We start from the raw sequence: 55,563 nt of genomic DNA on the forward strand, positions 1-55,563 counted from the left end.
TTTCAATCTAACCCGGAAAGGCTCTAGGCGCGCTCAGTCGCCGCGTTCAACAGATGAGTAGCCTTTCGAACCAGGCGAATTGCGAGCCGATCGAGGACTGATTGCGCGAGGCGGTCACAACGAGCGCCAGCGAAGAGAAACGTATCCGTGAACACGGTGGCGAGCTTGTCCCGCAGCGTTTCGCGGAGCAGCCGGCGTGCGCGATAAAGACGGGTGCTCACTGTCTGAGGTCGCAATGCCAAAAGAAAAGCCGTTTCCTCAATGCTCATTTCCTCGACGTCCCGCAAGACAAAGACGATGCGAAAGGGCTCTGGCAAGTCACTGACGGCTCGCTCCAGCAGGCCGCGGATTTCAGCGAGAGCGGCCGCCTCTTCGGGATCAGGCTTGTGTGCGCTGAACGGAGCGACCATGCCTTCGATGGCTTTCGCGTCTACGGTGGGTCGCCTTTTCCGGCGGCGTCCCAGCGCCTCGTTCAGCGCGATCCGGGTGAGCCAGGTCGACAGCCGTGCCTCCGCGCGGAATTCGGCCAGATGGGTGAAGGCGTGGATGTAGGTTTCCTGAAGTACGTCCTCCGCCTCGGTGTCGTCATTCAGGACGGCGCGGGCGACCCGGTGAAGCCGCTGATTGTGACGCTTGATGATTAGCCAGAATGCGGCGGGGTCAAGCTGTCGCGCGTGTTCAACCAACCCCGCGTCGTCAAGGTCCTCGATCCTCACTGACTCGGTGGATCCGCTCGGCTTCATCATGGGCGCTCCAGATGCATCAGCTTACTATGAGATAGGCGTTTCCGGCTTTTCGGTCTGCGGCCAGGTGGAGACTTGGGACTCTACCGGACCAGAGGTCTGCTGACCAAGTAAATCGGACTTGTTGCGAAGCAGTTCTATCTTCCGGTTTTGCCGCAACTGAGACCTTCCAGCGTGGTCGCCGGCGATGCCTGCTTTCTACGGCCGACATGAGGGCGCAAAGCAGCCTTATCCTTCGATAACCAAAAAGGTCCGCTCTTAGGGCTGAAGGCGGACCGACAGTTTTCGCCTCCGGGGCGCAGGCCATTCTCCAGGGAAACCCCTTCAGAGGTTACCGGGGGAGGCGAACGTGCATGGCGAGCTTCACGCAGCCAACACCAACCGACAATCGCACGCTCCCATCTGCTGTTGGTGGGACGGCGCTTTCCGGAAAGGCCTCGACTTCCTGCTCGATGGCCTCGCTCCCAAGCAATGAATATTCCTCATCATCGGCTCATCGCGTCACCATGGCGGCCGCGATATTTAGTATGAAGAGATTACCTCTCGGCGTGTTACAGTCTCTTTGTCGGACTGAGCCTTCTGGCCGGTTGGCATTGTCGCCGAGTGATGACTTGCTTCGTGAGTCTCCGGCCCTTGAGGGCCTCTCTATGCAAAAGACAGCGCCAGCGCATTTTGAAGCGGCGAGCACTCTTGCCGTGGTGGTATCGTCCAATGAACCGCTGCTTTTCCTATCCGACGACCTGAAGGTTATCGCGGCGAGCGCATCCTTCTGCCGGGCCTTCGACATCGACCCCCGGACAGTTTGCGGCCAACGCCTCAGCGAAATTGGAAACGGCGAATGGGCAATGCCCAAGCTTGCGTCACTGCTGACGGCCACCGCCTCAGGAAGTGCCACTATCGAGGCTTACGAAATCGACTTTCAACGGCCAAACCAGAAAACACGGCACCTGGTCGTCAATGCACGGACGCTCGATGACGGCGACATCGATCATATTCGTCTGCTTCTTGCCATCACCGACGTGACCGATATGCGCGCCGAGGCTCGGCTGAAAGATGATCTCGTTCGCGATAATGCGATCCTGCTGCAGGAGGTCCAGCACAGGGTGGCAAACAGCCTCCAGATCATTGCCAGCGTTCTCATGCAGAGTGCCCGCCGGGTCCAGTCGGAGGAAGCGCGCGGCCACCTCCACAATGCCCATCACCGGGTCATGTCGATTGCGGCCCTGCAGCGGCAACTCTCGACGTCTAACGGCGGCAAGGTTGAACTCCATACCTATTTCACTCAGCTTTGCCAAAGCCTCGGTGCGTCGATGATCGCTGACCCAGACAGGCTTTCGATCCAAGTGACGGTCGACGACAGCGCCGTGGACGCGGACGTTTCCGTTCGCTTGGGGCTAGTTGTGACCGAGCTTGTCATCAACGCCCTCAAGCATGCTTTTCCCGATGAACGACCGGGCACAATCATCATCGACTATCGATCATCCAGCGACGACTGGACCCTCTCCGTGACCGACAACGGCATCGGCATGGCTGCGGGCAGCGAAGCACCAAAGGCGGGCCTCGGGACTGGCATTGTGGAGGCGCTGGTAAAGACCCTGAATGGCGAAATTCAGCTGAGCGATACGGGTCCCGGCACCGCCGTCACCATCAGCCACCGGGAAAGCGCCGGTTCCCGCGACATTTCTACGGCCGCGTAGGAACCGAATGGCTTCCTACGCGCTATCCCATCGGAGCCTGCGAGACTCCGAACTCTAATTCAACTGAGTGAGTGATGAAAAATGGCAAGGCGGTCGTCCTGGTCGTCGAAGACAGCACGATCATTCGGATGGGTGCGGTCGATCTGGTGGTATCTGCGGGATACGAAGCGCTGGAGGCCTGCGATGCGGACGAGGCAATCGGCATCCTTGAATCGCGAGACGATGTCGATCTGGTGTTCACCGATGTTCAGATGCCGGGCACGATGGACGGCATCAAGCTCTCCCATTACATAAACGATCGGTGGCCGCCTGTGAGGTTGATTGTTGCATCCGGCGCAGCAATCCTCGAAGAGAGCAGTCTCCCCACCGGAAGCAGGTTCTTCTCGAAACCCTACGACAGCCACGCGATTATCGATGCAATGGCTCATCTGCTGTCGATCCGGAATAAGACTGGGCTGGCAGGTTAGGTGTTTTTCGACACCCCCTCGGGTCGAGCCGCGGGGCGAGACGATCCGCCATCCGCTGCGCCGACGGGGAGTTTGGCGGAAAGCGCCTCCCCACCCTCCGTCATCCGAGGCCTCGAGCCTGGGATCCATGCCCACAGCTGATGGGAGACGGCGTGGGTCGTCGGGCGAGGACGACGGAGGGTGGGTAAAAATATGCAGATGAAGCGAACCATGTTGCCTCCAGCCGGCTTGATGCGAAGCTGATCTGGGCGTAATCCAGAACATAGCCACCCTCTCCTACGACACCGATCTGAAACGAACCCATGGCGCACTCCCTCAATACAGCCCCCTCGCCCGCCGGCGGCCCCAACCAGCCGAAACTCGATACGGACGACATCTGGCAGGCCCGCGTCGATCTTGCCGCCTGCTTCCGGATGGCGGCAAGGCTCGGCATGGAGGAAGGGATCTGCAACCACTTCTCGGCCGTCGTTCCCGGCTATGACGACCTGTTCATCGTCAACCCGTACGGCTACGCGTTTGCCGAACTGACGGCCTCGATGCTGTTGATCTGCGATTTTCACGGCAACGTCGTGTCGGGCAGCGGGCAGCCCGAGGCCACCGCTTTTTACATCCACGCCAGGATTCACAAGAACATTCCGCGCGCCAAGGCGGCGTTCCACACCCACATGCCCTATGCCACCGCCCTTTCGATGACGGAGGGCGATCCGCTGATCTTTGCCGGGCAGACAGCATTGAAATTCTATGGACGCACGGCCGTCGACCGCAGCTACAACGGCCTGGCGCTCGACGCGCGCGAGGGCGATCGGATCGCGGCGGCAATCGGCGATGCCGACATCGTCTTCATGAAGCACCACGGCGTGATGGTCTGCGCACCCAATATCGCCGAGGCCTGGGACGACCTCTATTACCTCGAGCGCGCCTGCGAAGTGCAGACGCTCGCCCTGTCGACCGGACGCGAAGTCCTTGCCGTCGCGCCTGAGATCGCCGAAGCGGCTTACCGGCAAATGCGCGAAGGCGACCCGGAGTCGGCCCGGCTCCATCTGGAGTCCGTGAAACGCGCGCTTGATCGCAGCGAGCCCGAATACAAGCGCTGAGCCGCAGCTGGCGGTCTAGGCGTGTGCCGGCCGCCAATGCGGATAGGTGACATAGGCGGTGAGCGCGCCCTCCTCATGCGAACGGATGGTCACCGCTTCGCCCTTGGGCATGTAAACGATCTCGCCTGGCCCGGCGGTGACCGTTCCCCCGTCCGTCGAGACCGAAAGCCGGCCTTCCAGAACGATCATCACGTCGTCTACCGCCATCGTCTCGGCAAGGCTCTGGCCGGGTGCGTAGCGTCCATAGCCGATGGTGATCGGCCCTCCGTGCCGCTCGTCGACCAGATTGCCGACGGAGATGTCTGCCTCCTGACCGGGGGAACGCTCCAACGACACATCGGCGATCGTGAACTTACGCATCTTCATCATCTTCCTCCATTGCCGTGTGCAGAGGTAGCGCGGAAATTTCACACGCCAAGACGGATGGCAGACGCACGAGGAGGAGGTTCCCGGCCTCTTGGTCTCCTCGCCACAGAGAACGGCGGGTGGAGCATGGCAACCCCTTCCCCCCACCCTCCGTCATCCCAGGCCTTGAGCCTGGGATCCATGCCCGTTGCCAATGGTTGGATCTAGGGCAAGCCAACTTCAACAGCAGAAATCATGTTTGGCAAAAGCTCATCTGATAATCTGGGAAGTCATCTGCCCGTTCCGGCTGAACAAACTCTACGACGAATGTCCGATCAGGAAATTGCCACCCAAGCTTGGCCATGTAGATTTCGCGCAGCCGTTCGCCCAGGATCGCCAGCTTGTCGCCCGCCATATCCGTGCATGCCGAGTGCTGAATGTCGGCGATGTGAAAATGGTTCATTACCCATTCGATAGACTGGCGCGTTGCCTCAGGATTTTGTTCGAACGATCGCAAACCCTCAATATTGAAACCATCAACGAGAACGTATTTTTCAAACGCTACGAAGCGCGGCCAGAATATCTCTGAATAGCCTACGGCGAGTGAGAAATTCCCGCTGTTGGCGGTCCAGTCCCGGAGGCTGATCCCTCGACCATCATTCCAGGCTGCGAGTTCTGTTTTCATACTATTAGGAATGTTCGTCACCGTCCCCTCCTTGTCATCTAAGCTTGCCGAGACGAGAGAAGCCTAACGCATCACTTCTTTCCAAGGAACGGCCGGAAACTCCTAGCGTCCGGTTGCGCCTGAAGCCACCCCCGCCCGTCACCTTACGAATCCGTAAGTTGTGGCCAAGCCGTCCTCTCGGCTAGATCTCGCCCCCAGGCATGCCGGGAAGATCGGGCTGATGCGAATCCTGCTTATCGAGGACGATACCAAGACGTCCGATTATATCGCCAAGGGCTTTTCCGAGGCCGGGCATGTCTGTGACGTGGTTGGCGACGGCCGCGACGGGCTGTTTCAGGCGCAGCGCGAGGCCTATGACGTCATCGTCGTCGATCGCATGCTGCCGGGTCTCGATGGGCTGGCGATCGTGCGTTCACTGAGGGCCGCCAAGGTCGGCACATCGGCGCTGTTCCTGACATCGATCGGCGGCGTCGACGATCGGGTCGAGGGGCTGGAGGCGGGCGGCGACGATTATCTGGTCAAGCCCTTTGCCTTCTCCGAACTTCTGGCGCGCGTCAATGCGCTTGGCCGGCGGCCTCCGGTGCAGGAGCAGAGGACGGTGCTGAAGGTGGCCGATCTCGAGCTCGATCTGATCCGGCGGGAGGCCCGCCGCGCCGGCCAGGTGATCGAGCTGCAGCCGCGCGAATTCACCCTGCTCGAGGTGCTGATGCGCGGCGAAGGCCGGGTCATCACCAAGACGATGCTGCTGGAGCGGGTCTGGGATTTCCACTTCGATCCGAAGACCAGCGTCGTCGAGACCCATATCAGCCGGCTGAGAGCCAAGGTCGACAAGCCGTTCCAGGTCCAGCTTCTGCATACGGTCCGCAACACCGGATACAGCCTGCATGCGCCTCGCTAGCTTACGCCGGAGCACGCCGTTCCGGCTTGCCGTCACCTTCGGCGTGCTCTTCGTCGTCGCCTTCATCCTGAGCGGCGCGATCATCTATCACATGCTGCGCCTCGGCCTTGCGCGTGATCTCGAACAGTCGCTGGGCGAGATGAATTCGCTTATTGTCTCGACCTACAAACCCGGTGACACCGAGGATCTGGCCAATACGCTGAACAATTATGCGAGCTTCCAGTCGACCTCCGACGGTCTCTATTCGCTGACGGATGCAGGCGGGCGCAAGCTTGCCGGCAATTTCGCAGCACCCCGCATCCCGAACGGCGTCTATACCGTCACCTCCAGGGATGTCGGGCTGAAGGGGCATGAACGCTACCGGATGCAGGTCTCGACTATCGGCCCCTACAGCCTGGTGGTGGCGGAAAACTTCAACGACGTCGACGAGATGCTGCGGATCGTGCTGGTGAGCTTCGAATGGGCGGCCGCGATCGTCGTCGCGACCGCGATCGGCGGCGGCGTCTTTCTCGCCGTTCGCGCCCAGGCGCGGCTCGACCGGGTCGCCCTCACCATGAACGACGTCTCCCACGGCGCGCTCGACGCCCGCATTGCCATCACCGGCAACGGCGACGATCTCGATACGGTGGCGATCCAGATCAACGCGGCGCTGGAGCGGCTGCAGAGACTGGTCGAGAGCATGCGGCAGGTGAGCGCCGATATCGCCCACGATCTGAAGACGCCTCTCAACAGGCTGCGCCTGACGCTGGATGCCGCGGTGGCCGGCAACGACCGGCAGGCGGATGTTTCGGCGCTGCTTGACGAAGCGAGACACGAGAGCGACCGGATCAACGCCACCTTCGAGGCGCTGCTGCGCATTTCCCAGATCGAGGCCGGCGCCCGCAAGGAGCGTTTCCAGGCAACCGATATCGACGCCGTGCTTGCGGTCATTTCCGAGGTCTATGTCGATGTCGCGGAAGACGCGCTGATGACGTTGAGGATCGCGGAGCGCTGTCCCGCTCTCATCCGGGGCGACCGCGATCTCCTGACGCAGATGATCGCCAACCTGGTGGAAAACGCGATCAACCACTGCCCGGCCGGAACCGATATCACGGTTTCGCTCCGCCACCGCGGCGGCCGCGCCATCGTCTCGGTCGCCGATACCGGCCCCGGCATTCCCGCCGGCGAAAGGGACAAGGTCTTCCGGCGTCTCTACCGGCTCGACAAGAGCCGCACGACGCCGGGAAGCGGGCTCGGGCTCAGCCTCGTCAAGGCGATCGCCGAGCTGCATTCGGCTGAGATCACCATGGCGGATAATCATCCCGGCCTCATCGTTTCGATCGGCTTCCCTCTGATGCCGGCGGAGAAATTCTAACCTCTCATCCGCCATGCCGCGAGCCGGCTGAAGCGGGCCGCAAAGCGGCGCAGCTCGGCCGCGGCGCGATACGGCAGCACGCTCCACGGCCGACGGCGACCCAGCCGGTAGGTCGAAAGCCCTGCCTGGATCTGGGAACAGGGATCGGCCCTTTGGCTGACCGGCAGCGGATCGACGAAGCAGGCGCTCAGCCCATCATCGAACTCCAGATCGAAGGCGAGATCATAGGGCAGACGCATGGGGACAAGCACACCGGCAATCCACCCCGCCGCCTTGCGATTGATGAGGTAGGCGCCGGACCCCTTCTCGCGGGTGAGCGCGATGGCGAGCGAGCGTGACGCGGTCAGCGGCTCCACCTTGTGCTTTTTCCCGGAATTGACGGTCGACAGCCGCAGGATGTCCCAGCGCGCCTGGTGCTCAAGGGCGGCATCGAGCAGCTCGGCCAGATCGTCATCAAAATCGAGATCGTCTTCCAGAACGAGCGCGAACTCGGCATGGCTGCCGAGGAAGCGCCTGGCGCATGCGACATGGCTGAGATAGCAGCCGATCTCGAAAGGGTTCGGCCGGCGGCCGTGCCGGCTGAGATAGGCTGCTTCGTCGAAGCCCGGATGCGGCAGGCTTAACCCCGCCCCATCGACCGCCGCCACGCGCTCGAAGGCAAGGCCGAAGCTTGCCAGCAGGCGCTCCATTCGAAACCGGCGCAATGGCGCACGGTCGAGATTGATCAGGTAGGTGTTCACCCGCAGGCTGACCGGATGAAGGGCGGGCATTAGGGCGGCAGGTGTAGCGCGCATGTTCATGAGAAAGCTGACCTCGACTTGGCAATGATGGCGCCAAGCCTGCGCTCCAAACCTCACGGGGACCTCGCTGGAACTATACATTTTGGTAAAGTGCGAGGGTCGAACGGCCGGGGCTGCATTAAAGCCGCGAATGTTTCCAGCCGCGCTCGACGCGGCGCAGAGAAAGGACTTGTCTCTTACCGTTTCGCAGTTCTGCCATATATTTCAAAATATGAGAGTCCGGCGGACGATTGTGTGGCGTTTGGAGCTTTGGCGGTGGATGCCGTCAATCCTTGCTTTGCTGCTGACGTTGTTCTCGGCTTTGGGCCTGGCGACGCCCGCATCCGAAGCTGAGCGTGTCGCTATAGTCCTGAAGATGAACGGGGCGATTGGCCCGGCGACGGCCCACTATGTAAGACGCGGCCTTCAACGGGCCAATGAACGTGGCGCCAGCCTAGTCGTCCTGCAGATCGATACGCCCGGCGGTCTCGACACGTCGATGCGCGACATCATTCGGGCGATTCTTGCCTCGTCGATACCGGTCGCGAGTTTCGTTGCACCCAGCGGAGCACGAGCCGCCAGCGCCGGCACCTATATTCTTTACGCAAGCCATATCGCGTCAATGGCACCGGGCACCAATCTGGGTGCGGCGACGCCGATCGCACTTGGCGGCCGACCATCCGATGGTGACCGAAACGACAGCCCTGATACGACCGGCAAGCAGCGGCAAGTGCCGCGCGATGCCGGCGAGGCGAAGGCGATCAACGATGCGGTGGCCTATATCCGCGGGCTTGCGGAACTGCGCAATCGCAACGCCGACTGGGCGGAGCGCGCCGTGCGCGAGGCCGCGAGCCTTTCCTCCGCCGCAGCTCTGCGTGAGAAGGTCATAGATTTCACGGCGGCCGATATAAACGATCTCCTGGCACAGGCGCAGGGCCGGGTCGTGCGGGTCGGTCAAACGGATGTCCGGCTCGAAACATCGGGTCTCATCGTCCAGGAACTTGAACCGGACTGGCGAACCCGCCTGCTTTCGGTGATCACCGATCCGAACATCGCGCTGATCTTGATGATGGTCGGTATCTACGGCCTGATCTTTGAATTTCTGACGCCCGGGACGCTGGTGCCGGGAACGATCGGCGGCATCTGCCTGCTGCTTGGTCTCTATGCTCTGGCCTTGCTGCCGGTGAGTTTTGCGGGCCTGGGGCTGATCGTTCTCGGCGTGGGTCTGACGGTGGTCGAGGCGCATTCGCCGTCCTTCGGCGCACTCGGCGTCGGCGGCGGCATCGCACTGGTGCTCGGCGCTACCATCTTGTTCGACACGGATATACCCGGGCTTAAGGTTTCCTGGCCGGTGCTTGGCGCAATCGCCGTCGCCTGCCTCGGTCTTAGCCTTATCATTGCCCGTCTCGCCTTCATCTCGCGCGGGCACGATGTCGTCACCGGCGGCGAGCAGATGATCGGAATTTCAGGCAAGGTCGATAGCTGGACGGGCATCTCGGGCTACGTCATCGCTCATGGCGAGCGCTGGAAGGCCGTTTCAACTGAGCCGCTTGCCGCCGGTGACCGCGTGAAAGTGACCGGTCGGGATGGGTTGACGCTCGAAGTGGCCCGCAGTTCGCAGGAGGCCTAGCGGCCTTCAGATGCAGGAGGAAAAGCCATGGGCATGTTTGCAGATCTCGCCTTCTATCTTGTGATCATCTTTATTCTGCTCGTCGTCGTCGCATCTGCGATCAAGATCCTGCGGGAATACGAACGCGGCGTGGTTTTCACGCTTGGCCGTTTCACCGGTGTCAAGGGGCCTGGCTTGATCCTGCTCATCCCCTATGTCCAGCAGATGATGCGGGTCGACCTGCGCACGCGGGTGCTCGACGTGCCCGGCCAGGATGTCATTTCGCATGACAATGTCTCGGTCCGCGTCAGCGCGGTGATCTATTTCAGGGTCGTCGATCCCGAGAGGTCGACGATCCAGGTCGAGGACTTCATGATGGCGACGAGCCAGCTCGCCCAGACGACACTGCGCTCGGTGCTCGGCAAGCATGACCTCGACGAGATGCTGGCGGAACGCGACAAACTCAACATCGACATTCAGGAAATCCTCGACGCCCAGACCGATGCCTGGGGCATCAAGGTCGCCAATGTGGAGATCAAACATGTCGACATCAACGAATCGATGATCCGCGCAATTGCCCGTCAGGCGGAAGCCGAGCGCGAGCGGCGCGCCAAGATCATCAATGCCGAAGGCGAGCAGCAGGCTGCAGCGAAACTGCTTGAAGCAGCCGAAATCCTCGCCAGGCAACCCGAGGCCATGCAACTTCGTTATTTGAGTACATTGAACGTCATCGCCGGCGAAAAGACCTCGACGATCATATTTCCTTTTCCGATGGAGTTCGGCAATTTGATGCCGCCCAAACCGGACCGATGAACGACGCCTTGAATGCGTGGTTTTTGCCGATGGAGCGATGGTCCTGCGGTTGAAAGCATGAGGACGTGGATGACGCGCGCCTTTCTGTTACGGCCGGGGCTGCATTTCTTACGGATTGGTATGATCCCGGCAAAGTGCGCGTGAGAATGCCGCGCTACCAGCTCTCATGCGGCACGCAGTGGACGCCTCCCTTCCCGCGATCGAAACGACAACCCCGCGCCTTCGATGACGACAGCGACCCACTGCGTGCCGCGCCGGATGACCCTTGGCAACGGAGTCCTGGGGATCCGGCTAAGACGGCCCCAACCTCCGTCATTCCAGGCCTTGAGCCTGGAATCCATGCCCACGGCTGACGGAGGCGAGAGTGGATCCTCGGGTCAAGCCCGAGGAGGACGGAGCGGGGGGTGAGCTTTGGAGCAAGGACAGCGACGCATCCGGGCATGATCGACGGTTGAGAACTTCTCTGCCGACGCGATCGTTAAATTGATGGACAGCCGGATCGTCTGGATCGCGCTTCAAGGTCGGCATCACCGATCCCTGCCTGATAACTATCATCATCGATCGTGTTCCGCCCAGTTGTGTCGGCATCGTTTTTCAAGAAAAGTTGCGACATGCGACAATCCCCGCTCAGAGATCGCCGCCTGCCCCTCATCCGGCTGCCGCCACCTTCTCCCCGCTCGCGGGGAGAAGGGACATGCGGCGACCTCTCCGTTCCCCGCCACGTCTCGCGTGGCACGTCCCCTCTCCCCGTCTTTTACGGGGAGAGGGTTAGGGTGAGGGGCAGTCCTCGGCGTGATCCAATCGTCCGGCTTTGCGCCGGCTGTTCTAGGCGTTGCCAGGCTCGGCGATGTCCTCATCAAAGCGACCGCGCACGAGGAAAACATCGGCTGCCTGTTTGGCGATCGGCTGAATCCGCTTCGGCCATCCGGTCGAAATCAGGCCATCGTCGGTCATGAAACGCGGAGTAGCGTTGTAAGCGTCACGCATTGCCGCGAGAACGCTTTCTGCAGCCTCGGTTTCTCGATCGGTCATCGCAGAGAGAGGCTGCATGGGCCCCTCATCGGGGAACCAGTCGAAGAACCAGTTGAAGTATTCCGCCCATCCAAGATGCCTGACAGCCTCGTCGCCCTCTGACAGGACGTCGAAAAGCTCAATGAAGCGGTTTCGAATGCGCTGATCCAGCAGGCGCAGAGAGATATCATCGGTCATACGCTTTTGAAACATATCGGCGATCGAAGCACAATTAACGGCAGGCGTTGATCGGGGGATCAGCCGATTGAGGCGTACCTATCGGTGCGAGGACAACTATTCGCAATACTGCAACAGGGGATAGCGTCGGGATGGTCACGCCTCGCCGCCAAGGATGGCCTGTTGGCGAAGGTGCTGGAACTCTAACGACGAATCTTTGGCCTTGTCACCGCGGTTTGCAGGGGATCGATTGCGGGCGTCTTCACGATAGCCTAGAATCCGCAAATGCCTCTCGCTCGAAAAATCGTCCTTCACTCACCCCTTTCCGATGAAGCGCTTCTGACGGGTTTTGTGGAGCAATGCCTTGCCGAAGGCGTATCATTGCTCGCGATCGTCGGGGCGGGCGCCAACGATCTGGAAGAAAGGGTCGATTGGATCGTTGTCGGCGACGGCTCAGATCCGAAGCGATTTCTCTGCACCACGTCGCATCCCGACGAGCCGCTCGACGATGTCCTGAACCTGGCGAAGGCGTGGGAAGCCGACCCTGGTGATAATGTGGAGCAGGTGTTCCTCTAGTTCGCCTCAGCTTGGGCATTTCGTCCTGACGGATCAAACAAACACCCAGGCTTGCGTCACTTCGTCCCCAGGACCTGGGCCTGCGCAATGCCGTCAACCCCTCCACAGCCGTTGCTGTGGCTGCATCTGGCGCAGATGTTCGTAACCCATCACCGTGACGTTGCGCCGTGTAAGTCTGGCGGGGTGCTCGCATTGGGGTCTCTTGACCCTATCGGGCGTGGTGTTCCGAGGTGCCGGAGCATGAGACGGTTGCGGAGCTGTTCCTGCCGTTGAAATAGCACAGCCGGACGGCAGAAGCGGACAAGCCGTTGTCCACCCCGGTGAAGGTTTTTCGTCATCGAAGGATAAGGCTGCTTTGCGCCCCAGGAGGGTCACGGAGCGACCGGACAAGATCGGGCGGTAGACATCGTTTTTCGCCTCCTGCGCGGTCGTGCTTCATTGCGACCACACACCACGCCGCGTCCAAGTAACGAGCGAGTTCCGGTCGTTTGCCAAAATTGCGCCGGCCAGACCCATGAAAGAATGAAGAGCCGTCGGCGAAGACCTGGTGTATGCTAGGCGACGGGATCCGTCACACGTGAGGATCGTCATGGTCGGTTCACCAGCAACTGCCACCCTTATCCTCAACGGCAAGGTTGTCGTCGACCTGGAAGGCGAGACGCTCCGTCTTGAGAACGGCGATGCAATCGCCCTCAGGCCGCAGGCCTTTGCGGTCCTTCGCCACCTCGTCCAGAACGCGAACAGGCTGGTCAGCAAGGCCGAGCTGCTTGAAGCCGTCTGGGGAGGCGCCGCCGTTACCGACGACAGTCTCGTTCAATGCATCCACGAGATCCGGCGAGCGCTCGGCGACGAGCGGTATGCGGTCTTGGCCACCGTCTCGCGGCGGGGCTACCGCCTGTCGCTGGAGCGTAGCGACGAGAGTGCGCTCGGCGGCCCTTCCATCGCCGTGCTGCCGTTCGCCACCATGCGCGGCGACGAGCCCAATGACTACTTCGCCGATGGCCTGGTCGAGGACATCATCACCAACCTCTCGAAGATCCCGGGTCTGTTCGTCATCGCACGCAATTCCTCCTTCGGCTTCAGGGGCGAGAAAGCTGATCTGCGCACAATTGCCGCCGAACTACGCGTTCGCTACCTGCTGCAGGGCAGCTTGCGGCAGTCCGGGGGGAGGCTGAGGATCAATGCCCAGCTTGTCGACGGCGCATCGGCCACTCATGTCTGGGCCGACAGGTTCGAGGGCGCGGCAACGGACGTGTTCGATCTCCAGGATCGGTTGACTGAGCAGATCGTGGGCTCGATCGAACCGAGTGTTCGCCGTGCGGAGATCGAGCGTGCGCACCGCAAGCGGCCCGAAAGTCTGGACGCGTACGATCTCTACCTTCGGGCGCTGCCGCACGCCCACGCGAACACGCCCGTCGAGACGGACAAGGCCCTGCAATTGCTGGCGCGCTCGATCGAGCTTCAGCCCGACTATGTCGCTGCGCATGGCTATGCCGCATGGTGTTACGAGCAGCGCTACCTGCGCAACGGGTTGGATCCCGCAGACAAGGCGGCCGCACTCAGCCACGCCGATATTGCGTTAGGCATCAACAGCGACGACCCGCAGGCGATGAGCATCGGCGCGTTCGTCCGCGCCAACCTCACCCGGGACTACGACGCCGCCGTCGAGGTGCTCGACCGGGCTCTCGCATTGAACAACAATTCGGCCCTGGCCTTTGGCTTCAGCGCTTTGGTCAGTGCCCACAGCGAGCGACACCAGCGGGCGGTGGAACATGCGCACAAGGCGCTGCGGCTGAGCCCGCTCGACGATCCGCTGAGCTACCATCCCTACTGCGCACTCGCCCTGACCCACCTCTTTGCCGGCGCCTTCGCCGACGCAGCCAGATACGCCGCTCTGGCGGTCCGGGCAAATCCCGGCTTCAGCATCCCATACGCCTATCTGGCGGCCAGCCACGTCGGCCTTGGCAATGTCGAAGCCGCGCACTCTGCGGCACGACGACTGATCGAGGTGGCGCCGAATTTCTCGGTCGGCGGCTACGTGCGAACGAACCTGTTTCAGCCGTACTTGATGGACGCGCTGGCAGCGGCCTTGCGAACGGCAGGGCTTCCCGAATGAGGCCGGCCAGCGGCGACCAAACCGCGCGTCAGATGCGGCGCTGTCACAAGCCGCCGGTCCCCAGATCATATCCGTTGGACGGATAGACCAGTCGAGCCGCGATGCGAACAACATCTGCGTCATGAAGCGTCCATGACGTATCTCCTGCCTTGGTCGGCGTCGAGGAATTCGCGGACGACCATATCAGCAAATGCTTTTCTAATTCGAAACAGGGTCGGGCAAAGATGCCGATCGGGGAAATATCGTCATTTGATCGGAGTCCGTTCGTTACATGCGGCAGGACCTCGCTCACAATTACCGGCGGATTGGCGACCTGCCGCCCCCGGAACACTAAAGATGAATCGCGCTTTGTATTTCTCAACTATCCTATCGACGCTGTCTTGCTGGAATGGCGCTACCGCCCACGACACCGAGTCGGGATGGATCTATCCACCCGCTTGCTGCCGAGGGGACAAAGAACGAGGCGATTGCCACGAAATTCCGAGTACCAGCGTGAGCACCGGTCCTGACGGTTTCAGAGTGCTGCTCAATCCGGGCGACCATCACCTCGTCACAAAGCAACACTTCTTCCGAATTCCGTATGGTGACACCATTCCGTCCGGAGACAGTCATTTTCACATTTGCTTGCACCCAACCGAAGACCACGCGAACTGCTTCTTTGCCCCTCCTTACGGATTTTGATTTGCGAGGCATCGGAGGCGCCGCCTGCGGGCGGGATGCTGACAGTCAGCTTATTGTTGGAGGCACCACAAAGCAGCCAGTGGGTCGGACGACCTCACCGGTGAGCTCACCCATGCGCTCCGTCTTGACCCCCGAGCAGGGCGGTCCTACAAGACAGACCATGGCAACACACCTCTGATTGGCCGCGCCTTGCGGCCTTGAGCGAAGCGCAGTCCTGCACGACACCGCGGGGCCACTTCCACTTGCCAAGCCAAAATCAGAGATTTTCCAATGCCCACGCTCTACCTCACTTGCGGTCTTCCCGGCTCGGGTAAGACGTCGCTCGCCAAGATAATCGAACATGAAGCATCCGCCCTCCGTCTGACCGGAGACGACTGGATGCACAAGCTTTACCCCGACATCTCTACTCCGGAAGCCGAAACTGGTCCGTGCCGAGGCAGAGTCGAGAGCCTGCAATGGCAGATCGCCCTGCGTGCCATCAGGCTTCAGTGTAACGTTGTCGTGGATTGGGGAGTGTGGTCACGGGCAGAACGCGACACCTGCCGGGAGGAAGCTCGCGCAGCTGGTGCCCGCGTCGTCCTCTGCTTCCTCGACGTTCCCTTTGATGCGCTTTGGGACCGGGTTTCCCGGCGAAACACCGAGCTTCCAGTCGGCACGTTCGACATCTCGCGGGCGGACCTGCTTAGGTGGTCGAAGCTGTTCGAGCCGCCAACCGCCGAGGAGATGGCGCTTTACGATCGGCAAACCCATCCAGCCATCACCGCCCTTAGATGAAACGCCACAGCGCTGGGGGTATTCTCAGTCTGCGTAGCAGGCGGGCCCGGGCCAGCTCGCTGGTGAGGACACCTCGCCTTCTTCCCCGGGGGCCGGAGCACGGGACGGTGGCGGAGCTGTTCCTGCCGTTGAGTGGCTCATCTTCGAAAGTGGACGAAATGTTCCAATCCATTGTCACCCATTGACGTGAACAGGTTTCACCCCAATACGGTCAGGCCAGCCAGACGACAACAGGAGTGTAATCGTGAGCGAACCGACCGTAGCAGATGCAACAAACCGCATTTATGAGTCGCTCCAGGCGAACAACGCCGACATCGACGTGCATATCGCGGCCCTGAAGGCAGCGTTGACGCGGGCGGGTGTGAAAGAGGCCGTATTCGACCCGGCCAGGCTCGTGCAGAATAACCGTTCTGGCAGGAAGCGGATGGAGGCCTACTTTCGGCAGCGCGGTGTCACGGTGAAATTCTCAGCCTCGTGAAGCCTTCCAGACGGCTGTCATCACCCTCAGTGGGGCTGACACTACGCATTGGCGTCGGACGCGAATGAAGAGCTCGCGTCGAAGTAACCTGGCTCGTGTTGCCCTTAGTGGCCGAGAGGGGGTTGCTTGCCCTTTCCCGACGCTCGGCGAGCGGGTGGACCATGAGAGTTGACCGAATGTGGGCTCGGTGCCGGACGGATGGCCGATCCACGTTACCTGGGCTGCGATGGCGCTGTCGCTCATGGCATGGGGCCGGGAGCTAAGCGACAGGCATCCGTCATTTCTTTTCCTGCCAATATCTTTGCCAGAGGTCGAGCCTCGGCTTCAGCGGATCGGCTCCGAACGTCACGCCGTGATTGGTGAAGTCCATGACCCTGTCGGCGAATGGGTCGTGGTGAGGCCATTTTGGCAGTGAGCCGCCATTGGGGTCACCGCTCGTTGCAAACTCGACCCAGTAAGCACTCGCCAATGTCGCCATGGCCCAGTCGGCAGGTGTCACCTTGTCTTTCACCAGTGCGCTTGGAATGTTGAGCATATACGGAATTTCGAAGCCGTGCGGAGTGCCTTTCCATGCCGGATCGTTGCGGAGAGCCTCGGCGACATAGGAGAAACGATACCACCACGTCGGCTGACCAGCGCGGATCATCTCGTCAGCGAGATGGCGGGATGGTTCGACAAGCATTTTGTCGGCCAGAACCTGCTGCTTCAGCTCATCGACAGACTGTTGGCCGGTCGGGTCGTAGAGGCTGCGGGCTTCGGCGGCATGCTTCCCGAACAGCGCGAACAGATCGTCCTTCGTCGCTGCCTGACCGAGACCGAGATCTCGATTATTTGCCCCGACGATGACGGGAACCGGCGCTTGACGGCCTGCCGCAAGAGCCGCTTCCGGCGTTTCGAGCAAAAACCGTCCGTCAATAATCGCGCCTGAGACGCCGATGACGGGCTTGCCTGTCGACATTCCCGCCAGCACGTCTTGCGCCGATGCACCTTCGGTCAGCTTTTCTGCAGGCAGCGCCCGAAGGGCGGTGAGAGCGCCGGCATCGCTGCCATTGATTCCCAGAGAAGCCGCATAGTCCAACGCGGTTTTCTCCGCTTCTTTCAAAGGTGACAAAGGCGTGCTCTCAGCACGCGCGGCAGGCAGACCGGGTGACTGTAGAATGGCGCCGCGGAAAAGCCCCCGTGACAACGGCGATATCATGTGCGCCATCACCGAGCCGCCACCTGCCGACTCTCCGAATATCGTCACTTTCTTCGGATCGCCGCCGAAGGCTTCGATATTTTGCCGGACCCATTTCAAGGCTGCAAGCTGGTCCATGTAACCATAGTTGCCGACGGGCTCGTCAGGGGATTCCTTCATCAGCGCCGGATGGGCAAAGTAGCCCAATCGGCCTGTGCGGTAGTTCATGCTGACGAACAAAACTCTCCGGGCGGCCAGCTGGCCACCGGGATATTGAGGGGTGTTTCCCTGGGCAAGAGCGCCGCCATAAATCCAAACCATCACCGGCAGCGGTGTCCTGGAACGCTTGGCGGGTGTCCAGACATTGAGGGTCAAACAATCCTCTGACTTCGGCAGGTCATCGGTCTGCATGCAGGACGGACCGAAATTGCGGGCATCCTTGATACCGCTCCATGTCTCCGCTGGTCTCGGATTACGCCATCTCAGATCACCAACCGGCGATGCCGCATAGGGTATGCCTTTGAAGCTGACGACCGTGCCCGACCTCTCACCCTTCAGCATGCCGCTGTCGATCGTAACGGTGTCGTCTGCCGCACCTAACCGTGGCGCCAACGTCAGCTGACACGATGCGACGGCCAAAAAGAGCAGCAACTTGCGACGGCCGTCCACAAACACTGCACTCTCCAGCGCCAAGTTGAGACAGTTTGGGAGCAAAATACTCCGATAGTGCGGCAACGAAAAGGGGCATGGCCTATGCATGGCACGTCCCCTCGCCCGGTTTACGGGCGTCCAAAGGACGGGTCGAGGCGAGTGGTTCGACCCCGGCAAGGTTAGGGTGAGGGTGGCCCTCGGCATGAACCGGATAGCGCGGGAGTCCGGGCTTTCGCGGCACTTGCGTGCTGCGATCATCGATGACGTCGGCTCGACGTTCCTCGCCTTTGCCGGCATCTTGTCCGTTGACCCGTCAGTTCGCCCTCGCCTAAGCTAGGCTATGGACGAGCCAGAAATTCCTCTTATCGGCGGCACGGATTCGAACGTCGTGCGCATAGGCGAAACGGTGCGGCGCGACGGACGTGCGTGGTCTCCCGCCGTTTTAGACCTGCTGCGGCACGTCGAGCGCCAGGGATATGATGGGTCTCCGCGTGCGCTGGGCCTCGATGACCAGGGCCGGGAAGTCCTCACCTATATCGAAGGTGAAGTCGGCAATGGCGAAGGCTTCCTTCCCGATAAAGGCGGTCGCTTCGACCTCCGTCTCCCGGATTATGTCTGGCGCGATAACGTCCTCGAGCGCCTGGGACAATTGCTGCGTTCCTACCACGATGCTGCAGCCAGCTTCTTATGGAAGGATCGCGAATGGCGTCTTGACGCCCGCCACCCTGTTGAAACGGTCTGCCACAATGACTTGACGCCGTGGAATACGGTCTTCCAAGCAGGGCTCCCGGTGGCTTTCATCGACTGGGACGCGGCAGCGCCGGGACCGCGCTCCTGGGACCTTGGCTTTGTTGCCTGGCGTTGGGTGCCGTTCTGGCGTGACGAGAAATGCGAGGCGCATGGCTTGCAAACGGGCGTCCGCGAAAAAGCCCGGCGCTTTCAGTTGTTGCTCGATGCCTACGGGATAGCGCCGGAGATCGGCATCATGCAGGCCGGAATCGAACGGGTTCGGCAAATGCAGCAACATATGCGCAACCTTGCTGCAGCGGGTTCCGCATGGGAGATGGAATTGGCCAGCCGCGGTGTGCTTGATGAGGGGATGCTTGAGGTCGCCTGGATGGAAGAGCATGCGATGGACCTGATCCAGCGCCCACGCGGATGAGTGTCGGGCTGAGCAGCTCCGGCGTCAACCGGCCCTTGCCCCGCCGTAAGCTCCCTGCTCGCCCATAAGAGCAGCCGCGGCGGCAGCTCCGGCGCGGGCGCGCTTTCGCTCTCCGAAGCCACTGAGATCTGACCTAAGCGATTTTGCCGACGGTGATGAAGAGCCGTCGGCGAAGCGCCCATTCCGGCCGTTCGGGCAGCGTTGGCGATATCCTAGAGCATGATGCCGAAAAGTGTGGTCGGTTTTCGGGCGACATCATGCTCCAACTATTTAATTTAGAACAGGATTCAGATTTTAGGCCGACCGGGCCTAAAATCATCCTGTTCTAGGAGCTGCCGTTCTTCATCGCTTCCGCGGATGACCAGATCGGGTGGAATTCCGACTGGCGGCAAGCGGGGATCGGTGGTGTCTTACTTTACTGCCGAAAAGGCGGTCGGTGACAACAGCTGGCTAGAGATATTGGAGAGGATTTGCCCGTCGCGCTCTGACTCGTCGCGGACCTTAAGCCATGCAGGATCAGTGGTGAAAGCTTTCCATTTCACCTCGCGATCGGCTAGCGATTCCCAGGCGATCAGATAGGTGAGACGCTGGCTGCTTTCGCCCACGATTGTGGTGAAGAAACCCGCCTGCTTGATGGCGTGCTTGTCCCATATTGCCAGCGTATGTTCGGCAAAGCGGTTGAGCAGCGCGGGCAATCGGCCGGGCAGGCAGTCGTAAATTCTGAGCTCGTAGATCACAGTCTTGCTTCCTTATGTCCCTTGAGAACGACATGTGTTTGGCACTTGCTCCCCTGCGCCCACAATGTCCTCAAAACTTGCAGCAACGTCAATTTCACGGTGGATCCGTCAATATCCCTATTAGAACAGGCCCTGCAGGTATGTGCGAACCGCTAATCTTCTGTCAATCCGATCGCCTGTGTTTAGGCGTGGCAATTTCGACCCCCGGCTTGAGCCACTCCATCACCCAGCCCTCGCCCCCCGCAACGCCGTCAATCCCCTCCGCAGCCACAACAACTGCTGCGGCGGCATCTGACGCAAGTGTTCATAATCCATCACCGTCACATTATAGACCGTGCTCCTGACCTGCGGTCCATCAGGGCAGCGCAGCAGGATGCCCTGCAGCGCCATCATGCGGTTGCTGGCTTTGCGGGCGCGGTCGGCGAAGGTTTCGGTGACCTCGCCTTCGTGGCCTTTGACGGTAAAGAGCGATTGCGCCCTCGGGCTCGGGGCCGGGATGCCTGTGGTCTTGTGGTAGCGGGCGATGGCCTCGGCATAGTCGTCGCCGGCCTGGCGCTGCTCGGCGGTGATCAGGCCGTCGAGGAACATGCGGCCGAGGGTATAGCCGGCAAAGGGGCTCTTGACCGTCTCGTCATCAACCGTGCGGCCGAAGCCGTGGATGCGCCGGCGGGCCGATATCGCCACGCTGATATTCTCCTTCTCGGTTTCGAAGGGCTTGATCTTGCCGCAGGGAAAACGCTCGACATTTTCCTTGCGCGGCCGGCCGGCGCCCTTGTTTGCCCGCCCTGTCTTCACCTTGGTGGCCTTGCCTCCCATGCTGATGGTCCTTCTATCGAATGATGCCGTTTCTGAGTGCCGCGGCGACCAGCGCCGTTTCCTTGAAGACGCCGAGCTTCATCTTGGCGTTGGCAATGTGCGTATTCACGGTGATCGGCGAGATGCCGAGAATGGTGCCGATCTCGGCTGCCGTCTTGCCCGCCGCCATCCAGCGGATCACTTCGGTTTCGCGTGGGGTGACGTTGCTCATGGCTCTGCATACCCATCGATGCACGGCACGCGCGGCATCGTTACATGCGCGCCCGACAGGGTCACCCGCGTCACGCGGTCGGGGTGGCGGATCGGCTGGACGGGCGGGCCCGCCTTCGGCTGCGGATGCCAGGTGTCCTGCCGGGAGGGGAACCTGTCGCGGTTGCGGTGCGCCATGTTGATGACGGTGTTCTTCTTCGAGCCGAATAGGTTGGCGATCTCTCTCGCCGACAGCCCTTCCTTCCAGAGCTTTTCCGCCTTGACGATCTTGTCTTCCGTCCAAAAGGTGATGGTCACTTGGTGGCCTCCTGTGCATCTAGTGCGGCGCGGGCGATGATCGGGTTGTCGGGAAACATCCGGGCCAGCTCCCGCTTGGCGTTGCGGCTGCCGTTGGCTGCTTGCTTCAGCAGTTGCATCTTGTAGGCCGGCACTTTCGGCTGCAGCACCTCGGGTTCCGCCTCCAGGCGCGGCCGACGCTCCGCCTCGATCGCCGCCTGCTGATTGCGGCACTCTTCGGCAAAGCTGGCACTGCTCGGGGCAAAGGCGCGGTTATGGTCCCTCACCTGGCCGGAAATGAAGCGTTTGGCGGCCCGCCAGACCGCCTCTGCCGGAAGGCCCTCGACGGCGACGAGATAGGCGCGGATCTGCATGTCGGGATCAGTGCCTGTTGATGCCGGGAAGCCAGAAAGCATCCCCGAAATGATCTTCACCAGAGGGGAAATCTCGTGCGGCATCCACTGTCGTCCTTCTCGTACTGCTGTTGATCGACCCGGCCTCCCTCGCTTTCTCCTTGAGGTACCAGTCGCATTTGATCGCCTGCCAGCCGCGGAAGATCTGCATCTCGGCGGCGCCGACCGGATCGCCGGTCAGCAGATATTCCCGCGCCTGCATCCTGGCGGCATAAGCCGTCAGCGGCTTCTTCAGCGTGCGCTTGCGATGCTCGATAACTGCTGCCGCGAGCTCCTCCCCCAGCACCGGGCTGAGGATGTCCATGATCTCCTGGCTCGTTGTATCCTTGCCCATGCGATGTCCCTTTCGCGGTTGAGATGGCCTCTTCAAACCCGCAGCCTCCGTCGCCCGCCGGCAAAATTCACCGGGGCGCCGGGCCTCGCGGTGCGGCGGGGAAACCGCCGGATCTCTGAGCCGGCATTGTCCTCGTGGGCGGTGTCGCCCTTCTCGGCACTTCGAAGCCTGTGGATATCGGTTTCCACCGACTGCACCGACGTCCCGAGGAGCGTGGCGATTTCGATGTAGTCCCGGCCGGTGCGGAAGAGTTCGAGCGCGTTCATGTGCGTGCTTTGCTGCGCTGGCGCGGCCTCGGCCTGGATGCTCATCGCATGATCCTTCTTTCCGATTTCGAACGCGGCTCGCCGTTCCCGCCGGAGCGGGTGGCTCGTCCCGTGCTTGATTCAAATTCATCGATGACGACCGGAGCCGGCTCTTGCGCGAGCAAAGGCTCCGGTCGTCTGCCAGGCCGCCGCCTGGGTCGGACACGACATCGTCGCGCCGGTGGGCACGGCATCGCCGCGCCCACTGGGCGCGACGATGTCGCGCCCGGGGATGCTGGCGTCGCCGAGGGAGGGCGACGACGCCAGCCACCGATAGCCGTCAGGGAGGGGCTGGGCTATCGGGGTTGGTGATCGGCAGAGCGCCGGGCGGGATCATCGTCTCGCTGATCTCTTCCGGTCGCGTCGGCCGGTCGCAATTTTCGCAGTGGCGCTCGATCACCTCGGCGATCGACAGCGCCTTCGCGCAGATCGGGCAGCCGGTGTAATGGGCGGCAATCAGGGCGGAGATGGTCATAGCGATTCCACCTCCCGGTTGGCGTTCAGCACCTGCTGCAGGGCCTTGGCGAGGAAGGGAATATCCTCATTGCGAACTGATATCACAGACATGCGCCCTCCCCTTGGCCCTTGCGGCCGGTGAATGACGACGCCGGTCGGCATGACCTCCATGGCGAGCTTCTCTTCGCTTGAGATGGTGAACCTCATGCCATGGTCTCCCCAGTCGGCAACGCTGGACCGTTGTTGATGATGTCGGTGCTTGTCATGGCGACTAGGGTACAATTAATACCCTATATGTCAAGCACATTAGGGCATGACATGTACCTTATTTTAGGGTATTTTTTATATCATGTTGAAAGATCAGGAACAATTTGAGCGCGAAGAACGCGCAAAGCGCCTCGTCATGGCCCGAAAGAATGCCGGCTTTGCCGGACCGAAGGCGATCGTCGATCGGTTCGGCTGGAATGCCAATGTCTACAAGGCGCATGAATCCGGCCGCAACGGCTTCGGCATTGCTGACGCGAAGAAGTATGCCCGCGCTTTCAAGGTCAATCTCAACTGGCTGCAGTTCGGCACCGGCAACGCGCTCGATCCGGATGAGCTGCCCGCCTCCGTCGCCGATGTGCCAAAAATCTCCTGGGTCAGCGCCGGCCAGCTGAGCGAGCAGGCGCCGATCACCGATTTTTCGGAATTCCCGACGGTCGCCGCACTCGACCTGCCGGATGGCGAATGGATCGCGCTCGAGGTCGAAGGCAATTCGATGAACAAGATCTCGCCGCCGGGCTCGATCATTTTCGTCAATCTGCGCGACAAGCGCCTGGCGCCGAACGCGCTCTATGTCGTCGCCGACGAGACGGGTGCTGCAACCTACAAGCGCTATCGCCCGAACGACGACCCGCCCTTCCAGCCGGCATCCTACGAGGACGTGCCACCACCGGAATTCCAGGGCGCCGTCACCATCGTCGGCCGCGTCCGCCGATCGATCATCGAGATGTAGGGATGAGAGATCAAGGCTCGGAAAAAACACCGCGAATCAATGATATTTCAATAGGGAAAACAGGATGATACGCCCTTCCTCTCGCGCTGGCCGAATCTGGTTCTATATCGTCACACTAGCGGTGTTGCTTCTGGCATACAGTGCCGCGCGCGAAATGTACGGCCTGTAGGATTTCGCTCCGAAGCTCGCCGATCCTCTAGCCGGGATTACGAGGGGTATCGAGGCGATCCGTCCTCTGAAACCACAAATTGCGGAACGTCCGGATTCCGTTCGCGCACCACTCTCGTCACCGCCACGAGGATGGAACGGATGGCTGCGGAGAACATGTCCTTCGGCAGCTTCTCCTCCATGGACTTTAAAAAATCGGCGATCGCATCCAGACCCGCCTCGATCACCTCGTCGGTGTTTTCGATTTCATGCGCATGGCCGGCCTCCTTTTTTTGCTTTCATCATCTACTCCAACTTCAGTTCTCTATCCTCTCTCTTCAGCTTAGGAGGGGAAGGTTCCTGAAGGCTGGTGAGGGAGGGTTCCGGCCAAAGCTTCCCCCTACCCCATGAGCAAAGCCCATGAAGCCGGGAGAGCATTGGCCAAGTCCTGAAGGCCGGAGCCGGGATGGGACACGTGCCAGAGGGGCCATTCGCTTCGCCCTCGTCCTGATTTTCTGACAGCGCACTTAAGGACTTTCGCTTCCCGCGCCGCTGGGCTTCATCAGCTCGGGAGTTGCACCCGGTCGCCCAATCACTAGCCCCAGACATAGACCTACGATTCGTACCTCGTCAATCGTTGGGGTATTTTTTATACCTTTCATGGTTGACGTAATCGGGTATGATATATACCTTTACTTTCAAGCCGATCAAATAGGCGAGAGGACAGGGCGATGCAGCACATTCGCAAGATCGAGACCGAGGAAAGCAGGCGGGATGCCCGCTGGAATGGCGCGCAGACGATCGGCGACTGCCGCGCCTATATGGCGATCGAGGCCCAGCGCATGGGCGCGCTTGGCTTCGCCTTCCTGCGCCGTCCCGAACATTCGATCCGCGGCCCGTCCTGGCTGCGCGGTGCGGCGGCTTCCGTCGAGGAGCACTACCGCTATGCCCGCGAGATCATGGGCATCGCCAACAACGATCAATTCTACGCTTGAGGGGAACGGAGATGCCTGCCGCCAACCTTACACTCGGCTCAACCGAGAGCCCTTCCCTTCCTGCCGCCCGACAGGCCGGGACAGCCGAAAAGACCCGCGCCAAAGCCCGCTTCACGGCCGGAGCACCCGATCTCCTGCAGGCGCTGGTGGAGGCCGAACGCTTTTTCGATGGCAGCGACGATCACGGCTGCCCGCTTCACCGGAAGATCCTCGCCGCCATCGACACGGTGAAAGGCGGCGCGTCATGAACGATTGCCTGATCAAAGCCTTTTCCGGCTGCGCCTGCCCGCCCGGCGAATGCGCACAAAAGCCCGCCACCCCGGCGCCGGTCACCTTCGTCTCGTGGCGGATCCAGGCCATCGCCTGCCTCGCCTTCGGCTTCCTCGCGGCGATCGTTACGGCCGCCTGGATGGAGACGCAGTTCAAAACCCGGGATCTGCGAAACCAGGAGCATGTGTCATGGAAATGAGCCAGGGCTTTTGCCAATACCGCCGCTCAGGAGCTGAACTTGATGTCGCTGGCCTTCGCCGCCGTTATGAATGCGCGGCGCACCTGCTCCGGCCCGGCCGCATCATTGAACACATCAAGCACAAGCCGCTCGGCCACCTTGGCCGCCGGCGTCTGCTCGGGCCAGTCATTCAGCAAAGTGTTGCCGGCCTGAACGACATTATAGACCGTTCTCACCTTGCCATTGATGGTGATCTTCACCGGCTTGAACCTTCGTCGCCTGCTCATGGCGCCGCCCCCTCACACTGGACACGCGACTCAACGAATCACTTCAGGACTCGTTCCGGTTGATTCGAAAGTGCGGGCCATCGCACTCGATTCATGCGATGCCAATGCACCGCTCCCGTTCAGCCGCACCTCCGTTATAACTCTTCTGCAGAAAAATTATAACCGGAGAGAGGATGGGCTTTCGGCCGATTCTAAGCGACGCCGATACACCCTTGGAAATTCGCCCTCTTGAGTTCGTCGACGTCAATGTCTATTTTGACCATATATGGTCATTTAGAATTAGAGGCAGCAATGTCAACAATCAGCGTAGCAGAGGCAAAGGCCGGTTTCGCCGGTCTGGTCGATGAAGCGGCAAACGGGGAATTCGTGACGATCACGCGGCACGGAAAGCCCGCCGCCGTGCTTGTGTCCGTCGAAGCGGCCGAGGCCGCGAAAAGGGCTTTGAAGAAGCCACGGCCGAATTTCGGGGATTTCCTGTTGACCTTTCCCGGCGGGGTCGAGCAGGAGCGGAACCCTTCGAAAATGCGCGATATCGATCTGTGACCGCCTATCTTCTCGACACGAACATCATTTCGAAGCTCGCGCCGGGCAAGGCGCCGGCGTCCGATCCGGTGCGGGCATGGTTTCATGAGCAGGGCGAAGCCGATAGCCTGTTTCTGTCGGCTCTGTCGGTCGCGGAGATCGAGAAGGGAATGCGGAGCCTTCACCGTCGCGGCGGCATCGAGCGGGCAAAGTGCCTTTCGGCATGGCTGGACGTCATCACCGAGAGTTTCGGGGATCGGATCTTGCCGATGGATACCGTTGTCGCGCGCATCGTCGGCGCCCTGGAAGATGAAGCCGAGAGCCAGGGCCGTCATCCCGGGCTTGGCGACCTCATCATAGCGGCGACCGCGCGAGCCTACGACCTCACCGTCATTACGGAAAACCTGCGGCATTTCCAGCCGCTTGATGTGGCTGTTGATCTTCCCGCCGCGTTCCGGTCGGAGTGATCGTTGCCGTCATTTTTCGTCAGCTGAGAATTTCGGGAAACCGAGGGTCACAGCTGGTCGGAGTGGAGTGATTCGAAACACTCGACCCCCACGTCCCAAACAACAAGAATAATCTCAAAAGCCCTGCATTGCCGGGCTTTTTCGCGTTCGAACGTGACGCCAAAACACGCTCTGTTCCGCCCAATCATTGCCGTACCGCAACCGAACCGCATTTGGAGGATGCGCAACCAAGATCGGAACGGCAGTTGGATGATGAAGACACTGAGAGGGCGGCAGCCTGAACTGGCGGCCAATGCCAATGGCGCCGTCACGCAGCGCTCAGTTAGCCGGAGCGCTCGTCAACCCAGTGATGCGTGCCACGTCGACCGTCGTTTAATACCAGCGTCCCCGGCCGTACCAACCGCCGCCGCCGAGCAAAAGAAGTATCACAACGATGATGAGAAGGGTTGTGAGATCCATGTGCGTTCTCCTGGGAGGACCATCACCATCTCGTTTGCGCCCGACGGGCGTTGCTCATGGTGGGACTCCCTCGCGTATAACGGCGCTGGCCGGGGTTGGTTCCATTCGATGGCCCCTACCCGGCCGGCGGCGACCCGGGCGGATAGACCGGCGCGGCAGCAAATTTTTCACGTCCGCAAAATTCGCAATTTGGGGTGTGGCGCCATGGCAGCGAGTCAATGCCCGCCCGCCAGCGCGATGACGGCGACGACGTAGGATAAGGCAATCATGAGATAGGCGAGTTGGAGCAAGGTCACGGTCCAGCCTTTCGTTGGTGGACCTCCCATATATTCAGACTTTTGCGGCTGGTCATGTCCGCAAAAAGCCCGGACTTATGTAGCAAATGCCACAAGACTCCAAGTCAACTAGGGCGTGAACTCATAAAAACGCAGCCATAATCGGATGGAGGCGACGGGGGTCCGCTCGCCAATGGTTGCATCTCCTGATAAGATCAGCATCACATGCCCCGATCTGGAGGCCTCGCATGCCCTGCAGCAGCGCGCTCGCTCCGTTCGTCATCGCCGCTCTCGTGGCCCTCGGTCCGCTGCCGGCTGGAGCGCAGAACAATGCTGCGCCACCGCCGGCGGCAATCTCCCAGAAGGCCAAGCTTTGCCAGATGTGTCACGGTAGGAAAGGTCTGCCGACTGTTAAGAACACGCCGATCATCGCCGGCCAGCACGAGTCCTCTTTGCTGATAGCTTTGCAGGAATATCGCAATGGAGCGCGCACCGACGACCTCATGGGCCGGATCGCGAAGAATCTTTCCGACGACGACATGAAGGCGCTTGCGGCCTACTTCTCCGCACTGCCCTGGCCCGCCTACCGCGAGCCGGCTGACGCAGCGAGCATTACCCGCTTCCATGCGCTCGACGTCGAGAAGAAGTGCACCTCGTGCCACCGGGAGGGTTTCGTCGGATACGCCAACACTCCGCGCGTCGCAAATCAGAAGCTGGACTACCTGATCAAAACCCTCTCCGACTTTCACGATAACAAGCGCCCGAACATGCCCCACATGACGGCCCTGGTGCGCAATTTGTCGGCCGACGACATCGCTGCCATGGCTCACTATCTTGCCGGCCTCTGACGATCAGTTTGGGGTCGGCGATCCACCGAATAGGGCCGCCGAAATAGCGATCACTGCGTTACGGCGATCGGCCCCTCTTTGCCCACGAACTAAGCAGTATGTCCGCCGATATGGTGGAGCGACAGCCCAGGAGCCAATTCATCGACCTTGTCGTGGAATTGAAGGTCATGATCAATCGTTGCCGGGCAAAAATCGACATAGCAGCGACACAAACGAAAAACCCCGCCGGAGCGGGGTTTCTAGCTGGTCGGAGTGGAGTGATTCGAACACTCGACCCCCACGTCCCGAACGTGGTGCGCTACCAGACTGCGCTACACTCCGTGACCAGCGGCGCTTCTATAGAACAGCCTATCTGGTTGCACAAGCACCAAATTCCAAAAAGCCGGCGGAAATTTTGACGGGGTTGTGACAGGCTCGGACGGTGGCGCCTGCAGCAAAAAGCCACACCTGCCGCAAATCGAACGGAAGTCTCTTGAGAGCAATTTTCTTTTGCCGGGTTCCGCGCTAAAGGGCAGACAGGACAGGCGAAACCACTCACGAGGGCGGCTTCGCAACCATGCGCTTGAGATCAGGGACGACACGATGAATTTCCGCACCATGACCGCGGCCGGGCTTGCAATTGCGCTTGCCGGATGCACGACCATTCCTTCCGCCGGCAATCCGATCGAGGCCCGCTGGGTCGGCAAATCGGCCGGCATCTTCTTTGCCGCCTACGGCCCGCCGATCAGCGACAGCGAGCAAGGTTCGACCACCGTCTATACCTGGCGCGGCGGCTACAAGACCGTGCGCATTCCGGCGAAATATGCCGAAGGCGCCGATGGCAAGCGCGGCAAGCAGATTTCGTCGGCCCGCACCGCCTATCTGCGCTGCCAGGCCGAAATCACCACCAGCTCCGACTACACCATCCGCGACATCCGCACCGTCGCCGACATCCCCGGCGTCGACGGTCCGTCCTATTGCGCAGAGTTTTTGGCGCCCGAACAGAAGTAACGGACGGTTTGGTTGAGATGCGTACAGGCGGCCGGGTGCCGCCTGTTAAAATGCTGACGACGTCTCGGCGCGAGGCCGCTGCTTTCTGGTTTGCACCGAGGGTGGCCCCTCATCCGGCTGCCGCCACCTTCTCCCCGCTCGCGGGGCGAAGGGACCATACCGCGACCTCTCGATTCCACGCTTGCCTCTCGCTGCCGGAATAGCCAGGGCGTTACGTGGATACCCCCCTCTGCCCTGCCGGGCATCTCCCCCACAGGTGGGGAGATCACAAGTGGCTTAAACTTCCTGCCCATCTACCGTTTCGCCGCGCTGTGACACCAGTTGTTTGGGGAAGCCAGTGCGCCCAGCCAATCTCCCCCCTTGTGGGGGAGATGCCCGGCAGGGCAGAGGGGGGTGCCACACGCACCCCGAACCCTACGTCCTCACGCCGCCACTTCCCCCTGCACCGCAGCTTCCGCCAGCTTCCGCGCCGCGACGAAATCCACCTTGCCGGAGCCGAGTACCGGCACCTTGCCGATATTGACCTCGGCCGGGACCATCATGTCCATGGCGCCCTTGGATTTGGCGAAGGCGAGGAATTCGGCGCGGGTGGCGGTGGGGGCGTCGGTCAGGAGCACCAGGCGCTCGCCCTTCTTGGCGTCGGGCAGCGAGGAGACGACGGAGAGGGCGCCCGGCCAGAGTTCGGCGGCGAGCGTCTCGACGGCGGCGAGCGAGATCATTTCGCCGCCGATCTTGGCGAAGCGTTTGGCGCGGCCGCGGATCTTGACGAAGCCATCCTCGTCGATGGTGACGATGTCGCCGGTATCGTGCCAGCCGTCGACGAGCGGCTCGAGCACGCCGGGCTTTTCGGCGCGCAGATAACCGGCCATGACATTGGCGCCGCGCACATGCAGGCGGCCACCCTCATCGATGCCGGGCACCGGTTCGAGCTTCCATTCCATGCCCGGCAGGATTTTGCCGACCGTGCCCGACTTGTTGTACATCGGCGTGTTGATGGAAATGACGGGCGCGGTCTCGGTGACGCCATAACCTTCGAGGATGCGCAGGCCGAATTTTTCCATATAGGTCTGGCGGGTCGAGGCCTTCACCGGCTCGGCGCCGGAGAAGATATAGCGGATCGAGCGGAAGTCATAAGGATGCGCCGTCCTCGAATAGCCGTTGAGGAAGGTGTCGGTGCCGAAGATGATCGTGGCGTTGGAGGCATAGATCAGCTCCGGCACGATGCGATAATGCAGCGGCGACGGATAGAAATAGACCGGCACGCCCGAGATCAGCGGTAGCACGGTGCCGGCCGTCAGCCCGAAGGAATGGAACACCGGCAGGATGTTGAACACCTTGTCGCCGCTGTGGAAATCGATACGGGCGGCGGCCTGGGCGGCGTTCGACAGGATGTTGCGATGGGTGAGCACCACGCCCTTCGGCGTGCCCTCGGAACCCGAGGTGAAAAGGATCACCGCCGGATCATCCGGCTGGCGCTTGACGAGCGGCCGCGCCTTGCGGAGATACCCAAGGATCTTGTCCTTGAGTGAGATTTCGGTCCTGAGATCATCGAGCCAGACGATCTTCACCTGCTTTTCCATCTCCTCGATCACGGCACCGAGCTTCGCCTGGGTGACGAAGGCGCGCGAGGTCAGCACATGCTTGACTTCGGCGGCCTTGCAGGCGGAGAGGATATTGGCGGCACCAGCGGTGAAGTTCAGCATGGCCGGCACCTTGCCCGCCGTCATCACGCCGAGAAGCGTGGCGGCGGCACCATTGGCATTCGGCAGCATGACGCCGAGGTTGGTTTCCGGAAACAGCGTGCGGAATTTTGCACCGAGCACGGCAGCCCCGGTGAGCAGCTTGCCATAGGTCAGCCGGCCGGTGACCGGATCTTCGACCGCAAGTTTTTTCATGCCGAATTCATGGCCGGCCTGGATGACGCGATCGAGCACGGTGGACGAGGTATCGGCGGTCTGGAACAGCAGGTTCGACATCACCTGATAGAGGGCGGCACCTGCCGCCGTGCGGCGCTTGCGGCCCTTCAGCCCTGAGGGCACTTCGAGCTTCACCGGCTCGAGAATGGTGACCTTGACCTTGGGGAACAGCCGGCGGCGGATCTTGCCGTTATCGAGATAGGAGAGATAGCTCTTCTCCAGCCCGTCGATCTTCACCGGCACGACCATCGAGCCTGTTTTGTCGGCGACCATGGCGGCACCATCATAGACCTTCATCAGCGTGCCGGTCACCGTCAGGCGGCCCTCGGGGAAGATGCCGATCGGGTTGCCGTCCTGCACCACCTTGATCAGCGAACGCGTCGCCATCGGCTTGGTGGGGTCGAGCGGCAGGAATTTGCACATCTTCAGGAAGGGCCGCACCCACCAGGCCTGGGCGATCTTGTAATCGACGGCAAAGGTCGGCTCTTCCTCGGTGATGGCAAGCGCCAGGGCGCCATCGAGCAGGCTGACATGGTTCAGCGCAATGATCGGCGCGCGGCCGGCCTTCTTGATATTCTCAAGACCCTCGACCTCCAGCCGCATAAAGGCGCGGAACAGGATCGAGATAAAATCGCGGAAGGGATTGGTCGGCAGCGTCTTCAGCATCAGCCAGGCGACAGCAAAATTGATGATGCCGAGGCCGATCAGGATCTCAGGAATGGAAGCGCCGAGCGCCTGGACGACGGCAACGAGGCCAAGGCCGACGGTGATGAACAGCGCCGACAGCACATTGGCGGCGCCGATAACGCGGGCCCGGCGGTCCTCATGCGCCCAGGTCTGCAGCGCGGCGAAAGTGGGCACGGCGATGAAGGCGCCCGCGATCGCCATGCCGGCGAGATCGATGGCGACGCGGATGGTATTCTCACCGGCGAAGAAGGTGGCGATCGTCGTTGCATGGCTTGTGGAAGCCAAGCCCCAGAGGTTCCAGGCGAGATCGAGGCTGAAGAGGCCAAGCAGCGCCGTGCCGACGGGGGCCGGCAGCAGCACGATGCGGCCAGACGACATCCAGGCGGCAATGGCCGAGCCGATGGCGACGGCGATGGCAAAGACGGTGAGATAGGCCGGCACGACAAGCTCGGAGCCGCCGAGCAGCTCGGTCACCATGGTCGGCAGGATGGAGAGAACGAAGGCGCCGACCAGCCAGAACCAGCAGTTCATCAGCGCTGAACGCCACAGGCGTTTGTCGGCGCGGATTTCCATGACTAGGGTGTAGCTGGAGCGGATGACATTACGGTCGATCTCAAGATCCGGCGCCTTGGAGCCTGTGGGCGGGATCATCCGGCTGGCCAGCCAGCAGAGCACCGAAAGCCCCATCATCATCGTGCCGAAGATCAGCACATTGTCGCCGCCGGAGAAGGCGAATGCGGCGATGATCGTGCCGGCGAGGATGGCGATGAAGGTGCCGCCCTCGATCCAGGCATTGGCCTTCGGCAGGTCGCGACGCTCGAGATGATCGGGCAGGATGCCGTATTTGATCGGCCCGAACAGCGCCGAAACGACGCCGAAGCCGAACAGCGCCGCCATCAGCACAAAAATCGAGGAGAAGGCCAGACCGACGACCGCCAGGGCGGCGACCGCGATCTCGCAGCGTTTCAGCAGCTCGGCGATCCTGGCCTTGTCATGCTTGTCGGCGAGTTCGCCGCCGAGCGCCGAGAGCAGCAGGAAGGGCACGATGAGGATGACGCCGGCGAGCGTCACCAGGGCGGCACCTTCACTGGCCGACATCTTGAAGAGAATGAGGAACACCAGGGTGTTCTTGAGGAAATTGTCGTTGAAGGCCGTCAGGAACTGGGTCCAGAACAGCGGCGCGAATTTCCTGGAGGTCATCAGATTGTGTTGCACGGGCTCGTCCTTCTTTCGACTGGCAGAGAAGGCCACAGAGTTGTTACGCAAAAGTTGAATGCGGTAACAACTCTGCGCTGTGGTTAACCAAGATCAATCTTCATCGTTACGATTGAACTTGACCAGGAGTTTCTCGGTACGGGCATCCTCGACCTTGCGGATCAGCTTCTCGGATTCGGCGTTGTCGCGCAGCGTCTTGGTGATATTCACCGTGGTCTGCACCAGCATCAGAATGCCCATGGCGAGATAGCCTTTGCCCCAGAGATCGAGCGGCATCATGTAGAGGCCGAGCGCCAGCATGAAGGCGGCCGAGCCGAAGGAGATGTAGGAGAAGCTGACCCAGCTGGCGGAATGTTTCTGGAAACTATCGTTCATATCAGTGGTCCCTATGGTTCAATGGATGAATGGTTGGATGGATGCAATTTCAGGCAGCAGGCGTGATGCGGCTCTTCAGCCGCGCCAGCACATCATCGGCGGATGTGCGCAGCGGCGCGCCGCAGCCGGCATTGGCAAGCTTTTCGATGATGCCGGCCGGGCGGATGGCGCCTTCCATGTCCTTCAGGGCGGCCGCCGTCAGCTCATTCTGGCTCTGGCGCAGGCGAAGACGGGCCAGCGTCTCCTCGGCATCGTCGAGCGGGGCAAAGCCCGGGCCGGCAACGACGACATCGAGCTTCTGCGCCTCCTGCGTGGCACGCGCCAGGCGCTCGCCGCGCTGCAGCTCCTGCAGCCGCGCCTCGGAGGCCCGGACGATGCCCTTCAGCTTGTCGATCGCTTGGGTGAACTGGGCTTGCGCCTTTTCCGATGCATCGCGCTCGGCTTCGAGATAGGCGATCGCCTCGGCCGCCTCGCGGGCCAGGCCCTCATTGCCCTTGGTGAGTGCTGCGGAAGCGCGGATCTCGAGATCGGCGATGCGGGCAACGATCGTTGCATGCTGCCCCTTCTCCTGCTCGTTCTGGGCGATGGCGACGGCGACGCTGCGCCGCGCCGACTGGATCGACTGGGCGGCATCGCGGATCTGCTGGGAAAGCAGCGGCACGGCGTGGCAGTCGGCGAAAGCCTGTTCGGCATCATGCGCCCTGCCCCGCAACAAAATGGAAATCAGTTTGAACATTTCCTTCCTCCGGTTTATGAACGTTGTTCACGAGAGGTGTTATGCCAGAATCATGAACGTCGTTCAAGATAAATTTTGAACGACGTTCAAAAAATCGAAGTGGAATGGTTAATGGCCGGTAGGCGAGAAGAAAAACGCGAAGATCTGAAGGCCCGGCTGATCGAGGCGGCGCGCGAGCGGATCGCCAAAGACGGGCTCACAAATCTCAGGGCCCGCGACATCACCCAGGATGCCGGCTGCGCGCTCGGCGGCCTCTACACGGTCTTTTCAGACCTCGCCGAGCTCGTCATCCACGTCAACTCCGCCACGCTGAAGGCGCTGGAGGCGAGGCTCACCCTGCCCGAGACCAAAGACCGGCCGCCGACCGACCGGCTGCGCAACCTGGCGCAGGGATATCTGAGCTTCGCCGTCGAACACCGGAACCTCTGGAAGGCACTGTTCGAGCACTTCCCGCCGGAATCGAGCCCGACGCCGCAATGGCATCTTAACGAGCACCTCTTCCTGATGGACGTGATCGCCGAACCACTGGCCGAACTGCAACCCGACATGCCCCCCGAAGACCGCGCCATCCGCGCCCGCACCCTCTTCGGCGCGGTGCATGGCGTCGTCAGCATCAGCCTGGAAGGCCGCTTCGTCGGCTTGCCGCTGGAGCGGCTGGCGCGGGAGGTGGATGAGCTGCTGCAGACGATCGCGGCGGGGGCGGAGCGGCGGCGTGAAGCGGGCGTGTGAGGTGGCGTTTGGTGAAGTGGCGGGGTGGAGTGGCGCAAGCTGACGTTGCCGTTTTTGCCGAGCCCCACCCCATCCTCCGTCATCCTCGGGCTTGACCCGAGGATCTACACCCGTCGCCAATGATGCCGACGGGTGCTGGCGTCAAGCCGCTGAAATCACCGCGAAAAATGCCACTCGTCCGCCTGCCGGCACCTCTGCCTGGGTCGAGCCACGTGTCTCGCCCCGTCCTTCGGACCCCCGCAGGCGGGGCGAAGGGGATATGCCGCGACCTCTCCGTACCTCGCCCACCTCTCGCAGGGCACGTCCCCTCTCCCCGTCAGAACGGGGAGAGGGTTAGGGTGAGGGGCAGGCATCCGCACAAACGAGACATCCGTGGATCACAGTCCTGAGATAGCGGAGCGCGGGAACCCACACCCCAACTCCCGCATTGAGCAAACCAACGAAAGCTGCTTGACTGACGCCCTCCACGCCGCCGCGAAAGGACACCCCATGAGCCGTATCTTCATCACCGGTTCCACCGATGGCCTCGGCCTTGCCGCAGCCCGCACCCTGATGAAGGAAGGCCACGACGTCGTGCTGCACGCCCGCTCCAGCGAGCGCGCCTCCGCCATCGCAGAGACATCGGCCGCCGCCCTCGGCCTCGTCATCGGCGATCTCGCCAGCGCCACCGAAACGCGGTCAATCGCCGAGCAGGTCAACGCCATCGGCCGCATGGACGCCGTCATCCACAATGCCGGCATCTACCTCGAGCGGAGCCGGGGCGAAACGCCGGATGGTCACACCAAGACGCTGGCGGTGAATCTGCTTGCCCCCTATCTGCTCACCGCCTGGATCACGCGCCCCGATCGCCTGGTCTATCTCACGAGCAGCATGCACCGCAGCGGCAGCAGCGCCCTTGACGATATCGACTGGAAGAAGCGGCCGTGGAACGCAAGCCAGGCCTATTCGGAAAGCAAGCTCTACATCGCCACCCTCGCCGCCGCCGTCGCCCGCCATTGGCCGGATGTTCTCAGCAACGCGGTGGACCCCGGCTGGGTGCCGACAAAGATGGGCGGCGCCGGCGCACCCGATGATCTGGAGATGGGGCATCTTACGCAGACATGGCTTGCGGCGAGCGATGATGGCGCGGCCAAGGTGAGCGGTGGTTATTGGTATCATCGGCAGCGGCGGGAGGCTGCAGCGGAGGTTGGTGATGCGGGGTTTCAGGATGCGCTGGTGGGGAGGCTGGCGGAGTTGACGGGGGTTCGACTGTTTGCAGAACGCCCGTGAGACGGAGGACAGGTCCCGCCAGCCGCACACTTCCGCGACGTTGTCAGCTTCAGCCTGCAAAGCCTCTACGTGAGATAGCCGCTGGCACGGGGAAGCGAATGAGCTGGCGCTGACGATCGTGGCGGGCGGGACGGACGGGTGGGTGATCGGTGGCTGCGCGTGACTTCTGGTACACCGCGCTGTGCCCACTAACGTGGGCGTCAATTGCTCTACACCGAGGTGCGCTTCCGGTCGAAAGGTATCAAGGATCCATATTGCCCGCACATTTGGCCATTTAATTTCATAAACGCATCGATCAGATCACTTTTCAAGCCGAACGCTATACCGATAAGGAGCAAGCTCTTCGACCACGACACGATCCCCGGCTTGAGCGTCGTAATGCTGGAAGAAAGACCCTATCCATCCCCGAGCTCGAAACAACTTCTTTGTCCCATCCAGGTCGGTGACGACCTGGGCGCCATTGCGCCAGGAAATGGTTATTTCACGCGTCGCTGCCTGCTGTTTGTTCGAGCCACCGATGGCATCCTTCGGGAACCGATCGAAGAAATTACGCAGGTAGATATGCTTGTGAGTGAGATTTCCCGACGTTAAGACGCTTTCCCCAATCGTGCGCCGCTCACTCTGAAAACTGAGAGCCTCTTGATCAGCGTGGTCTGTCGGCATTGGTGCTGAGTTTTGTAACGCTAGCTGCTCCTCGATTGCAACGCTTACTGCTTCGCTAAGCTCAACCCAAGTCACGGCGCCGTTTGGATGTCTGTAGCGCACCGGCGTGGGGAGCCTTATCACGTCGACCAGATGCCAAGGTTTGTTCCACTTCGCGACGGCACCCGATCGGATCATCTCTTCGGGAATACGATGATGTTCGAACGTTTTCACCATTTGCTCCGGGCTTAGAGAGTCGCCGACGTCAGCTAAGCGGGCAACGCCGTATACACATCCCAAGCCTTTCCAGATCAAGCCAAACCATCCCCGATGGGAGGTTGCAGTGGACCGCATCTCCCAATCTTTCTGTCCAGCCAAGATCAGACTGATCCAAGGGGCATCAATAACTAGGCCTTTGTGGACGCGCGTATCGCTCATGAAGTTCTCATATCGGCTTAGTGGAAGGCGTAAGACCCGTCGGGCTCACGTGTTGGGACAACCAGCTCGTCGCGGGCGAACATCGCTGCCACTGCCTTGCCGACGGGATCGGCCTCAGCCTGTAGCCGCTCGCTTGCCATTCCCCGCTGGAGGGCTGCGACATCGTCGTCTACATCGCCCATGGGCCATAGCGCTGAACTCGCTAGGCGTCGCTTGCGCATCATAAGGCTCTGGAGAAGACAGTCGAAGGATTGCTCGCGATAACCTTCGTGAACCGCCATAGGCACATGTACCGTCACAGGTCGAGTTTGGCCGATGCGGTGAACGCGGTCATTGCACTGCTCTTCTACGGCCGGGTTCCACCAACGAGACAGATGGATGACATGTGTTGCAGCGGTAAGTGTCAGTCCCGTACCGGCCGCTTTAGGCCCAAGGACGAGGAGATCGAAACCCTGATCTTCGGACAGATGTCTTTGAAACCGGTTTACGATCGCCTGCCGCTGGGAGATCGGAGTCTCACCGTTGATGAGATCGACACGACCGAGGCCCAACTCACTCCGAACAAGCTCAATGAAGCGGTATTGCATCTTCCGATGTTCGATAAAGACGAGCGCACGTTCGTCGTTCGCCTTGATGCGCCTCAATATCTCCATCGTCGCGTGGAGGCGACCAGAAGAGTGCTCGAAGTCGTCATTGTTCATCTTTGCGTCCAGAGACGGATGGACCGAGACACTCCTGATATGATGTAGCATCTTGAGCTGCGCGCCCAATCCTTCACGGGCCAGCTTCAGCCGGGCGTCGTCATAAGCAAGCGCCTGGAGATCGGGCATCAGACGGGGATGGATGAACCTCGATTTTACCGGAAGATCGGTGGCGACAGTCTCCTTCAGACGACGGACTGCCAATGGCGGCACACTGCCGCGGCGCTCGAAAACACGGGCATATAGCTCAGCCATATTGCCTTCTTCGGGCTTCAGGTACCGTTGGCGGAATTCCTTGAGGCTATCAAGTGAACCGGCTGCCAACTGATCCATGACAGCCCAGAGATCGACGGTGCTATTTTCAATGGGAGTGCCCGTCAGCCCGATCCTGAAGTCGGCGTTGACCGAGCGGGCGGCAACCGCACGCAAACTAATCGGGTTCTTCAAGGCCTGGATTTCGTCGAAGACCACTGCGGAGAAGGGGATGCGTGCAAACGAGTGCTGGTAGTTGGTCAGCGTAGTATAGGTTGTCAGCAACCAGAACCGATGGGCTCTCCCCTCGGCGACCGCTTCATGCAGTGCACCGAAATCAAGCTTGGCCTCACCGCTTTCGGTATCCGTACCCCTGGCGCCGGTGAGCTTGCGCCCTCCGAGACTGGAACCGTAGAGGCGAATGAGATGGCCGAGCCCCTGTTCGTCCATGTGCCGACTGACTTCCTGTTCCCAATTTTCCAAGAGGGAAGTCGGCGCTACAACGAGAACAGGCCCACGGTTTTTGGCTTCGGGACGAGCGATCGCCGTTTTCAGCCATGCTAGGAACGAGATTGTTTGGAGCGTCTTCCCGAGCCCTTGTTCGTCGGCATTAAGCACGCCGGGCAATCCCGATCGCCAAGCTTGAATCTGCCAGGCCAAGCTTTCGACCTGATGAGATTTGAGCGACGTGCGAACTACATCCGACAGGTCATCGGAGACATTGGATGTTCTCGGCTTCAGCGCCGCGTGCCATTTGACTTCTTCGTAATTGACCTCTGTTTCTAAAACGAAGGGTCCCGCCTTCTCGACATCAGCCTCGTCAACCTTCTCGGCAGCCCGGCTGTCAATTTGCTCGAGCTTATCGTCCAGCAGCTTGAGCATCTCAGCACGCGCCGGCAGGACCAAGTCCTCAAACTCCACCGTCGGCTTCTGCGTCTCGATAGCTTCGGCGACGCGCTCACGCAGGGCTTGGAGCTGCGCTGCATCCTGCCGTCCTAGCGCCTCGGCCAAGCGACCGGCGAATTCTTCGGGCAGCCACGTTGTACTACTCTGCTCAAACTCCCCGAGATCCGGCTTTTCATACTTCACGATGCCCGTTACGCGCTCAGAGAATTCCTGCGTCTCTACTAGAACGGGGCCGATTGCGGCTTCGATGGCTTCCTGCTCCGCCTCGGGCGACAATCCGTCCAGCTTTCCTGAGCGGCGAAGCTCAGCCTCGATTGCCTCGGTCAATTTGGGCAGTGGGTTCTGGATAAAAGCGCGGCGCTCATCGGGGGCTGCCTTATGCATGTCCGCCATGACCGAGAGTGCTGACGCGGCCGAGCGCTCCACAACGACATAGCGCCCAGGAGACAGACGATAGGCAGGTAGGGCACCGCGTCCTCTGACCAGGGACTGGAACCTTTGTAGGTCAGCCCCCCCGACTTCGCTCATCGATTCGGAAGCTTCGGCGAAACCAGAGGTGACGCCATGGGTGTCCAGCGTATCGCCTGAAAATGGAACCACGTCGAAGTCCGATTCGCCCCTCGGGGAGATGGAAAAACGGTCAACGAGACGCACTTCAAGACCGCTTAGAAAATCGGTCATGGAGATACGCGACGCTTCATCGCCATCGCCCCCCGAGGCGCCGGGATCGAGCGCCTTGCGGAAGCGCCCGAGCGCTTCCCAGTCGGTGGCGTCGCCCTGACCGGAGTGATAGGAATCGGCTATCTCAATGGCGTCGAGCATCCAAAGAGGCAGCCGCCTTGTTCCCTGCGCAGTATCAAGGATTGCGCCCGTACGATGCGGCAACTGACGTTGGCCGTTACGGGACCATTCGTAGCGGAGGCGGAAGCTAGATGAGCCGACGATGCCTTCGACATCCGTCTTAAGTATCATGTCGACGAATGGAGGCAATCCAAGCAACTCACCTGCCTCGCCGGAAATCGATGCGGCGATGCGATGAGACATCACGATTCGATCGGAATCGATTGACAAAGGTTCACCAAGCCCATCTGCAACGGCGCGCAGATCAGCGATAGCGTAGGCAAGCGGCCGTTCTTCTGCACTCAGGTACTGGAGATCGGCTTTTGAGTTCCGGCGAACGAGGCGGTGAAGAAGACTTGCGCTCTGATCCTTTACAGTGAGGACGATGGCGCCTGGCGACGTGGATAAAGAAAGCTTCATGGGAAAGACCTAAATTTGCTCCAGTACCCAGCTTTGCCAATCGCCCACATGTGACTTCGATTTCGAACGGGGGATAAGCCTGATTTTTTCACAATCATATTGCCACTGATACAGGGCGGGTGCCCGTTGGTCCGCCTCGTCAAAAATGTGTACCTTGTAGCTGTGCGAGCCCTCGATGACGATTTTTCTGCCTATTTTGAGTACGAGCAGCGAGGTGTTTGACCTGCCCCCGCCAGCGGTCTGCAATCCGAATCTAAGGGTTCCGTTCCCACCGCCGCGCCGTTTCGCTTCCCGCTCTGCGGAAACACTGAAAGCCACCCATGCGGCGTCCACCCGACCCTTGTTATGCAGGCCAAGCCAGAATTTCCTGCGAGGCTCCCACATGTGGCTGTCTTCAACCGCCGATACGACATCCAGGAAGAAGCGGATATTTTCTCCGGTCAGCCAACGAAGAATAACAGCCATTCTCTGTTCTGGCACAGCTGACCAGATGCCGCCGCGCTGGACCCGAGGATCACCATAAATGCCGATGATATTTTCGGTGAGATAGCGTAGGTTGTCTTGCGAGGGGGTACGATTGACCCAGTGCCCGAGCAATGCCGAAACAGCCGCTCCAGCACCCGTGGTCTTGGCTTCTCTACCCTCTGGCTTCAACCATTCGACAAGCCGCTCCATTTCAGCCCGCTTGTCCAGATGGGGCTCGATCTGCTTCAGATAAGCTAGGTGAACCGCGTTCATCAAACCGGGTGCATGGGGACTGCGTATGCCCATCGTCTGAACGCCGGTCCAGAGATTATCCATTGAGACCATTTTGCGCGCGATGGCATCAGCGATCGTTTTTGGGGACAACATCTCCGGCGCGGCGTCTAGGAGCATGCGCCAACGAGCGCCTAGGCGGTCCTTCACCTTTGACAGGGCGTCGGAGAGGCTCAATGTGTGATTTGCCTCTGGATCGAAACTGTCCATGTAGATTGCAAATATAGCGCTGAGGAAGCTAGTTCGCGTCGAAGCCTGCGTCTCGCGATAATAGAAATCCCGCAGTCCGGCGAGGTCCGGTCGCTCGCGGCGCTCCTCATCGAACAGCGCCCTGCCGGCGCTGGTGATCAGCGATAGTTTCGTGTCTTCCCAGTGATCGCGCTCAAGGCGCTCTCGGACCATCGCGACGAGATTCTCGCGATCCTTATCGGGCGGATTTGCCACGACATCGGGCCATCGGGACAAAATCCGCTCGGTTCTGGAGCGCAACGGATTCAAGGATGGCAGCGCGGGACCGGTGAATTGACGATTCTGTCCGAGAACTGTGGAAAGGCTCAATTCGCTTCCTTTCGCAGAGTGTTTGCGGTCAACGCATCTTTTATGCGTTCAATTTCTTCGGACTTGCTTGGCGTATACATGATGATGCGAAGGTCGACACGACGATTAGTGTCTCTGCCTTCCTTCGTCGCGTTGTCTTTGACAGGTCTCATTTGGCCATAGCCAGCAACGGAAAGAACGGGCTGCTTGCGAAAGTTGAGAAATTCAACAAGTTCGGGCGATCTTCCAACAATCACGGAGAACGTGCTGTTGGCGCGATTGGTCGACAGGGCAAGATTGGCCGTAAAGTCTCCGGTGGAATCCGTGTGGCCTTCGATTTGTAATGCCTCAATAATGGCGTTGCCGGGATTGCATTCCGGCCGCCAGTTTGATCGAGCGCCTACGGTATAACAAGGAAGAATCTGTGCCAGCCGGGTTGCAATGCTTTCAACGATGGCGCGGCGGTCTGGCCGGATTGAAAACGAGCCTGTCGCGAAAAGCCCATCACCCTGAAACCGAAGAGCATCGGTTTCTTCACTGATGACAACCTCGAGGTCTGGAAAATCCACTTTCAGTTGATCTCGTAGGGTCTCCAGGATGCGTCGTCGTTCCACTGCTGACAGCGCCAGATAGGTTTCGAGTGGATCGATTTTGCGAAGCTTTTCGAGCTCCTGCTTCAATTGCTCCACTTCGTGTCGCAGATCGTCAATTTCCGTCTGTTTGACGTCGATTTCCTCCCGTAGTTCCGTAATCGTGGCTTCGCGCTGGCTAACGAGCATCTGAAGTCGCATGATCTGGCGGCGTGCATCGTCCCTCTCTCGACGCACGTCGTCCCGCTCCTGCGATACCCGCTCATAATCCGGTCTCGGCACCATATTTTTATCGCTGTATTGACTCGCAAAATAGGCGAGCAGAAGGATGACGATAAAAAGAAAGCTCACAGTCATGTCAGTCATGGACACGAAGGCGCTTTCCTCCTCCTCTTCCCTGTAGCGGGTTCGAAAACCGCCGCGCATCAAGCTCTCCGCGATTGCGGCGCGAACTGCTCAGCCTGCTCGACGATATCCCGCATCGTATCAAGCGCCGGATTGAGTCGATCCTGCAAATCACGGACGTGCCCGAACATGCCCTGGACTGCCTTCTCGACATTCTCCGTATAGAGGTTGAAAGCTTGACCGAGCTTAACATCCATGTCGTCCAAACGGTCGCCCTGCCCTCGCAGCTTCTCCAGCATGGTGGTCACGCTGCCGAGCGCGCTCTCGATCGCCTTCGCCTCGCTTCCAAGTATTTCCCCCGCGGCGGCAAGTGCCGATGCCGCAGACTCGGCCGTTGCCTCCGCGGAACGAGATATCGTGCTCGCAACATGCTGCGTGCTATCGGTCAACTGTCGAATTGAATTGTCCATCCGATCGACGATCGATTTCACCGGGCTGGCGGCAGTGACCAGCTCTGCGGCGGCTCCCTTGAAACTAGCCGCGGCTCTTTCTGAAGCCTCAGCTCCGGTCTTCACGCCATCGGACATGCGACGCATATCCGATGTACCTTGATCCAATTGTTTAACCAGACTTTCGAGCCTCGTTCCAATTTCCGCCAGGGGAGCGAGCAAACCAGCACCCGCCTTTTGAGAAACATCTTCGGCAACCTTTGCAATTTCCGCGCTCGTTCGGCTGAAAACTTCGGCAACATCCTTACCGGCGTTGCCGATTGAATCGCTTACCTGCTGGCTGGCAAGCTTCATCCGCTCCTGAGCGGTCTCGGTACCGACGCGGGTCGCTGCCTCGATCTCCTGCTTAAAGGACGCCGCCGCCTGACGCATATCTTCGGCCGCGGCCGACATCGCGCGCGCTCCCTCACCAGTGTTGTCCCTGATGCCTTCGAGTGTCTGGTTCATCACCGAAAGGAGCTTTTCCGCACCTTCGTTGAATGTACCGCCCGTGACTTCCGCTGTGTTCATGAGCGCCGTACGCAAGTCCTCAACTGCCCGCGCAACGCGTTCGGTCACGCCCTCCATCTCCGATCCGATCCGGCCAGAACTCTGGTCGAGCCGATCCGCCAATGCGCCAAGCCTGTCGCTCGCATCCGAAATCTTGTTACTCACTTCCGAAAGTGCGAGGCCGATCGAATCAGTCAGCTTGTTCGACAGACCGGAAACCATATCCCCAACGCCTTCCGCACCCATCTTGCCGACTTTCTCGACGATCGGAGCCATCGCATCGGCGATGGAGCTTTGGATGGCTGCAGGAAGTTCTTCCCGCAGCGGACGACCAATCTCGGCAACCAACTCCATCCCGATCAGCCGAAAATGCTCCCGCTGCTCACGCGTTGCATTCAATTGTTCGGTGGCAAGCGCTTCGAGGCTGATATAGGTGAGGTGCTTCTCGATCGCGCCGCAAAGCTCGTGGATCGCCTCTTCCAGGCGTCCATACGCGGTTCTCAGAACAATGGTGAAAAAGATCGAGCAGAACAGTCCGGTGAGGGACATGATGAACTTCGCAGACGCGACAGAAAGCAATTCTTGCATCGCCGCGCTGTCTATTGTGGCGCGCCCACCTAACGTTTGGAGTGCCGCAATCAATCCGAGAAATGTCAAGAACAGCCCGCTCGATACGAACAGTCCTGGAACAATCCGCCAAAATCCCACGCTAAACCCCAGATCGTCAGGATTCAGAAACATGGAAGGGCGGACCGCATTCCGCAAAATGATCTTGCCATTCTCTTCGTGAGGCACGAGCGTTTCGCGATACTTATTCCAAACTGTAGCAAGATGGCGCCGATATTTATTGCGCCCGCCTTCATCGATAGCAGCAGAGAGACGATCGATGTTACGGCTAAATTCCGCGCCACTGGGGCTGCTTTGTATCTGCGCCTTGAGCCAAGTGACCGCCTTCTTCTGGCTCGCCACCTTGCAAACGAAGATCAACGCACACAAAGCTAATAATATAACCAGCCCGAGTGCAACAATCCCCGGAGCCGCACTATCCTTTACGAGAATATTCGCTGCCGAAAGAATGAACCCGACAACGTACCGACCAATTTCTTGAACCACTTAACCCCGCCCCGCCAGCTCCATGACTATGAGCCGAACGTAGGAACTAAACCAAACGGCAGCCATGCAATCAAGCGGTATAGGAGGTTAAAGAGATACTCTCCACAATTGAACTTGCTCATCTCTCCGCAACAACTCTAGGATTGGCACATCGTAGTGATTCACCGTCGCTGGATTTTGATTTTCTTGGGGGAATGATGTCAGGCGCTACGTTCAAGACAAACCCGATTTCGCTGCACGAACTTTTGGTCGATTGCCAAAGGGGTGACTTGCAGCTTCCCGATTTTCAAAGAAGCTGGGTGTGGGACGAGGATCGCATCAAGAGCCTAGTTGCATCGGTCTCACGTGCTTTTCCCGTCGGCGCATTGATGTCGCTGGAAACCGGCGGCGGTGTGAATTTCAAACCGCGCCCTGTAGAAGGCACACCAGACACCTCAAAATTGGTGGAACCTTCTGTGCTTCTGCTGGACGGGCAACAGAGGATGACCTCGCTTTATCAGGTGACACTGCGAAATCAGGTCGTGCAGACCATCACGCCTAAAAACAAGAAGGTGAAGCGCTGGTTCTATATTGATATTCGCAAGGCGCTCGATGAGGCGGCTAACCGCGAGGAAGCGATAATTGGCGTTCCCGAAGACAAGATTATTCGCACGGATTTCGGTCGTGAGATCGTTTTGGATCTCTCGACGCGGGAGCTTGAATTCGAGCATTTAATGTTTCCGCTTACCGCGATGTTTTCGTGGAACGATTGGCAAGTGGATTTCATCAACTACAGCAACAAGAGAGGCAGCTTCACCGAGCTTTGGCCGATCATCACCAAATTCCATGACGAGGTGGTCAAGAACTTCTCAGGTTATCAGGTACCAGTCATCACCTTGGATCGGAATACTAGCAAGGAAGCAGTTTGCACAGTCTTCGAGAAGGTGAACACGGGCGGGAAGCCGCTCGACGCTTTCGAATTGGTAACGGCCATGTATGCGGCAGAAGGCTTCGAGTTGCGCAAGGATTGGTATGGTGGTGAAGGGGTAAAGGCGCGCCATCAAAGTCTCGCGGAAACCCTCTCGGCAGCGGGACGCAGCACCGGCATCCTTGCAAATGTGGCCAATACGGACTTCCTGCACGTGATCTCGCTGTTCCACACGCGGGATCGCCGCTCAGTCGCCACCGCGGAGGGCAAACAGGGCAAGGAACTGCCACAGGTCACCGGCAACCGCCAGGCGCTCTTGAACTTGCCGCTATCGGCCTACCAGGCCTATGCCGACCGCGCGGAGAAAGGGTTCAAGCGTGCGGCCAAGTTCCTGCACGAACTGAACTTCTACAAGGTAGACGACCTTCCTTATCAGTCGCAGATCGTGCCGTTGGCTGCAATCCTTGCCGAAAGTGAAATGGCACTTGAACATATGGCAGTGAAGGAAAAGCTTCGCCAATGGTTCTGGAACGGCGTTTTCGGCGAGCTCTATGGCTCGGCGGTCGATACCCGTATCGCCAAAGACTTCATCGAGGTCCCCATTTGGTTGAGGGGCGGAGCAGAGCCGGCCACGGTCAGCGAAACAATCTTCCGTTCCGATCGTCTGAAGACAATGCGCATGCGTCTTTCTGCGGCCTATAAGGGCATGCATGTGTTGCTGATGGGGGAAGGTGCACTCGATTTTCGCTCCGGTCAGAAGTTCAGCGATACGGTGTTCTTCAGCGAGAATGTCGACATTCACCATATTTTCCCGAAGAGGTGGTGCGAGGAGCGCAAAATCAAGCCGCAGGTCTACGACTCCATCATCAACAAGACGCCCCTTTCCTATCGGACGAACCGCATCATCGGCGGCGATGCCCCGTCGCTCTATCTGGCAGCGCTCGAAAAGGGGCAAGCCGATATCCCTGCCATTGGTGGTGATGTTCTGGACCGGCACTTGCGATCCCATCTCATCGATACTGCTCTTCTGCGCGCTGATCGCTTCGACGACTTTATGCAGGAGCGGCAACGTGCCTTGCTGACGCTGATCGAAGGAGCTATGGGCAAGAAAGCGTATACGGGGACCATCGCGGAAGAAGGCGAAAACTTCGAGGCGGACGGCGATGAGGCCGAGGCCGTTCTGACCATAGCCGCAGAATGATACCGGGCGTCTCGATTCCGAACTGGACAGGAAACGCTGAGAAGCGGGGATTCTTGGCTTACAAAGAAAACTGGCTGGGGCGCCTGGATTCGAACCAGGGATGACGGTACCAAAAACCGTTGCCTTACCGCTTGGCGACGCCCCACCAGAGCTTGAGCGGAAACCGCCTGCTCAAATCGACGCCTGATTAGCAAAGCTCTTCGCCTGTCACAATGACTAAGTTTAACCCGGCGCAGATTTATGCGCTGCGCAGCACCCGTCGTCGTGCTAGAAACTGGCGACGTCATTGGCCCGAGATCATTCCTTCATGGACAGTCCCGCATTCGACCTCGCTTTCGAGCCGGCCTATGGGCAGGCCGTGCCGGTTGTTTCAGGGGTCGAGCGGGTGACAGTGAACAATCCCGGCCCTTTCACCTTTTTCGGCACCAACAGCTATATCGTCGGCGCTTCCTCCGTCGCGGTCATCGATCCCGGTCCGGAGGACGAGGCGCATTTTCAGGCGCTGATGGCAGCGCTCGCCGGCCGCGCGGTGACGCATATCTTCGTCAGCCACACGCATCGCGACCACTCGCCGCTGGCGAAGCGCCTGCAGGCGGCAACGGGGGCGGTGACGGTGGGCCAAGGGCCGCACCGGCCGGCGCGGCCGCTGCGGGAGGGCGAGGTCAATCCCTTCTCCGAAAGCTCGGATATATCATTCGTGCCCGATATAACGCTCAGTGACGGTCAGACCCTGTCGGGCGACGGCTGGGCGCTGACTGCGGTGCTGACGCCGGGGCACACGGCCAATCATGCCGCCTTCGCGCTGGCGGCGCGCGACATCCTGTTTTCAGGCGATCACGTCATGGCCTGGTCGACCTCGATCGTCGCGCCGCCGGATGGTTCGATGGCGGATTACATGGCCTCGCTCGAGCGGCTGATGGAGCGCGAGGATCGGCTGTTGCTTCCCGGCCATGGCGGGCCGGTGACGGAGCCCTCGAGTTTCCTCAAGGCGCTGAAGGCGCATCGCCTCAGGCGCGAGCAGGCGGTGCTGGCGCGCGTTACGGCCGGCGATGGGCGGATATCCGAGATGGTGAAGGTGATCTATCGAGATACCGATCCGAAGCTGCATGGGGCGGCCGCCCTTTCCGTGCTCGCCCATATCGAGGATCTCCTGGAGCGCGGCGAGATCGCGGCGGATGGGCCGCCTTCACTGGCCGCCTTCTACCGGCCGGCAACAGGGAGATGAGCGTGGGGACCCAAGCCGATTACAGCTATCGCGACGACCCCGATGTGCCCGCCTTTGCCGATGACCGGCCGTTGATCATCTTCGATGGCGAATGCGTGTTCTGCTCCGGCTGGGTAAAATTCGCGCTGAAACATGACAGGCGGCAGCGATACCGTTTCCTCGCGGCGCAGACGCCACTCGGCGAAGCGCTCTACCGGCATTACGGGCTGCACGCGCGCGACTACGAGACCAATATCCTGATCGAAAACGGCCGCGCCTTCTTCAAGTCCGACGGCTCGATCCGCATGGTGGCGGGCCTCGGCTTTCCCTACACAATGGTCAAGATTTTCCGGCTGCTGCCGCGGCGGGCAGCCAATGCGCTCTATGAATTCATCGCCCGCAACAGGCTGAAGATTGCCGGGCGGCAAAGCTGCATGGTGCCGACGCCCGAGCAGCGAAGCCGCTTCATCACATGAGCGAGGACCGGTTTTCGCTGCTCATCATCGGCGGATACGGCACGTTTGGCGGGCGGCTTGCCCGGCTGCTTGGCGATGAACCGCGGCTCAGGCTGCTGGTTGGGGGGCGCTCGCTTGAAAAGGCTGACGATTTCGTTGCGGATCTCCGGACCCCGAAGGATGGCGCCGAGGGCCTGGGAAGCAACAATCTCGGCGCGTTGGTGCAGGCCGTTCGCTTCGACCGTGACGGCGATCTCACCGAACAGTTGACGCGGATGAGGCCCGATCTGGTCGTCGATGCCTCGGGGCCGTTCCAGAGCTTCGGGAAGGATGCCTATAAGGTGGTCGAGGCCTGCATCGATCTCGGCATCGATTATGCCGATATCGCCGACAGCACCGGCTTCGTCGCCGGCATCGGTGGGCTGGATGCGGCAGCCAAGGCCAAGGGCACCTTCGCTCTGTCAGGGCTGAGCAGCCTGCCCGCCCTCTCCTTTGCAGCGCTCGAGGCGATGGCGCCGCATTTCTCCCGGGTCGACACTGTCGCGGCCGGCATTGCCCCGTCGGCGCATGTCAAGATCGGGCTCAATGTCGTGAGGGCGATATCAAGCTATGCCGGCAAGAAGATCACGGTGCTGCGCGATGGATCGCCGGCCGCCGGGCGCGGGCTGATCGATGCGATGCGGGTGACGGTGGCGCCGCCGGGGGTTAAGCCGCTGCGCAGCCGGAAATTCCTGCTGGTGGATGCGCCGGATCTCAAGCTGCTGCCGGCGCGCTTTGCCGATCTCAAATCCAGCTTCACCGGTGTCGGAACGGAGCCGCAGCCGCTGCAGCACTTGCTCAGCCTTGCGGCAAGGCTCGTCCGCCACCGGCTGTTGCCGTCGCTGCTGCCGTTTTCGCGGCTGTTGCAGCGTGCCAGCCATGCTTTCGCGGTGGGCGAACATCGCGGCGGCATGTTCGTCCGCGTCGGCGGCGTCGATCACGCCGGGAGCAGGCTGACATCCGGCTGGCATCTGATTGCCGAAGGTGATGACGGGCCGTTCATTCCCATCATCGGCGTGGCGGCGCTGGTGCGCCGGCTGCTGACCGGCACGCGGCCGGAGAGCGGGGCGCGGCCGGCGGCGGGGGAATTGCAGCTTGCGGATTTCGAAGCGGCCTTCCAGCGGTTTTCGATCACATCCGGCATCAGCATGGAAAACGAGGCGGCGGCCCTGCCGCTCTACCAGAGAATTCTCGGCAGCGCCTGGGAGCGGCTGCCGCCCGCCCTCGCCGCCCTGCATTCCGGCGGCGCCCGTGTCGCCTCCGGCCGGGCACGGATCGAGCGCGGCAGCGGGCTGCTGGCGAGGATCGTCGCTCGCCTGATCGGCTTTCCCCCGGCGGGCGAGGATGTGCCGGTGACGGTGCGATTCGTGAGCGATGGCGACAAGGAGATCTGGACGCGGGATTTCGGCGGCACGGTCTTCCGCAGCTGGCAGGCCGAGGGAAAGGGCCGTGACCGTCATCTGCTCGCCGAGGTCTTCGGGCCGTTCCGGGTGCTGATGGCGCCGGTGCCGGATGGGGAAAAGCTGCGGCTCGTGGTGCGCGGCTGGCGGTTCTGCGGGATTCCGCTGCCGATGTTTCTGGCGCCTGGCGGGGATACGTATGAGGAGGAGCGCGATGGGCGGTTCCACTTTCATGTGGAGATTGGCGGGCCGCTGACGGGGTTGGTGGTGCGGTATACGGGGTGGTTGGTGGTGGAGTGAGTGGGTGTGGCGGTGATGATCGAAGAGGTTCCCTCGATGTTCTCCCTCATCTGCGTTTGTGTGCCGGGTCACCCCCCTCTGCCCTGCCGGGCATCTCCCCCACAGGTGAGGAGATCACAAGTGGCTTGAACTTCGCGCCCCTCTACCGTTTCTCCGTGCTGGACGCTCATTGTTTGGGGAAGTCGGTGCGCCCAGCCGATCTCCCCACCTGTGGGGGGTCCGAAGGACGGGGCGAGACCCGTGGCTCGACCCCGGGCCCGGCAGGGCAGAGGGGGGTGCCACACGGCATGCCCTTCGCCGTCATTCCTGCCTCGGCGGGCTTGAATAAGGGGCCGCCGCCTGCGGCGGCACCGTATGGGCGTCGAGTTTGCCGCACCGTATCCCGGCCCTTCGCTTGGGCTCAGGGCGTTCGCCGCTGCAATCGATCCACTGGATCGATTGCTGGCGCTTTGCGCCACCGCGACTCACCCACCCGCAATCCCCAGCAGTTCGGCATCCAGCGCCTTCAGATAATCCCCGGCGATTGCGGCGCTGAAGCCGAGGTCGTGTTGGCCGTAGCGGGAGGCGACGCGGATGTCGACGAAGGTGGTCTCGGCCTCTTCGCGCAGCCGAATGATGATATCGAAGCGCAGGCCGAGGATCAGCGTGCGGGTGGTGCCCTGCAGCCTCACGCCGTTGGCGCCTCGGATCAGCTTGGCGACATCATCGTCATAGGGACGCGGCGTCGGCACGGGGATGGTATCGGGCGCATCGGCCACGGCATCGTCGCCCGGCTGCGGCGGCTTGACCGGCCTGTCCTCGGGATCGCGGCCGGGCTCTGTGTCGCCACTGCTCCTGGTGATGGTAATGCCGCTCATCTTGGCGACCTTGCGCACCGCCTCCAGCACGCGGTCGAGCGCACCCTCATAGCGCCGGCCTGTCAGTTCGGGATAGGCGGCGAGCTGCTTTTCGCGATCCTCCGGCGTCACCTGCACATTGCGTTTCAGCCAGATCTGGTCGGAGTGCGGCGGCGAAAGCCAGTCGGGTGCGGAGACCGGATCGGTGGAAACGTCATAGATATCAGGCAGCGTCATGTAGCGCTCGGTGGCATAGGCGCCAAGTCCCAGCGGAAAGGCGGCATAGATCAGCGCCGCGAGCGCCGCCAGTCCGCCTTCGGCCCCCGTCATCCAGAGGCTGCGCAGCCCGAGTGCGGCGAGCATCGCCGCCAGCAGCGCGCAGCCGGCAGCGGCAATCAGCAGCAGCACCAGATAGGGTGTGGCGAGGCCGCCGAAGCGGTGGGCGATCATCACAGCCAGCGCCAGCACCAGGGAAAACGCCCCGAGCAGCCGCGAAAAGCGGGCGGCGTTGGAAACGGGGCGGTCGAAGCGGATGGCCATCAAACTTACCGGTTGCTCGTCAGCGCCCGCGCGTTCGACCACGCAAATCGCCTCACCCCTGTTTAGAGCATGATGCCGAAAAGTGTGAAGCGGTTTTCGGACGACATCATGCTCTATTCTTTGATTTAGATCCGGATTCAGATTTAGAGCCTTTCCGGGTTAGATTGCAGCATTCTGTTGGCTCAAACGGAGTCGGATGGTCGACCGGCCGGCGCGTGTCGTAGCCCGGCTCTACGGCCAAGCCGGCCGGTCGATCAGCCGGCCCGTTTCAGCCAACCCGAAGGGCCGGGCATCTTTCCGCCAGGATCAAAGGCGATCGGCTCGGACGTACCAAGAGGTATGCCCGTCGCCAATCGCCTTTGCCCTGACGAAAACCTGCTCCGGCAGAATGCTGCAATCTAACCCGGAAAGGCTCTAGTTCTTGCCCTCGATGCGGGCAAGTACGCCGTCGAGTGCGGCCTTCAATGCGGCAACGCCGCCCTTCTTCTCGAAGTCGGAGAAAACCTGCTCGTTCAGTCCGCCCTTGGTCGCGAATTCGCGGCTCAGCGCGCTGAACGGTTCGTTGCCGGGGCTGTTCGCTTTCTGCGCGAGGCTTGCAAAGAGCGGGGCAATGTAGGCCTGTCCCTTCGCCTTTTCGAGGCCGCTTCTTTCCAGCCAGACGGCAACCTGCTCCATGATGCCGAAATAGGTCGACATCATTGCGCTCGCTGCTGCGAGAAGATCATATTCCTTCCTCGACTGGCATTGGACAGCCGTTCCGAGCGTATCGAAAAGCGCGGCGACAGTGGTATCAGGCGGATAGACGGCGGTGACGCCTTGCCGGCCGGCGACGAAGGGCAGGGGGATCGCCTGCACGAGATGCACGTCGGCGCCGATCCAACCGGAGAGGGCCTGGCGCTCCGTCGCCGCAACGAGGCTGACGACCATTTGGCCATCCCTGAACGATAGCGCGCGCACGACCTCCTCGGCGACCTGCGGCCGTATCGCCAGGAATACCATGTCGCTGCGATCGACGACGTCCTGATTGTCCTTGGCAATTCTGACAGTGGCAAATTCGTCTGCCAGCGTCGCGGCGATGTGAGCGCTTCGTGGAGACACGTGAATCTCGGAGGCATAGGCCGGCTCAGTGAGAAGCCCGCGAACCATCGCTTCGGTAATCGCGCCGGTGCCGACGAAGCCGATACTGTCGATTTTCATTTGACTACTCCGCAGCCCGCAGCGGGCCTAACGCGACATCCGTCGTATAGTTCTCGCGCATGAAGTTGATGAAATTGTCCTGGAACTGGCGCGTATGAGCGTGGGCGAGTTCGTCGGCGAGCTCCACGTTCTTATCCCTGACGGCATTGAGCATGAGCGTGTGCTCGTCGGTCAGGAGGTAGCCCTCGTGGGTGCGCTCCAGATATTCGAAATGCAGGTGGAGCATCCGCTGCCCCTGCGACAGCAGCTTCTCGTAGAATGAGGCCAGATACTGGTTTTTCCCGGCATGGGCGATTGCCATGTGAAATTCCTTGTTGGCTTCCGACATGGCGAGGTGATTGCCGGTTTTAACCGCCGCTTCGAACGACTTCAGCCGCTTGGCGATGATCTTAAGGTCAGCTTCGGTCCTGAGCGCGGCGGCAAGCCGCGTATTCATGCGCTGCGCGATGTCGAGCGCCTCCACATATTTGGGAAACGTCGCCACTTCGATCGGCGCTACGATCGTGCTCCGGTTCGAGAGCGTGACGACCAGCTCGTCGGCGCCGAGCCGGATCAGGGCTTCGCGCACCGGCGAGCGCGACATGTCGAAGCGTTCGGCAAGCGTCATCTCATCGAGAAGCTGACCGGGCGGTAGAGCGAGCGACAGGATCTCGTTGCGGAGCGTCTCGTAGACGCTTTTCCAGCCAGTCCCGCGGATTCGTTTCACTTCCGATTCATCAGACACTTAGGTCCCTTTCTCTCGACGCGGGTCCCATTGGGCCAGAAAAGCCGCGTGTCGGCAATGTAATTTTTCCGCTTGACTTTGTCGACACGCTGTTGACATATCTTTCTCAGTCGACACGCAGCCGACAAAGAAAATAACAGAAACGGCTACAGCCGACGAGTGGAACCGCGCGCTTCGCGCATAGCAAAAGAGGAATGCCGATGCTTTCGAAGTTGATAACGTCCGCCTTGCGGGCGCTGCCCGCGCTCGCTCTCATGGGAGGTCTTTCCGCCACCGCCGCACAGGCTGAGACCGCTGAGGGATATTGGCAGGGTGTGCAGAAGGCGGGCGTGTTGCGCTGCGGCGCAGCGGTTGCTCCGCCCTATGTCATGCGCGATCCGGCGACCGGAGAATATTCCGGCTTCTTCGCTGATCTCTGCAAGGAATTTGCCGATGTCCTGAAGGTGAAGCCCGAATTCGTCGATACGACCTGGGACAACATCGTTGCCGGCCTGCAGGCCGGCAAATGGGATCTGTCGCTGGCGCTGAACCGGACGCCGGCCCGCGCCATGGCCGTGCAGTTCTCGATCCCGGCGATGGAGTACCAGATCTCGCTCGCTTACAACAAAAACAATCCGAAAATTGCAGCCGGCGCCGCTTCGGTCGCCGATATCGACAAGGCGGGCGTGACGCTCGCCGTCATGTCCGGCACGGCGCAGGACAAGGCAATTTCCGCTGCGGTGAAGAACGCTACGGTCATGCGCCTTCCCGGTAACGACGAGACCCGCCTGGCGGTCACCTCGAAGCGCGCCGACATCCTGGTCGACGCCTCCGACACCAACCAGCTCTTCACCCAGTCGAACCCGGAATGGGCAGTGGCGCTCAACCCGACGCCGGCCCTCGCCAAGCAGGGGGTCGCTTTCGGTCTGCCGCACAATCTTTCGGCTGCTGACGTCGAGGTGGTCGATATCTTCCTCGAAGAGAAGGTCGCGACCGGTCACGTCGACGAGCTGATCAAGAAGGCGGTCGACGACGTGCTCAAGGGCGCAAAGTAATCTCACCGGCCGGTGCGAGGTTCGCGCCGGCCCTTCCAGCTTCGATCATCGGAGATTGGCATGACCACGTCCTTCAGCCTTCCCCTCGTGAAAATGCAGGCGCTTCACAAAAGCTACGGCAACGGCGCCATTCAGGTGCTGAAAGGCATCGACATCGAAATGAAGCCCGGCGAACGTGTCGTCGTCATTGGTCCGAGCGGCGGCGGCAAGAGCACGCTGCTGAGGGTGATGATGGGGCTGGAGCAGATCGACAGCGGGTCGGTCAGTTTCGATGGGAAACCCTATATTTCTTCCGAAAGCGCGGGCAGAAAAACTCAGATCGACACCAACGTCCGCCGTTCGATCGGCATGGTCTTTCAGCACTACACGCTGTTTCCGCATCTGAACGTCATACAGAATCTGGTTCTCGCTCCCTGCAAGGTGCGTGGAGAAGCCAAGGCAAAGGCCACGGCCCGAGCCCAGGCGCTGCTCGAGCGGTTCGGCCTCGGCGCCAAATCCAATGCCTATCCGGCCCAGCTTTCCGGCGGCCAGAAGCAGCGTGTCGCCATCGCCCGCGCGCTGATGCTCGACCCGAAGCTGATGCTGTTCGATGAGGTCACTTCGGCGCTGGACCCGGAACTCGTCAGCGAGGTGGAGCATGTCATCCTGCAGCTCGCCGCCCAGGACATGCCGATGATGATCGTGACGCATGACATGTGGTTCGCCAAGAACATCGCCTCTCGCGTCATCTTCTGCGCTGGCGGCGTGGTCGTCGAGGACGGCCCTCCCGAGCAGGTGCTCGGCGCCCCCCGCGAGGAGCGGACGAAGGAATTCATCGACCGCGTCTTTCATATCAAGCAGTAGGCCATATCAAGCGGCAAGGAGGGCATCGTGAACTACACGTTCGACTTCAATGCAGTATCTATCGCTCCGCTTCTGCAGGGGCTGTGGGTTTCGCTGGAACTGACGGCTGCGGCAAACGTCATCGGCATCGTCATCGGCTTCGCGCTCGC

Annotated in this window: 58 protein-coding genes, 2 tRNA genes and 2 pseudogenes (1 of these 62 running past the window's edge); 31 read left to right on the forward strand and 31 right to left on the reverse strand. The window is 60.7% G+C overall.

The window, feature by feature from the left end; genetic code table 11:
- Positions 1–23: 23 nt before the first annotated feature.
- The gene (locus HX899_RS30915) at positions 24–746 is read right to left on the reverse strand and encodes an RNA polymerase sigma factor (protein WP_181294147.1); all 723 of its coding nucleotides are present in this window, start codon (positions 744–746) and stop codon (positions 24–26) included.
- A 366-nt stretch (positions 747–1,112) separates the two neighbouring features.
- On the opposite strand from HX899_RS30915, the pseudogene HX899_RS30920 reads away from it, so the two are divergent.
- The 4 genes and pseudogenes from HX899_RS30920 to HX899_RS30935 form a co-directional block, all read left to right on the forward strand.
- Positions 1,113–1,218: pseudogene (locus tag HX899_RS30920) on the forward strand (TetR family transcriptional regulator); the annotation flags it as partial.
- Positions 1,219–1,390: 172 nt separating this feature from the next.
- Positions 1,391–2,440, forward strand: coding sequence for a sensor histidine kinase (locus tag HX899_RS30925; RefSeq protein WP_181294148.1), 1,050 nt, complete (start codon positions 1,391–1,393; stop codon positions 2,438–2,440).
- Positions 2,441–2,514: 74 nt separating this feature from the next.
- Positions 2,515–2,907, forward strand: a complete 393-nt coding sequence (locus tag HX899_RS30930; protein ID WP_181294149.1) for a response regulator — start codon at positions 2,515–2,517, stop codon at positions 2,905–2,907.
- 302 nt (positions 2,908–3,209) lie between these two features.
- Positions 3,210–4,001, forward strand: coding sequence for an aldolase (locus HX899_RS30935; RefSeq protein ID WP_181294150.1), 792 nt, complete (start codon positions 3,210–3,212; stop codon positions 3,999–4,001).
- A 15-nt stretch (positions 4,002–4,016) separates the two neighbouring features.
- Here HX899_RS30935 and HX899_RS30940 read toward each other — a convergent pair whose 3' ends face one another.
- Positions 4,017–4,367, reverse strand: coding sequence for an AraC family ligand binding domain-containing protein (locus tag HX899_RS30940; protein WP_181294151.1), 351 nt, complete (start codon positions 4,365–4,367; stop codon positions 4,017–4,019).
- Positions 4,368–4,599: 232 nt separating this feature from the next.
- Positions 4,600–5,052 carry a hypothetical protein gene (locus tag HX899_RS30945; protein ID WP_181294152.1) on the reverse strand — a complete coding sequence of 151 codons (453 nt, stop codon included), beginning with the start codon at positions 5,050–5,052 and terminating at the stop codon, positions 4,600–4,602.
- Positions 5,053–5,251: 199 nt separating this feature from the next.
- On the opposite strand from HX899_RS30945, the gene HX899_RS30950 reads away from it, so the two are divergent.
- Together HX899_RS30950 and HX899_RS30955 are read left to right on the forward strand one after the other, a co-directional pair.
- Complete coding sequence (locus HX899_RS30950; protein WP_062941956.1) at positions 5,252–5,929, forward strand: winged helix-turn-helix domain-containing protein; 678 nt, start codon at positions 5,252–5,254, stop codon at positions 5,927–5,929.
- Positions 5,916–7,283: a HAMP domain-containing sensor histidine kinase gene (locus tag HX899_RS30955; RefSeq protein ID WP_181294153.1), complete on the forward strand. Its 1,368-nt coding sequence runs from the start codon at positions 5,916–5,918 to the stop codon at positions 7,281–7,283. Before HX899_RS30950 ends, HX899_RS30955 begins: the two co-directional genes overlap by 14 nt.
- Here the strand turns inward: HX899_RS30955 and HX899_RS30960 are convergent.
- Positions 7,237–8,083: pseudogene (locus HX899_RS30960) on the reverse strand (glycosyltransferase family 25 protein). The gene HX899_RS30955 and the pseudogene HX899_RS30960 overlap by 47 nt on opposite strands.
- Positions 8,084–8,342: 259 nt before the next feature.
- On the opposite strand from HX899_RS30960, the gene HX899_RS30965 reads away from it, so the two are divergent.
- Positions 8,343–9,692 carry a nodulation protein NfeD gene (locus HX899_RS30965; protein WP_138387897.1) on the forward strand — a complete coding sequence of 450 codons (1,350 nt, stop codon included), beginning with the start codon at positions 8,343–8,345 and terminating at the stop codon, positions 9,690–9,692.
- Between the two features lie 27 nt (positions 9,693–9,719).
- Positions 9,720–10,484 (forward strand): slipin family protein, encoded by a 765-nt coding sequence (locus tag HX899_RS30970; RefSeq protein ID WP_003550345.1) that lies wholly within the window; start codon positions 9,720–9,722, stop codon positions 10,482–10,484.
- Positions 10,485–11,309: 825 nt separating this feature from the next.
- Here the strand turns inward: HX899_RS30970 and HX899_RS30975 are convergent.
- Together HX899_RS30975 and HX899_RS30980 are read right to left on the reverse strand one after the other, a co-directional pair.
- Positions 11,310–11,693, reverse strand: a complete 384-nt coding sequence (locus tag HX899_RS30975; RefSeq protein ID WP_181294155.1) for a hypothetical protein — start codon at positions 11,691–11,693, stop codon at positions 11,310–11,312.
- 135 nt (positions 11,694–11,828) lie between these two features.
- Complete coding sequence (locus HX899_RS30980) at positions 11,829–11,987, reverse strand: hypothetical protein (RefSeq protein WP_181294384.1); 159 nt, start codon at positions 11,985–11,987, stop codon at positions 11,829–11,831.
- 66 nt (positions 11,988–12,053) lie between these two features.
- Between HX899_RS30980 and HX899_RS30985 the strand changes: the two genes are divergently transcribed.
- The 5 genes from HX899_RS30985 (at position 12,054) to HX899_RS31000 (ending at position 16,297) form a co-directional block, all read left to right on the forward strand.
- A complete protein-coding gene (locus HX899_RS30985) occupies positions 12,054–12,248 on the forward strand; it encodes a hypothetical protein (RefSeq protein WP_246413115.1) in 195 nt (64 codons plus the stop codon).
- Positions 12,249–12,837: 589 nt separating this feature from the next.
- Positions 12,838–14,364, forward strand: coding sequence for a winged helix-turn-helix domain-containing tetratricopeptide repeat protein (locus HX899_RS30990; RefSeq protein WP_180195621.1), 1,527 nt, complete (start codon positions 12,838–12,840; stop codon positions 14,362–14,364).
- A 336-nt stretch (positions 14,365–14,700) separates the two neighbouring features.
- The gene (locus tag HX899_RS35335; RefSeq protein ID WP_138328737.1) at positions 14,701–15,045 is read left to right on the forward strand and encodes a hypothetical protein; all 345 of its coding nucleotides are present in this window, start codon (positions 14,701–14,703) and stop codon (positions 15,043–15,045) included.
- 255 nt (positions 15,046–15,300) lie between these two features.
- On the forward strand, positions 15,301–15,819 hold the full coding sequence (locus HX899_RS30995) for an AAA family ATPase (RefSeq protein WP_348647958.1): 519 nt from the start codon (positions 15,301–15,303) through the stop codon (positions 15,817–15,819).
- 241 nt (positions 15,820–16,060) lie between these two features.
- Entirely contained in the window at positions 16,061–16,297 is a 237-nt protein-coding gene (locus HX899_RS31000) for a hypothetical protein (RefSeq protein ID WP_181294369.1), read from the forward strand.
- Between the two features lie 277 nt (positions 16,298–16,574).
- Here HX899_RS31000 and HX899_RS31005 read toward each other — a convergent pair whose 3' ends face one another.
- Positions 16,575–18,149 (reverse strand): carboxylesterase family protein, encoded by a 1,575-nt coding sequence (locus tag HX899_RS31005; RefSeq protein ID WP_181294156.1) that lies wholly within the window; start codon positions 18,147–18,149, stop codon positions 16,575–16,577.
- A 316-nt stretch (positions 18,150–18,465) separates the two neighbouring features.
- On the opposite strand from HX899_RS31005, the gene HX899_RS31010 reads away from it, so the two are divergent.
- Positions 18,466–19,287: an aminoglycoside phosphotransferase family protein gene (locus HX899_RS31010; RefSeq protein ID WP_181294157.1), complete on the forward strand. Its 822-nt coding sequence runs from the start codon at positions 18,466–18,468 to the stop codon at positions 19,285–19,287.
- A 410-nt stretch (positions 19,288–19,697) separates the two neighbouring features.
- Here the strand turns inward: HX899_RS31010 and HX899_RS31015 are convergent, their stop codons facing one another.
- The 9 genes from HX899_RS31015 to HX899_RS31055 form a co-directional block, all read right to left on the reverse strand.
- On the reverse strand, positions 19,698–20,024 hold the full coding sequence (locus tag HX899_RS31015; protein ID WP_181294158.1) for an NIPSNAP family protein: 327 nt from the start codon (positions 20,022–20,024) through the stop codon (positions 19,698–19,700).
- Positions 20,025–20,246: 222 nt separating this feature from the next.
- Positions 20,247–20,840: a hypothetical protein gene (locus HX899_RS31020; RefSeq protein ID WP_138328740.1), complete on the reverse strand. Its 594-nt coding sequence runs from the start codon at positions 20,838–20,840 to the stop codon at positions 20,247–20,249.
- Positions 20,841–20,853: 13 nt separating this feature from the next.
- Entirely contained in the window at positions 20,854–21,051 is a 198-nt protein-coding gene (locus tag HX899_RS31025) for a response regulator transcription factor (RefSeq protein WP_131710338.1), read from the reverse strand.
- On the reverse strand, positions 21,048–21,347 hold the full coding sequence (locus HX899_RS31030) for a GcrA family cell cycle regulator (RefSeq protein WP_027689641.1): 300 nt from the start codon (positions 21,345–21,347) through the stop codon (positions 21,048–21,050). Before HX899_RS31030 ends, HX899_RS31025 begins: the two co-directional genes overlap by 4 nt.
- The gene (locus tag HX899_RS31035) at positions 21,344–21,742 is read right to left on the reverse strand and encodes a hypothetical protein (RefSeq protein WP_181294159.1); all 399 of its coding nucleotides are present in this window, start codon (positions 21,740–21,742) and stop codon (positions 21,344–21,346) included. The genes HX899_RS31030 and HX899_RS31035 overlap by 4 nt, the downstream gene beginning before the upstream one ends.
- Positions 21,708–22,073 (reverse strand): hypothetical protein, encoded by a 366-nt coding sequence (locus HX899_RS31040; RefSeq protein ID WP_181294160.1) that lies wholly within the window; start codon positions 22,071–22,073, stop codon positions 21,708–21,710. The genes HX899_RS31035 and HX899_RS31040 overlap by 35 nt, the downstream gene beginning before the upstream one ends.
- A 32-nt stretch (positions 22,074–22,105) precedes the next feature.
- Positions 22,106–22,384, reverse strand: a complete 279-nt coding sequence (locus HX899_RS31045) for a sigma-70 family RNA polymerase sigma factor (protein WP_181294161.1) — start codon at positions 22,382–22,384, stop codon at positions 22,106–22,108.
- Between the two features lie 274 nt (positions 22,385–22,658).
- The gene (locus HX899_RS31050) at positions 22,659–22,853 is read right to left on the reverse strand and encodes a hypothetical protein (protein WP_138328744.1); all 195 of its coding nucleotides are present in this window, start codon (positions 22,851–22,853) and stop codon (positions 22,659–22,661) included.
- On the reverse strand, positions 22,850–23,041 hold the full coding sequence (locus HX899_RS31055; RefSeq protein ID WP_180195614.1) for a hypothetical protein: 192 nt from the start codon (positions 23,039–23,041) through the stop codon (positions 22,850–22,852). The genes HX899_RS31050 and HX899_RS31055 overlap by 4 nt, the downstream gene beginning before the upstream one ends.
- Positions 23,042–23,183: 142 nt before the next feature.
- Between HX899_RS31055 and HX899_RS31060 the strand changes: the two genes are divergently transcribed.
- The gene (locus HX899_RS31060; RefSeq protein WP_011650846.1) at positions 23,184–23,831 is read left to right on the forward strand and encodes a S24 family peptidase; all 648 of its coding nucleotides are present in this window, start codon (positions 23,184–23,186) and stop codon (positions 23,829–23,831) included.
- A 206-nt stretch (positions 23,832–24,037) separates the two neighbouring features.
- On the opposite strand, the gene HX899_RS31065 is transcribed toward HX899_RS31060, so the two are convergent.
- Complete coding sequence (locus tag HX899_RS31065; RefSeq protein ID WP_210273892.1) at positions 24,038–24,226, reverse strand: hypothetical protein; 189 nt, start codon at positions 24,224–24,226, stop codon at positions 24,038–24,040.
- 483 nt (positions 24,227–24,709) lie between these two features.
- Here HX899_RS31065 and HX899_RS31070 point away from each other — a divergent pair, with 483 nt between their 5' ends.
- Genes HX899_RS31070 through HX899_RS31080 form a run of 3 tightly spaced genes read left to right on the forward strand, consistent with a single transcriptional unit; the run spans position 24,710 to position 25,442 of the window.
- Positions 24,710–24,973 (forward strand): hypothetical protein, encoded by a 264-nt coding sequence (locus tag HX899_RS31070; RefSeq protein ID WP_029872768.1) that lies wholly within the window; start codon positions 24,710–24,712, stop codon positions 24,971–24,973.
- An 11-nt stretch (positions 24,974–24,984) separates the two neighbouring features.
- Positions 24,985–25,221: a hypothetical protein gene (locus HX899_RS31075; RefSeq protein ID WP_181294162.1), complete on the forward strand. Its 237-nt coding sequence runs from the start codon at positions 24,985–24,987 to the stop codon at positions 25,219–25,221.
- A complete protein-coding gene (locus tag HX899_RS31080) occupies positions 25,218–25,442 on the forward strand; it encodes a hypothetical protein (protein ID WP_181294163.1) in 225 nt (74 codons plus the stop codon). Before HX899_RS31075 ends, HX899_RS31080 begins: the two co-directional genes overlap by 4 nt.
- Positions 25,443–25,468: 26 nt before the next feature.
- Here HX899_RS31080 and HX899_RS31085 read toward each other — a convergent pair whose 3' ends face one another.
- Complete coding sequence (locus HX899_RS31085; protein WP_012756410.1) at positions 25,469–25,708, reverse strand: DUF982 domain-containing protein; 240 nt, start codon at positions 25,706–25,708, stop codon at positions 25,469–25,471.
- Between the two features lie 291 nt (positions 25,709–25,999).
- On the opposite strand from HX899_RS31085, the gene HX899_RS31090 reads away from it, so the two are divergent.
- The 3 genes from HX899_RS31090 (at position 26,000) to HX899_RS31100 (ending at position 28,279) form a co-directional block, all read left to right on the forward strand.
- Positions 26,000–26,251: a type II toxin-antitoxin system Phd/YefM family antitoxin gene (locus tag HX899_RS31090; RefSeq protein WP_180195612.1), complete on the forward strand. Its 252-nt coding sequence runs from the start codon at positions 26,000–26,002 to the stop codon at positions 26,249–26,251.
- Positions 26,248–26,697 (forward strand): type II toxin-antitoxin system VapC family toxin, encoded by a 450-nt coding sequence (locus tag HX899_RS31095; RefSeq protein WP_180195611.1) that lies wholly within the window; start codon positions 26,248–26,250, stop codon positions 26,695–26,697. Before HX899_RS31090 ends, HX899_RS31095 begins: the two co-directional genes overlap by 4 nt.
- A 982-nt stretch (positions 26,698–27,679) precedes the next feature.
- On the forward strand, positions 27,680–28,279 hold the full coding sequence (locus HX899_RS31100) for a c-type cytochrome (protein WP_181294164.1): 600 nt from the start codon (positions 27,680–27,682) through the stop codon (positions 28,277–28,279).
- Between the two features lie 244 nt (positions 28,280–28,523).
- On the opposite strand, the gene HX899_RS31105 is transcribed toward HX899_RS31100, so the two are convergent.
- Positions 28,524–28,600: transfer RNA gene (locus HX899_RS31105), tRNA-Pro, on the reverse strand.
- A 261-nt stretch (positions 28,601–28,861) separates the two neighbouring features.
- Between HX899_RS31105 and HX899_RS31110 the strand changes: the two genes are divergently transcribed.
- On the forward strand, positions 28,862–29,269 hold the full coding sequence (locus tag HX899_RS31110; RefSeq protein ID WP_018495286.1) for a hypothetical protein: 408 nt from the start codon (positions 28,862–28,864) through the stop codon (positions 29,267–29,269).
- A 422-nt stretch (positions 29,270–29,691) separates the two neighbouring features.
- Here the strand turns inward: HX899_RS31110 and HX899_RS31115 are convergent, their stop codons facing one another.
- The 3 genes from HX899_RS31115 to HX899_RS31125 form a co-directional block, all read right to left on the reverse strand.
- Positions 29,692–33,087 (reverse strand): acyl-[ACP]--phospholipid O-acyltransferase, encoded by a 3,396-nt coding sequence (locus HX899_RS31115; protein WP_181294165.1) that lies wholly within the window; start codon positions 33,085–33,087, stop codon positions 29,692–29,694.
- A 93-nt stretch (positions 33,088–33,180) separates the two neighbouring features.
- Positions 33,181–33,462, reverse strand: coding sequence for a YiaA/YiaB family inner membrane protein (locus HX899_RS31120; RefSeq protein ID WP_003546080.1), 282 nt, complete (start codon positions 33,460–33,462; stop codon positions 33,181–33,183).
- A gap of 49 nt (positions 33,463–33,511) precedes the next feature.
- Positions 33,512–34,198, reverse strand: coding sequence for a PspA/IM30 family protein (locus HX899_RS31125; protein ID WP_181294166.1), 687 nt, complete (start codon positions 34,196–34,198; stop codon positions 33,512–33,514).
- Between the two features lie 111 nt (positions 34,199–34,309).
- Between HX899_RS31125 and HX899_RS31130 the strand changes: the two genes are divergently transcribed.
- Positions 34,310–34,927, forward strand: coding sequence for a TetR/AcrR family transcriptional regulator (locus HX899_RS31130; protein WP_181294371.1), 618 nt, complete (start codon positions 34,310–34,312; stop codon positions 34,925–34,927).
- A 489-nt stretch (positions 34,928–35,416) separates the two neighbouring features.
- Positions 35,417–36,196, forward strand: coding sequence for an SDR family NAD(P)-dependent oxidoreductase (locus HX899_RS31135; protein ID WP_181294167.1), 780 nt, complete (start codon positions 35,417–35,419; stop codon positions 36,194–36,196).
- 300 nt (positions 36,197–36,496) lie between these two features.
- Here the strand turns inward: HX899_RS31135 and HX899_RS31140 are convergent, their stop codons facing one another.
- Genes HX899_RS31140 through HX899_RS31160 form a run of 5 tightly spaced genes read right to left on the reverse strand, consistent with a single transcriptional unit; the run spans position 36,497 to position 44,734 of the window.
- Positions 36,497–37,276: an ASCH domain-containing protein gene (locus HX899_RS31140; protein ID WP_181294168.1), complete on the reverse strand. Its 780-nt coding sequence runs from the start codon at positions 37,274–37,276 to the stop codon at positions 36,497–36,499.
- A 17-nt stretch (positions 37,277–37,293) separates the two neighbouring features.
- Positions 37,294–40,395, reverse strand: a complete 3,102-nt coding sequence (locus HX899_RS31145; protein ID WP_181294169.1) for a DEAD/DEAH box helicase — start codon at positions 40,393–40,395, stop codon at positions 37,294–37,296.
- 9 nt (positions 40,396–40,404) lie between these two features.
- On the reverse strand, positions 40,405–41,709 hold the full coding sequence (locus tag HX899_RS31150; RefSeq protein WP_246697212.1) for an EH signature domain-containing protein: 1,305 nt from the start codon (positions 41,707–41,709) through the stop codon (positions 40,405–40,407).
- Positions 41,706–42,704 carry an OmpA family protein gene (locus HX899_RS31155; protein ID WP_181294170.1) on the reverse strand — a complete coding sequence of 333 codons (999 nt, stop codon included), beginning with the start codon at positions 42,702–42,704 and terminating at the stop codon, positions 41,706–41,708. Before HX899_RS31155 ends, HX899_RS31150 begins: the two co-directional genes overlap by 4 nt.
- Positions 42,704–44,734, reverse strand: coding sequence for an apolipoprotein A1/A4/E family protein (locus tag HX899_RS31160; protein ID WP_181294171.1), 2,031 nt, complete (start codon positions 44,732–44,734; stop codon positions 42,704–42,706). Before HX899_RS31160 ends, HX899_RS31155 begins: the two co-directional genes overlap by 1 nt.
- A gap of 197 nt (positions 44,735–44,931) precedes the next feature.
- Here HX899_RS31160 and HX899_RS31165 point away from each other — a divergent pair, with 197 nt between their 5' ends.
- A complete protein-coding gene (locus HX899_RS31165) occupies positions 44,932–46,842 on the forward strand; it encodes a DUF262 domain-containing protein (RefSeq protein ID WP_181294172.1) in 1,911 nt (636 codons plus the stop codon).
- A 71-nt stretch (positions 46,843–46,913) separates the two neighbouring features.
- Here the strand turns inward: HX899_RS31165 and HX899_RS31170 are convergent.
- Positions 46,914–46,987 (reverse strand) — tRNA-Gln (locus HX899_RS31170).
- 162 nt (positions 46,988–47,149) lie between these two features.
- On the opposite strand from HX899_RS31170, the gene HX899_RS31175 reads away from it, so the two are divergent.
- The 3 genes from HX899_RS31175 to HX899_RS31185 are packed head-to-tail and all read left to right on the forward strand — an operon-like array spanning position 47,150 to position 50,240.
- Positions 47,150–48,067: an MBL fold metallo-hydrolase gene (locus tag HX899_RS31175; protein ID WP_181294173.1), complete on the forward strand. Its 918-nt coding sequence runs from the start codon at positions 47,150–47,152 to the stop codon at positions 48,065–48,067.
- The gene (locus tag HX899_RS31180) at positions 48,064–48,522 is read left to right on the forward strand and encodes a thiol-disulfide oxidoreductase DCC family protein (RefSeq protein ID WP_181294175.1); all 459 of its coding nucleotides are present in this window, start codon (positions 48,064–48,066) and stop codon (positions 48,520–48,522) included. The genes HX899_RS31175 and HX899_RS31180 overlap by 4 nt, the downstream gene beginning before the upstream one ends.
- Entirely contained in the window at positions 48,519–50,240 is a 1,722-nt protein-coding gene (locus HX899_RS31185) for an SDR family oxidoreductase (RefSeq protein ID WP_181294176.1), read from the forward strand. Before HX899_RS31180 ends, HX899_RS31185 begins: the two co-directional genes overlap by 4 nt.
- A 464-nt stretch (positions 50,241–50,704) precedes the next feature.
- On the opposite strand, the gene HX899_RS31190 is transcribed toward HX899_RS31185, so the two are convergent.
- The 3 genes from HX899_RS31190 to HX899_RS31200 all read right to left on the reverse strand — a co-directional run bounded on the left by HX899_RS31190 (position 50,705) and on the right by HX899_RS31200 (position 53,537).
- Entirely contained in the window at positions 50,705–51,616 is a 912-nt protein-coding gene (locus HX899_RS31190) for a DUF1499 domain-containing protein (protein WP_181294373.1), read from the reverse strand.
- A gap of 414 nt (positions 51,617–52,030) precedes the next feature.
- Positions 52,031–52,813 carry a pyrroline-5-carboxylate reductase gene (locus HX899_RS31195; protein ID WP_181294178.1) on the reverse strand — a complete coding sequence of 261 codons (783 nt, stop codon included), beginning with the start codon at positions 52,811–52,813 and terminating at the stop codon, positions 52,031–52,033.
- A gap of 4 nt (positions 52,814–52,817) precedes the next feature.
- The gene (locus HX899_RS31200) at positions 52,818–53,537 is read right to left on the reverse strand and encodes a GntR family transcriptional regulator (protein WP_027664541.1); all 720 of its coding nucleotides are present in this window, start codon (positions 53,535–53,537) and stop codon (positions 52,818–52,820) included.
- Between the two features lie 200 nt (positions 53,538–53,737).
- Between HX899_RS31200 and HX899_RS31205 the strand changes: the two genes are divergently transcribed.
- The 3 genes in view from HX899_RS31205 to HX899_RS31215 are tightly spaced (at most 60 nt apart) and all read left to right on the forward strand, a layout consistent with a single transcriptional unit that may run on beyond the window.
- A complete protein-coding gene (locus tag HX899_RS31205) occupies positions 53,738–54,571 on the forward strand; it encodes an ABC transporter substrate-binding protein (RefSeq protein ID WP_168264758.1) in 834 nt (277 codons plus the stop codon).
- Positions 54,572–54,631: 60 nt separating this feature from the next.
- Positions 54,632–55,414, forward strand: a complete 783-nt coding sequence (locus HX899_RS31210; RefSeq protein WP_138330838.1) for an amino acid ABC transporter ATP-binding protein — start codon at positions 54,632–54,634, stop codon at positions 55,412–55,414.
- A 27-nt stretch (positions 55,415–55,441) separates the two neighbouring features.
- A protein-coding gene (locus HX899_RS31215) for an amino acid ABC transporter permease (RefSeq protein WP_181294179.1) crosses the window boundary here: on the forward strand, positions 55,442–55,563 show its 5' end (the start). Its footprint extends 541 nt past the window's final position; the window shows 122 of its 663 coding nt (coding positions 1–122); the start codon lies at positions 55,442–55,444; its stop codon lies beyond the right edge, outside the window.

Source organism: Rhizobium sp. WYCCWR 11146, from assembly GCF_013591995.1.
Taxonomy (GTDB): Bacteria; Pseudomonadota; Alphaproteobacteria; order Rhizobiales; family Rhizobiaceae; genus Rhizobium; species Rhizobium indicum.

Excerpts from the sequence above, each read along its gene's own strand:
- HX899_RS31055 (WP_180195614.1), bottom strand. The coding sequence starts at position 23,041 with ATGAGGTTCACCATCTCAAGCGAAGAGAAGCTCGCCATGGAGGTCATG.
- HX899_RS31120 (WP_003546080.1), bottom strand. The coding sequence starts at position 33,462 with ATGAACGATAGTTTCCAGAAACATTCCGCCAGCTGGGTCAGCTTCTCC.
- HX899_RS30965 (WP_138387897.1), top strand. The coding sequence starts at position 8,343 with ATGCCGTCAATCCTTGCTTTGCTGCTGACGTTGTTCTCGGCTTTGGGC.
- HX899_RS31205 (WP_168264758.1), top strand. The coding sequence starts at position 53,738 with ATGCTTTCGAAGTTGATAACGTCCGCCTTGCGGGCGCTGCCCGCGCTC.
- HX899_RS31210 (WP_138330838.1), top strand. The coding sequence starts at position 54,632 with ATGACCACGTCCTTCAGCCTTCCCCTCGTGAAAATGCAGGCGCTTCAC.
- HX899_RS31025 (WP_131710338.1), bottom strand. The coding sequence starts at position 21,051 with ATGAGCAACGTCACCCCACGCGAAACCGAAGTGATCCGCTGGATGGCG.
- HX899_RS30975 (WP_181294155.1), bottom strand. The coding sequence starts at position 11,693 with ATGACCGATGATATCTCTCTGCGCCTGCTGGATCAGCGCATTCGAAAC.
- HX899_RS30915 (WP_181294147.1), bottom strand. The coding sequence starts at position 746 with ATGATGAAGCCGAGCGGATCCACCGAGTCAGTGAGGATCGAGGACCTT.
- HX899_RS30935 (WP_181294150.1), top strand. The coding sequence starts at position 3,210 with ATGGCGCACTCCCTCAATACAGCCCCCTCGCCCGCCGGCGGCCCCAAC.
- HX899_RS31035 (WP_181294159.1), bottom strand. The coding sequence starts at position 21,742 with ATGCTTTCTGGCTTCCCGGCATCAACAGGCACTGATCCCGACATGCAG.
- HX899_RS30930 (WP_181294149.1), top strand. The coding sequence starts at position 2,515 with ATGAAAAATGGCAAGGCGGTCGTCCTGGTCGTCGAAGACAGCACGATC.
- HX899_RS31180 (WP_181294175.1), top strand. The coding sequence starts at position 48,064 with ATGAGCGTGGGGACCCAAGCCGATTACAGCTATCGCGACGACCCCGAT.
- HX899_RS30940 (WP_181294151.1), bottom strand. The coding sequence starts at position 4,367 with ATGAAGATGCGTAAGTTCACGATCGCCGATGTGTCGTTGGAGCGTTCC.
- HX899_RS31155 (WP_181294170.1), bottom strand. The coding sequence starts at position 42,704 with ATGCGCGGCGGTTTTCGAACCCGCTACAGGGAAGAGGAGGAGGAAAGC.
- HX899_RS31090 (WP_180195612.1), top strand. The coding sequence starts at position 26,000 with ATGTCAACAATCAGCGTAGCAGAGGCAAAGGCCGGTTTCGCCGGTCTG.
- HX899_RS30955 (WP_181294153.1), top strand. The coding sequence starts at position 5,916 with ATGCGCCTCGCTAGCTTACGCCGGAGCACGCCGTTCCGGCTTGCCGTC.
- HX899_RS31140 (WP_181294168.1), bottom strand. The coding sequence starts at position 37,276 with ATGAGCGATACGCGCGTCCACAAAGGCCTAGTTATTGATGCCCCTTGG.
- HX899_RS31020 (WP_138328740.1), bottom strand. The coding sequence starts at position 20,840 with ATGGGAGGCAAGGCCACCAAGGTGAAGACAGGGCGGGCAAACAAGGGC.
- HX899_RS35335 (WP_138328737.1), top strand. The coding sequence starts at position 14,701 with ATGAATCGCGCTTTGTATTTCTCAACTATCCTATCGACGCTGTCTTGC.
- HX899_RS31185 (WP_181294176.1), top strand. The coding sequence starts at position 48,519 with ATGAGCGAGGACCGGTTTTCGCTGCTCATCATCGGCGGATACGGCACG.
- HX899_RS31165 (WP_181294172.1), top strand. The coding sequence starts at position 44,932 with ATGTCAGGCGCTACGTTCAAGACAAACCCGATTTCGCTGCACGAACTT.
- HX899_RS31135 (WP_181294167.1), top strand. The coding sequence starts at position 35,417 with ATGAGCCGTATCTTCATCACCGGTTCCACCGATGGCCTCGGCCTTGCC.
- HX899_RS31130 (WP_181294371.1), top strand. The coding sequence starts at position 34,310 with ATGGCCGGTAGGCGAGAAGAAAAACGCGAAGATCTGAAGGCCCGGCTG.
- HX899_RS30925 (WP_181294148.1), top strand. The coding sequence starts at position 1,391 with ATGCAAAAGACAGCGCCAGCGCATTTTGAAGCGGCGAGCACTCTTGCC.
- HX899_RS31040 (WP_181294160.1), bottom strand. The coding sequence starts at position 22,073 with ATGGGCAAGGATACAACGAGCCAGGAGATCATGGACATCCTCAGCCCG.
- HX899_RS31050 (WP_138328744.1), bottom strand. The coding sequence starts at position 22,853 with ATGACCATCTCCGCCCTGATTGCCGCCCATTACACCGGCTGCCCGATC.
- HX899_RS31010 (WP_181294157.1), top strand. The coding sequence starts at position 18,466 with ATGGACGAGCCAGAAATTCCTCTTATCGGCGGCACGGATTCGAACGTC.
- HX899_RS31085 (WP_012756410.1), bottom strand. The coding sequence starts at position 25,708 with ATGAGCAGGCGACGAAGGTTCAAGCCGGTGAAGATCACCATCAATGGC.
- HX899_RS31145 (WP_181294169.1), bottom strand. The coding sequence starts at position 40,395 with ATGAAGCTTTCTTTATCCACGTCGCCAGGCGCCATCGTCCTCACTGTA.
- HX899_RS30990 (WP_180195621.1), top strand. The coding sequence starts at position 12,838 with ATGGTCGGTTCACCAGCAACTGCCACCCTTATCCTCAACGGCAAGGTT.
- HX899_RS31070 (WP_029872768.1), top strand. The coding sequence starts at position 24,710 with ATGCAGCACATTCGCAAGATCGAGACCGAGGAAAGCAGGCGGGATGCC.
- HX899_RS30970 (WP_003550345.1), top strand. The coding sequence starts at position 9,720 with ATGGGCATGTTTGCAGATCTCGCCTTCTATCTTGTGATCATCTTTATT.
- HX899_RS31110 (WP_018495286.1), top strand. The coding sequence starts at position 28,862 with ATGAATTTCCGCACCATGACCGCGGCCGGGCTTGCAATTGCGCTTGCC.
- HX899_RS31060 (WP_011650846.1), top strand. The coding sequence starts at position 23,184 with ATGTTGAAAGATCAGGAACAATTTGAGCGCGAAGAACGCGCAAAGCGC.
- HX899_RS30950 (WP_062941956.1), top strand. The coding sequence starts at position 5,252 with ATGCGAATCCTGCTTATCGAGGACGATACCAAGACGTCCGATTATATC.
- HX899_RS31125 (WP_181294166.1), bottom strand. The coding sequence starts at position 34,198 with ATGTTCAAACTGATTTCCATTTTGTTGCGGGGCAGGGCGCATGATGCC.
- HX899_RS31075 (WP_181294162.1), top strand. The coding sequence starts at position 24,985 with ATGCCTGCCGCCAACCTTACACTCGGCTCAACCGAGAGCCCTTCCCTT.
- HX899_RS31100 (WP_181294164.1), top strand. The coding sequence starts at position 27,680 with ATGCCCTGCAGCAGCGCGCTCGCTCCGTTCGTCATCGCCGCTCTCGTG.
- HX899_RS31080 (WP_181294163.1), top strand. The coding sequence starts at position 25,218 with ATGAACGATTGCCTGATCAAAGCCTTTTCCGGCTGCGCCTGCCCGCCC.
- HX899_RS31190 (WP_181294373.1), bottom strand. The coding sequence starts at position 51,616 with ATGGCCATCCGCTTCGACCGCCCCGTTTCCAACGCCGCCCGCTTTTCG.
- HX899_RS31195 (WP_181294178.1), bottom strand. The coding sequence starts at position 52,813 with ATGAAAATCGACAGTATCGGCTTCGTCGGCACCGGCGCGATTACCGAA.
- HX899_RS31175 (WP_181294173.1), top strand. The coding sequence starts at position 47,150 with ATGGACAGTCCCGCATTCGACCTCGCTTTCGAGCCGGCCTATGGGCAG.
- HX899_RS31045 (WP_181294161.1), bottom strand. The coding sequence starts at position 22,384 with ATGAGCATCCAGGCCGAGGCCGCGCCAGCGCAGCAAAGCACGCACATG.